General features: G+C 41.1%; 46 protein-coding genes and 2 rRNA genes (2 of these 48 running past the window's edge). 34 read left to right on the top strand and 14 right to left on the bottom strand.

Features of this window, described 5'->3' with window-relative positions; all coding sequences use genetic code 11:
• From DI077_RS13655 to DI077_RS13630, 6 genes are all read left to right on the top strand, one after another.
• On the top strand, positions 1-626 hold the 3' portion of the coding sequence (locus DI077_RS13655) for a hypothetical protein (protein ID WP_109020412.1). Its footprint begins 577 nt before the window's first position; 626 of the gene's 1,203 nt are visible here — the last part of the coding sequence; its start codon lies beyond the left edge, outside the window; the stop codon is at positions 624-626.
• Between the two features lie 13 nt (positions 627-639).
• Positions 640-3,177 (top strand): penicillin acylase family protein, encoded by a 2,538-nt coding sequence (locus DI077_RS13650; protein ID WP_109020411.1) that lies wholly within the window; start codon positions 640-642, stop codon positions 3,175-3,177.
• Positions 3,178-3,349: 172 nt separating this feature from the next.
• Positions 3,350-4,615 (top strand): TolC family protein, encoded by a 1,266-nt coding sequence (locus tag DI077_RS13645; protein WP_109020410.1) that lies wholly within the window; start codon positions 3,350-3,352, stop codon positions 4,613-4,615.
• Between the two features lies 1 nt (position 4,616).
• The gene (locus DI077_RS13640) at positions 4,617-5,576 is read left to right on the top strand and encodes an efflux RND transporter periplasmic adaptor subunit (RefSeq protein ID WP_109020409.1); all 960 of its coding nucleotides are present in this window, start codon (positions 4,617-4,619) and stop codon (positions 5,574-5,576) included.
• Between the two features lie 6 nt (positions 5,577-5,582).
• Positions 5,583-8,696 carry an efflux RND transporter permease subunit gene (locus DI077_RS13635; RefSeq protein ID WP_109020408.1) on the top strand — a complete coding sequence of 1,038 codons (3,114 nt, stop codon included), beginning with the start codon at positions 5,583-5,585 and terminating at the stop codon, positions 8,694-8,696.
• Between the two features lie 343 nt (positions 8,697-9,039).
• A complete protein-coding gene (locus DI077_RS13630) occupies positions 9,040-10,164 on the top strand; it encodes a tetratricopeptide repeat protein (protein WP_242935204.1) in 1,125 nt (374 codons plus the stop codon).
• A 4-nt stretch (positions 10,165-10,168) separates the two neighbouring features.
• Here the strand turns inward: DI077_RS13630 and DI077_RS13625 are convergent, their stop codons facing one another.
• Positions 10,169-11,458 carry a PilZ domain-containing protein gene (locus DI077_RS13625; protein WP_109020407.1) on the bottom strand — a complete coding sequence of 430 codons (1,290 nt, stop codon included), beginning with the start codon at positions 11,456-11,458 and terminating at the stop codon, positions 10,169-10,171.
• A 93-nt stretch (positions 11,459-11,551) separates the two neighbouring features.
• Between DI077_RS13625 and DI077_RS13620 the strand changes: the two genes are divergently transcribed.
• The 12 genes from DI077_RS13620 (at position 11,552) to DI077_RS13565 (ending at position 22,636) form a co-directional block, all read left to right on the top strand.
• Entirely contained in the window at positions 11,552-12,082 is a 531-nt protein-coding gene (locus DI077_RS13620; protein ID WP_109020406.1) for a hypothetical protein, read from the top strand.
• 1 nt (position 12,083) lies between these two features.
• Positions 12,084-12,884, top strand: coding sequence for an enoyl-CoA hydratase/isomerase family protein (locus DI077_RS13615; protein ID WP_109020405.1), 801 nt, complete (start codon positions 12,084-12,086; stop codon positions 12,882-12,884).
• A 217-nt stretch (positions 12,885-13,101) separates the two neighbouring features.
• A complete protein-coding gene (locus DI077_RS13610; RefSeq protein WP_109020404.1) occupies positions 13,102-14,058 on the top strand; it encodes a rhomboid family intramembrane serine protease in 957 nt (318 codons plus the stop codon).
• Between the two features lie 53 nt (positions 14,059-14,111).
• Positions 14,112-14,585, top strand: a complete 474-nt coding sequence (locus DI077_RS13605; RefSeq protein ID WP_109020590.1) for an LIC11177 family protein — start codon at positions 14,112-14,114, stop codon at positions 14,583-14,585.
• Between the two features lie 34 nt (positions 14,586-14,619).
• The gene (locus tag DI077_RS13600) at positions 14,620-15,237 is read left to right on the top strand and encodes a response regulator transcription factor (protein ID WP_109020403.1); all 618 of its coding nucleotides are present in this window, start codon (positions 14,620-14,622) and stop codon (positions 15,235-15,237) included.
• A complete protein-coding gene (locus DI077_RS13595; RefSeq protein WP_109020402.1) occupies positions 15,234-16,400 on the top strand; it encodes a hypothetical protein in 1,167 nt (388 codons plus the stop codon). Before DI077_RS13600 ends, DI077_RS13595 begins: the two co-directional genes overlap by 4 nt.
• An 8-nt stretch (positions 16,401-16,408) precedes the next feature.
• Positions 16,409-18,673, top strand: coding sequence for a sensor histidine kinase (locus DI077_RS13590; RefSeq protein WP_135354882.1), 2,265 nt, complete (start codon positions 16,409-16,411; stop codon positions 18,671-18,673).
• A gap of 469 nt (positions 18,674-19,142) precedes the next feature.
• Positions 19,143-19,343, top strand: a complete 201-nt coding sequence (locus DI077_RS13585; RefSeq protein WP_109020400.1) for a toxin-antitoxin system, antitoxin component — start codon at positions 19,143-19,145, stop codon at positions 19,341-19,343.
• Between the two features lie 97 nt (positions 19,344-19,440).
• The gene (hisB, locus tag DI077_RS13580) at positions 19,441-20,022 is read left to right on the top strand and encodes an imidazoleglycerol-phosphate dehydratase HisB (RefSeq protein WP_109020589.1); all 582 of its coding nucleotides are present in this window, start codon (positions 19,441-19,443) and stop codon (positions 20,020-20,022) included.
• Positions 20,019-20,648 carry an imidazole glycerol phosphate synthase subunit HisH gene (gene hisH / locus DI077_RS13575; protein ID WP_109020399.1) on the top strand — a complete coding sequence of 210 codons (630 nt, stop codon included), beginning with the start codon at positions 20,019-20,021 and terminating at the stop codon, positions 20,646-20,648. The genes hisB and hisH overlap by 4 nt, the downstream gene beginning before the upstream one ends.
• Before the next feature lies 1 nt (position 20,649).
• The gene (gene hisA / locus DI077_RS13570) at positions 20,650-21,384 is read left to right on the top strand and encodes a 1-(5-phosphoribosyl)-5-[(5-phosphoribosylamino)methylideneamino]imidazole-4-carboxamide isomerase (RefSeq protein ID WP_109020398.1); all 735 of its coding nucleotides are present in this window, start codon (positions 20,650-20,652) and stop codon (positions 21,382-21,384) included.
• A gap of 22 nt (positions 21,385-21,406) precedes the next feature.
• A complete protein-coding gene (locus tag DI077_RS13565; protein WP_109020397.1) occupies positions 21,407-22,636 on the top strand; it encodes a vitamin K epoxide reductase/DsbA family protein in 1,230 nt (409 codons plus the stop codon).
• Between the two features lie 24 nt (positions 22,637-22,660).
• On the opposite strand, the gene DI077_RS13560 is transcribed toward DI077_RS13565, so the two are convergent.
• The 4 genes from DI077_RS13560 to DI077_RS13545 are packed head-to-tail and all read right to left on the bottom strand — an operon-like array spanning position 22,661 to position 27,333.
• Entirely contained in the window at positions 22,661-23,647 is a 987-nt protein-coding gene (locus DI077_RS13560; RefSeq protein WP_109020396.1) for an N-acetylneuraminate synthase family protein, read from the bottom strand.
• Positions 23,648-23,677: 30 nt separating this feature from the next.
• Positions 23,678-25,747 (bottom strand): ferrous iron transport protein B, encoded by a 2,070-nt coding sequence (gene feoB, locus DI077_RS13555; protein ID WP_109020395.1) that lies wholly within the window; start codon positions 25,745-25,747, stop codon positions 23,678-23,680.
• Positions 25,748-25,751: 4 nt separating this feature from the next.
• The gene (locus DI077_RS13550; protein WP_109020394.1) at positions 25,752-26,012 is read right to left on the bottom strand and encodes a FeoA family protein; all 261 of its coding nucleotides are present in this window, start codon (positions 26,010-26,012) and stop codon (positions 25,752-25,754) included.
• A 16-nt stretch (positions 26,013-26,028) separates the two neighbouring features.
• Positions 26,029-27,333: an ABC1 kinase family protein gene (locus DI077_RS13545; protein ID WP_109020393.1), complete on the bottom strand. Its 1,305-nt coding sequence runs from the start codon at positions 27,331-27,333 to the stop codon at positions 26,029-26,031.
• A 124-nt stretch (positions 27,334-27,457) separates the two neighbouring features.
• Between DI077_RS13545 and DI077_RS13540 the strand changes: the two genes are divergently transcribed.
• Positions 27,458-29,458 (top strand): helicase, encoded by a 2,001-nt coding sequence (locus DI077_RS13540; RefSeq protein WP_109020392.1) that lies wholly within the window; start codon positions 27,458-27,460, stop codon positions 29,456-29,458.
• A gap of 17 nt (positions 29,459-29,475) precedes the next feature.
• On the opposite strand, the gene DI077_RS13535 is transcribed toward DI077_RS13540, so the two are convergent.
• From DI077_RS13535 to DI077_RS13520, 4 genes are all read right to left on the bottom strand, one after another.
• On the bottom strand, positions 29,476-29,769 hold the full coding sequence (locus tag DI077_RS13535; protein ID WP_109020391.1) for a hypothetical protein: 294 nt from the start codon (positions 29,767-29,769) through the stop codon (positions 29,476-29,478).
• Positions 29,770-29,813: 44 nt separating this feature from the next.
• Positions 29,814-31,613, bottom strand: a complete 1,800-nt coding sequence (locus DI077_RS13530; protein ID WP_109020390.1) for an apolipoprotein N-acyltransferase — start codon at positions 31,611-31,613, stop codon at positions 29,814-29,816.
• Complete coding sequence (locus DI077_RS13525; protein WP_109020389.1) at positions 31,606-32,649, bottom strand: lipase secretion chaperone; 1,044 nt, start codon at positions 32,647-32,649, stop codon at positions 31,606-31,608. The genes DI077_RS13530 and DI077_RS13525 overlap by 8 nt, the downstream gene beginning before the upstream one ends.
• A 127-nt stretch (positions 32,650-32,776) precedes the next feature.
• A complete protein-coding gene (locus DI077_RS13520; RefSeq protein ID WP_109020388.1) occupies positions 32,777-33,706 on the bottom strand; it encodes an esterase/lipase family protein in 930 nt (309 codons plus the stop codon).
• Between the two features lie 403 nt (positions 33,707-34,109).
• Here DI077_RS13520 and DI077_RS13515 point away from each other — a divergent pair, with 403 nt between their 5' ends.
• Entirely contained in the window at positions 34,110-34,937 is an 828-nt protein-coding gene (locus tag DI077_RS13515) for an ankyrin repeat domain-containing protein (RefSeq protein WP_167837147.1), read from the top strand.
• Positions 34,927-35,676, top strand: coding sequence for a TetR/AcrR family transcriptional regulator (locus DI077_RS13510; protein ID WP_242935203.1), 750 nt, complete (start codon positions 34,927-34,929; stop codon positions 35,674-35,676). Before DI077_RS13515 ends, DI077_RS13510 begins: the two co-directional genes overlap by 11 nt.
• Before the next feature lie 52 nt (positions 35,677-35,728).
• Here the strand turns inward: DI077_RS13510 and DI077_RS13505 are convergent, their stop codons facing one another.
• Positions 35,729-36,217 (bottom strand): GNAT family N-acetyltransferase, encoded by a 489-nt coding sequence (locus DI077_RS13505; RefSeq protein ID WP_109020385.1) that lies wholly within the window; start codon positions 36,215-36,217, stop codon positions 35,729-35,731.
• Positions 36,217-37,617: a glycine--tRNA ligase gene (locus DI077_RS13500; RefSeq protein ID WP_167837146.1), complete on the bottom strand. Its 1,401-nt coding sequence runs from the start codon at positions 37,615-37,617 to the stop codon at positions 36,217-36,219. Before DI077_RS13500 ends, DI077_RS13505 begins: the two co-directional genes overlap by 1 nt.
• A 61-nt stretch (positions 37,618-37,678) precedes the next feature.
• On the opposite strand from DI077_RS13500, the gene DI077_RS13495 reads away from it, so the two are divergent.
• Both DI077_RS13495 and DI077_RS13490 read left to right on the top strand, forming a co-directional pair.
• The gene (locus DI077_RS13495) at positions 37,679-39,490 is read left to right on the top strand and encodes a hypothetical protein (RefSeq protein ID WP_109020383.1); all 1,812 of its coding nucleotides are present in this window, start codon (positions 37,679-37,681) and stop codon (positions 39,488-39,490) included.
• Positions 39,487-40,263 (top strand): PrsW family glutamic-type intramembrane protease, encoded by a 777-nt coding sequence (locus DI077_RS13490; RefSeq protein WP_109020382.1) that lies wholly within the window; start codon positions 39,487-39,489, stop codon positions 40,261-40,263. Before DI077_RS13495 ends, DI077_RS13490 begins: the two co-directional genes overlap by 4 nt.
• Here the strand turns inward: DI077_RS13490 and DI077_RS13485 are convergent.
• A complete protein-coding gene (locus DI077_RS13485; protein WP_242935202.1) occupies positions 40,203-40,706 on the bottom strand; it encodes a GyrI-like domain-containing protein in 504 nt (167 codons plus the stop codon). The genes DI077_RS13490 and DI077_RS13485 overlap by 61 nt on opposite strands.
• 53 nt (positions 40,707-40,759) lie before the next feature.
• On the opposite strand from DI077_RS13485, the gene rrf (DI077_RS13480) reads away from it, so the two are divergent.
• From rrf (DI077_RS13480) to DI077_RS13470, 3 genes are all read left to right on the top strand, one after another.
• Positions 40,760-40,876, top strand: a 5S ribosomal RNA gene (rrf, locus tag DI077_RS13480).
• A 1,409-nt stretch (positions 40,877-42,285) separates the two neighbouring features.
• Positions 42,286-42,735 (top strand): MarR family winged helix-turn-helix transcriptional regulator, encoded by a 450-nt coding sequence (locus tag DI077_RS13475; protein ID WP_217351558.1) that lies wholly within the window; start codon positions 42,286-42,288, stop codon positions 42,733-42,735.
• Positions 42,732-43,544: an NAD-dependent epimerase/dehydratase family protein gene (locus DI077_RS13470; RefSeq protein WP_109020381.1), complete on the top strand. Its 813-nt coding sequence runs from the start codon at positions 42,732-42,734 to the stop codon at positions 43,542-43,544. The genes DI077_RS13475 and DI077_RS13470 overlap by 4 nt, the downstream gene beginning before the upstream one ends.
• A gap of 423 nt (positions 43,545-43,967) precedes the next feature.
• Here DI077_RS13470 and DI077_RS13465 read toward each other — a convergent pair whose 3' ends face one another.
• Positions 43,968-44,546, bottom strand: coding sequence for a TetR/AcrR family transcriptional regulator (locus tag DI077_RS13465; protein ID WP_109020380.1), 579 nt, complete (start codon positions 44,544-44,546; stop codon positions 43,968-43,970).
• A gap of 88 nt (positions 44,547-44,634) precedes the next feature.
• Here DI077_RS13465 and DI077_RS13460 point away from each other — a divergent pair, with 88 nt between their 5' ends.
• The 4 genes from DI077_RS13460 to DI077_RS13445 all read left to right on the top strand — a co-directional run bounded on the left by DI077_RS13460 (position 44,635) and on the right by DI077_RS13445 (position 48,146).
• Complete coding sequence (locus DI077_RS13460) at positions 44,635-45,357, top strand: hypothetical protein (RefSeq protein WP_109020379.1); 723 nt, start codon at positions 44,635-44,637, stop codon at positions 45,355-45,357.
• Between the two features lie 25 nt (positions 45,358-45,382).
• Entirely contained in the window at positions 45,383-45,964 is a 582-nt protein-coding gene (locus tag DI077_RS13455) for a hypothetical protein (RefSeq protein ID WP_109020378.1), read from the top strand.
• Between the two features lie 294 nt (positions 45,965-46,258).
• Positions 46,259-46,765 (top strand): hypothetical protein, encoded by a 507-nt coding sequence (locus DI077_RS13450; RefSeq protein ID WP_109020377.1) that lies wholly within the window; start codon positions 46,259-46,261, stop codon positions 46,763-46,765.
• 433 nt (positions 46,766-47,198) lie between these two features.
• Positions 47,199-48,146 carry a hypothetical protein gene (locus tag DI077_RS13445; protein ID WP_109020376.1) on the top strand — a complete coding sequence of 316 codons (948 nt, stop codon included), beginning with the start codon at positions 47,199-47,201 and terminating at the stop codon, positions 48,144-48,146.
• A 77-nt stretch (positions 48,147-48,223) separates the two neighbouring features.
• Here DI077_RS13445 and lsa25.6 read toward each other — a convergent pair whose 3' ends face one another.
• Positions 48,224-48,907 carry an Lsa25.6 family adhesin gene (gene lsa25.6 / locus DI077_RS13440; RefSeq protein WP_135354881.1) on the bottom strand — a complete coding sequence of 228 codons (684 nt, stop codon included), beginning with the start codon at positions 48,905-48,907 and terminating at the stop codon, positions 48,224-48,226.
• Positions 48,908-49,155: 248 nt separating this feature from the next.
• On the opposite strand from lsa25.6, the gene DI077_RS13435 reads away from it, so the two are divergent.
• The 4 genes from DI077_RS13435 to DI077_RS13420 all read left to right on the top strand — a co-directional run.
• On the top strand, positions 49,156-50,136 hold the full coding sequence (locus DI077_RS13435) for a hypothetical protein (RefSeq protein ID WP_109020374.1): 981 nt from the start codon (positions 49,156-49,158) through the stop codon (positions 50,134-50,136).
• 60 nt (positions 50,137-50,196) lie between these two features.
• Positions 50,197-50,313 (top strand): 5S ribosomal RNA (gene rrf, locus DI077_RS13430).
• 333 nt (positions 50,314-50,646) lie between these two features.
• Positions 50,647-51,276 carry a hypothetical protein gene (locus tag DI077_RS13425; protein WP_109020373.1) on the top strand — a complete coding sequence of 210 codons (630 nt, stop codon included), beginning with the start codon at positions 50,647-50,649 and terminating at the stop codon, positions 51,274-51,276.
• Positions 51,273-57,671, top strand: the 5' portion of a protein-coding gene (locus DI077_RS13420) for a TIGR04388 family protein (RefSeq protein ID WP_109020372.1). It continues 132 nt past the right edge of the window; the window shows 6,399 of its 6,531 coding nt (coding positions 1-6,399); the start codon lies at positions 51,273-51,275; its stop codon lies beyond the right edge, outside the window. The genes DI077_RS13425 and DI077_RS13420 overlap by 4 nt, the downstream gene beginning before the upstream one ends.

Here is a 57,671-nt window from a genome sequence, read left to right as displayed (position 1 = left end):
CCCGAGGTGACAACGTATTTACTTTTTCCTGGAAGCCGATGAAAGCGGACTGGGGGCAAATGTCTCTCGTTGCCGATATCACTTACGGACCGGAAGGAAATAAAACAACTGTTACTAGTAGTTTCTTCTCATCACCCACCATCCCTGCCGAATTCAACGGAGTGTTCAGTGATTCATTGCAAGACGGTTCTTTGGTTGTAAAAGCGATCGTGAATGTTTACAGAAAAGGCAAATACCATCTGGAAGCGAATCTAAAAGATGAAAAGAACGGAGAATACGTCGCCTACGCGATTCATGACGGCGATTTGAAAGCAGGTTCCAATGAAGTTGAATTTATATTTTTTGGAAAAATCCTAAGAGACAAAGACCTGGATGGCCCGTACCTCGCTACTTCTTTCCGAGGGCATAGAGTCAATCTTCCGATTGATCCGGAATGGTACAATCAGGGTGAAGAGGGTTTGAGAAAACTTCAGGCGGCAAAAACAACAGAGCCGGATAGAGAGCTTGTTTATCCTTACAAGGACGAATACAAAACAAAGTTTTACCAAGTGGAGTCTTTTTCAAAGGCAGCTTGGGATTCTCAAGACAAACAAGACAGAATTCGTAGTCTCAAATCTTTGCAATAACCAGGAGTTGGTGATGAACCTTCCCATTTTAAAATCCATTTCGAAACAATTCAAAAAACGCCCCTTTCTTTACGGAGGGGTTGTTTTTATTCTGGCATTGCCGGTAATACTTCATTTTATTTTTTGGGGACTGGTTGCTTCCAAATCTCCGAATTACAACGGTTTGAAAAAACATCCTTTTATCAAAACGAACGTAACCGTAATTCGGGATGTAAACGGGATTCCTCATATCGACGCGGGAGATTCCTTGTCCGCCTATTTTGCCTTAGGTTATACGATTGCACAGGACCGGCTTTTTCAAATGGAATTGCAAAGACGGATCGGAAGGGGAGATCTTACCGAGTTATTCGGAGACAAGTTACTCGAGTCGGACAAGTTTTTAAAATCATTGCTTCTTAAAAAAACAGCGGAGGAATATGCTAACTCGGAAAAACATCTTCATCCCGGCGCATGGGAAGAATTGGACGCATTTCTTACCGGAGTAAATGCGTTTGTGGAAGAGGGAAATTTTCCGATAGAATACACTATTTTGGGAATCAAACCGAGACCATTTAACAGAATAGATGCGATTTCCTTTCTTTTTTATATGGGATTTTCCTTTGCGGAAGGAATCAAAACGGACAGCCTCTATACCATTTTGGAATCCGAGTTGAAAGATAGAAATGTGTATGAGCTTTTCCCGAGATATGATTTGGAAAAAGGGGCAACGATTCTGGAGTCGCAACCAGGATCTCCCAAACTTTCTTCCCATACCGATTCGGATCGTCCGTCCGGGAATGATTTGATCCGAGAAATGAAGATCAAACATTCGGCAAATTATGTTTCTCCGAAATCCGGAACCGATGTTAGCGCAATACATCGATTAGTTGACGAGGTTTCGAATCTGATTCTTCCTATCGAACCTTTGGAGGGAAGTAATTCGTGGTTGATCGCTCCTTCTCGTTCTTCGAGCGGAGGTGCCATCCTTGCCAATGACCCTCATATTGCGCTGTCAAATCCCGGCGCCTGGTACGAAGCACATATTCGTTTTCCGGGATATGAAAATTACGGTTATTTTCTGTCCATTCTACCTTTCCCTTTGATTGCACATAATAGGGATAAGGCGTGGGGGCTTACCATGTTGGAACAAGACGATGTGAATCTTTATTCGGAAACCGTTTCCGAGGATAAGGTAATGGAAAAAGGGAAATGGGTTCCTCTACAAACCTATTCGGATCCGATTTTGGTAAAAGGAAAAGATCCTATCCCTTTTGAAATCAAAATCTCATCCCATGGTCCGATCATTACAGAACATATCAAAGGTTATGCGGGAAAACCGGTGAGCTTGTATTGGGCGCACCATCATCTCCCCAATCCGCTTTTGGATGTACTCTACCAAATGGGTCGTTCGACAAGTTTCGGAGAATTGGACAACGCATCGTCTTTGATCGGAGCTCCCGGACTTAATTTTAGTTATGCGGATGCGAAAGGAAATATTGCCTATTATTCCGTAGGTAGATTCCCGATTTTAAAGTCCGGAAATTCCCGTAAAATTTTAGAAGGTTCTACGGGAGAAAATGACGTAATCGGCTATCTTCCTTCTTCGCAAAACCCGAAAATCATCAATCCTAAGAACGGAATCATCATCACTGCAAACAATATGGTGACTTCTCAAAAATTACCAGGCCTCGGATATCCGGACGGGAATTGGCAGCCTAGAGACAGGTTTCTCCGCTTAGCAGATGTTTTGGGAAGGCAGGACAAATGGTCTCTGGAAGATATGGCTTCCTTGCAAACGGATACTGTTTCATCGTTTGCTCCCCGTTATCTGGAGATCGCTTTGCCTTCCTTGGAAAAAGTGAAGTCCCGTTCCGGAAAACAAGCTCTCGGAATTTTGAAAGGCTGGAATTTCGAACATGATTTGGATTCGCAAGGCGGGGCTGTTTACGATGTGTTCTTTTATCTGACTTTGAAGAATATAGTAATAGATGAGTTAGGTGAAGATAATTTCAAGTTATATGGTGATTTTGCGGAATATTGGAATGCGTACAGAGGTATCATTCAAAATCCGGAATCCAAATTTTGGGATGATCAAAACACAAAAGATATTATTGAAACCAGAGAAGATATTTTGATTCGTTCTTTGGAAGATACCGCTTCGTATCTCGAAGAACATGTATCAAAGTCTCCCTCTCTTTGGCGTTGGAAACATTTGTATAAAATCAAACACCCTCATCCTCTCGGTGTCATCCCTTTGATTGGTAAAATATTCGATATCGGTCCTCTGCCGAGTCCCGGTGGAGCGGAAGTTGTTAACAATCTCAAATACAAATTGATGAAAGAAGATTGGACGGCGACATCGGGACCTTCGAAAAGAAGAGTCATCGACTATGGAAGATTTGACGAATCCGTTACTCAGCTTCCTATCGGAAATAGCGGAAACCTGGGAAGTCCGTTTTATGGAAATTTGGTGAAGAATTATATCGACGGAATTCATAGGAAGATACTTTTCTCTAAGGAAAGTTATGCGGACGGAAAATATAAACTCGAGTTCGCACCTTCCGAAAAATAAAAAATACCCTTAGCGGATCCAAAGTCATTTTCTATTTGGATTTGTTAAGGGTTTTCGTTTAAAAAATACTTCTAAGGTCATTTACTTAAAATCCACAATGATTTCCGTATAGATTATATTCTTGCTCTGGACATGCAAAAATAAATAAGTAATACATAGAATTGGTCTGTGTATGAAGTTTTATAGAAGTATTTTTCTGATTCATATATTCTTGGTGTTTCCGCCTGTATTCGGAGTTTCACTAGGAGAATTGGAAAAACAATTCCAGGAAAGGAACTTGCAGCTACTTTCCAAACAATATGATATTGAATCCAGCAGAGCTCAGATTTTGCAAGCCAGGCTGTGGCAAAATCCCACCTTTTATATGGAACAGAATGCATATAATTGGAAAACCGGTCGCTATTTTGACATTTCTCCGAAAGGCCAAACTTTAGTTTCCTTCCAGCAATTGATCGAACTCGGAGGTAAAAGAGAAAAAAGAATCCAGGCAAAGTCCTTATTGAAAGGAATCACGGAATACGAGTTATACGATCTTACCCGCGCTTTGAAATACGAATTAAGATCTTCTTTTTTCAGTTTGTATTATTTCCGGGAGATTATGGATTTTTATAAATTAAATATCCGTTCCATTTCGGAAACGATTTCAAGAATGGAAAAATCATTTTCACAGCAAGACGTGACTTTGAGTGAAATCATGAGATTGAAAGCGATTTTATTTCAGCTTGAAAACGAGAGTGTCAACTTATCTGCAAAAATCCAGGAACAGGAAGATAGTCTGAAACTGTTGTTAAATGATGAAACCGCGACCAGTTTTCCGAAGTTGGAATTGAACGAAGCCGGTTTGGATGGGTTGGATCCGTTTCAATTGAAAATCGAGGATCTCCAGAATTGGGGAGAAAGAAACAGACCTGATGTGCAGATTGCGGAAATTATGATTCAATATGAAAAAACAAATCTATCTCTTGCGAAAGCGGAAGCAATCCCGGATGTTAGTTTGGGAATTCTTTGGGATAGACAGGGAAGTTATATTGAGAACTATTATGCACTGACTGCAAGCATTCCTATTCCCGTCAATGATCGCAATCAGGGAAATATTAAATCGGCGGAACAAACGGTAAAAACTTCCGAGCTGAAAAAAGAGTTGGTTAAAAATAAATTGCGAAAAGAAATTTATGCGGCATGGAAAAAAGCTTATGAAAAAGATACGGTTTATAAATCGTATGCTAAAAATTTCATAGCCGAATATCGGAATCTATCCGACGTTATGCTGAAAAATTACACTAAGAGATACATCACAATCATTGAGTTTGCCGATTTTTTCGATGCGTATCGGCAAAGTATGGATCAGTTCCAGAATTTGCGAATGGAAAGGCTTCAGTCTTTTGAAAATTTGAATTTCTCGATAGGATTTAATTTGTTGGAATTGGAAAAAATCTAAGATGTTGAATAAATTATTAATTTGTATTTTATTTTTTTCTCCGATTCTTTTTTGCACTGAAAAGAAAGCTAAAAATGAAACGGAAAATACGTTCCCAACTTTATCTAATGGCGGTAAGACGATCGTTTTTCCCAATGCAGAGTCGTTGACTAGGTTTGAAACCGTTGTTTTGGAAAAAAAATCGGGCTTTTTATCTGTACTTGCTACGGCTCACGTTATTGCAAGTATCTCTTCTTCCGTTCGAAATACGGAGAAAGTCATTTTGTTTGAGAATCCCGACATTGCATCGCTTTACTCCAGTTATAAGAAGTCGAAAACAGAGTTGGTGAAAGCGAGAAAGAATATAGAACGTGTCAAAGATATGTTTGAAAACCGTGTGGCTACACGTAAGGATTTATTCGAGGCGGAAGCCGAGTTGACGGATTGTGTCGCCGATATTGAAGAAAGGGAATCGAGGTTAAGGAGTTTCGGTTTCAATCCGAACCAATTGGAATCCTATCCTTCCGGAACCGCCGTTGTAGTATCAGAGCTCCCCGAGTCCCAACTTTCACAAGTTGAAGTCGGAGAATCCGTTGATATTAGTTTTTCAGCATACCCCGACAAAACCTTTCAAGGGAAGGCGGAAGCAGTGGGTGATAGTCTCGATAGCAATACCAGGACTGCCAAGATCAGAGTTTCCTTGAAAGTGGGTAATCAGAAAATCCTGCCGGGAATGTTCGCAAAAGTAGAGTTTGGTGATAAAATCGAAGGTCTGTTACTTTTACCGAAGGATTCGGTGGTCAGCGTGGAAGGTAAAGATTATATTTTTGTCAAACAAGGAGCTGATACGCTTGTTCGGCGAGAAGTGAAATATTTGGCCGGATCGGGAAACGATATATCTATTCTTTCGGGAGTGGAGGAAGGAGAAACCGTTGTGGTCAAAGGCGTTGTGCTCTTGAAAGGAATCAGTTTCGGATTGTAAATTCAAATGATTGAAAAGTTTATAGAAATATCGCAAAAACAAAAGATTTTAACCGTTTGTTTTACTATTTTTATCATACTTGGCGGAGTTTACTCCTGGAAAGAATTGAAAAAAGAAGCTTATCCGGACATAGGTGATACCCAAGTAACAGTGATTGTGCGATATCCCGGGCGGGCTGCATTGGAAGTGGAGCAGTTGATCACTTTGCCTTTGGAAAGAGCATTGAGTTCCGTTCCTCAAGTGATCAGTCGCCGTTCGAAAACTATCTTCGGTCTTTGTGTTTATCAATTGGTTTTTGAGGACGGAACGGACGATTATTTTGCCAGACAACGTGTTTTGGAAAAACTTTCCTTATTGGATTTTCCGGAGGAAGCGGATTTCGATCTGGGCCCTTTGACAAGTCCTGTAGGAGAAATCTTGCGATATGTGATCGAGTCGGAGGAATTTCACAGCCAAACAGAGCTTAGGACCTTTCAAGACTGGATCATTGTACCGAGGTTATTGCAGGTGAAAGGTGTTGCCGATGTAATCAATTTCGGAGGACTTACCAAACAATACCATGCAGTGCTTTTTCCGGAGAGACTTTACGGACTCGGTCTTAGTCTGGATGAAGTCGTGCGTTCAATTGAGAAAAATAATTATAATACGGGTGGTAATTATATTCAATCTGGCGAACAAAGCATGGCAATTCGTAGTATGGGAGCTATTCGTTCCGTAGAGGACTTGGAATCGATTGTGGTAAAAAATTCGGGAGGTATTCCCGTTTTTCTTTCCCAATTGGGAAGAGTGGAAGAGGGGTATAAGCCGCCTACTGGTATATTGGGTTATTCTTATTCCTTGGATCATAGGAAGATGGAAAATGCATCCGGAGTTCAGGGAATGGTTGTTATGCGCCGTGGCTCGAACCCTTCGGAAGTAATAATCAGTTTAAAGAACAAAATCGAAGATATCAATGAGAATTTACTCCCTAAAGGCGTGAAGCTCAGACTTGTTTACGATCGTTCGATACTGGTTGATCATACGATTCGTACGGTAGGGCATACCGTTTTGGAAGGAATCGTTTTTGTTCTTTTGATTTTGATTTTCTTTTTGGGCAGTTGGTCCACTGCTCTGATAGTTGCGACAACGATACCTATTTCCCTGTTATTTGCATTCGGGATGATGAACATTACGGGAATTCCTGTCAATTTACTTTCATTAGGCGCAATCGATTTCGGAATCATAGTAGACGGCTCGGTGGTTATGGTTGAGGCATTGCTTAGATCCGTCCGTAAACCAGAAGATAGGAATCCTGTTCATTTCATCGAAGTCTCCAAAGATACCGGCAAAGAGATTTTCTTTTCCATCTTGATCATAATACTTTCTTATTTTCCTATTTTTTCTTTGCAAAGAGTGGAAGGAAAACTTTTTTCTCCGATGGCATATACATTATCATTTGCAATCGCCGGCTCTTTGCTTCTCACTTTATCCATTGTTCCCATTCTTTTGTTTTATAGTATGAAGCTGGGAAATAAGGAGCATAAGAAAGAATGGGAGAATCCTATTTATCTGAAGTTGGAAGGTTATTATTCCGGGATACTTGATAGGCTTTTTTCCAATTTCAAAAAATATGCGATACTCGGGATCAGCTTCGCCTTTTTGCTTTTCAGTTTGGCATTTTATCATATTGGAGTCGAGTATTTGCCCGAATTGGATGAAGGTTCGTTAAATATCCGGGCTTTTCTTCCGCCGGGAATTTCCTTACAAACTGCTAAAACGATTTCCGATGAAGTCAGATCCGTCATTTCAAAACATGATGAAGTCAATCTGGTAGTCACTCAACTGGGAAGGAATGATGATGGAACGGATCCTTACGGATCTAATCGTATTGAGATTTTAGTCGGATTAAAACCATACGACGAATGGGAATCGGGTCTCAGCAAATCCCGCTTTGCCGATCAAGTAAAACGGGAATTAGTTGGCAAATTTTTGGGAGTTAAATTTTTACTTTCACAACCTATCATGGATAATGTGGCTGAGTCCGCAACCGGAAGCGTCGCCGATTTGGCGATCCATGTAGAAGGAACGGATTTAACCAGGCTCAGGGAGATCGCAGGTCAAATACAAACACTGGTAAGTGGGATTAAGGGTTCGGTAGATTCTGCCATTGAGCAGGAAGGAAACCAGGCCCAAGTGGTTATCGAAATCAAGAGAAAGGAAGCTGCCAGATACGGAATCAATGTAAGCGAAATTCAGGACATGATCGAAGCATCCATAGGCGGAAAAGAAATTTCCGTTTTATATGAAGATGCTTGGAGATTCGGGATCGTCGTTCGTTATCCATCGTCTTACAAAAGCTCGGTCAAGTCGTTGGAAACCCTTCTTGTGAAATCGGAAAACGGAGCATTTATTCCTTTGAAGGAATTGGCAAAAATCGAAGTGAAAGACGGCCCAACTATCATTCAAAGGAATGACGGGAGAAGAGTTGTTTCTGTCAGGACCAATATAATAGATAGGGACCAGGCATCTTTTGTTCGGGAAGCGCAGAAGATAGTTCAGGAAAAAGTAAAATTGGACAAACGTTATTCGTTGCATTGGGGCGGTCAGTATGAAAACTTAACACGTGCAGGTGATCGCTTGAAAGTCATCATACCGATCACTCTGATCGCTGTATTTTTAATTTTATATTTTCATTTTAAAGATTTTCGTTATGCCATTACGGCTATGATTTGCATTCCTTTTTCATTAACCGGGGGAGTTCTCAGTTTGGCGATGAGGGGATATCATTTCAATGTGTCCGCCGGTATAGGATTTATTTCCTTGTTCGGAATTTGTACGATGACGGGGGTTTTGTTTTTGTCCCGCATGAAAAAACATACCATTTCAGGAAGTTTGGAAGAACGAAAATTCGCGGTGAAAGAGGCGGCCGTTTTGCAATACAAGCCAAGAATTATGACCATATTACTGGCATTATGTGGCCTTATCCCGGCTATGTTCGGTCATGGAGTTGGGTCGGATATTCAACGTTATATGGCAACGGTGATTGTGGGCGGCCTAAGTTTCGAATTGTTATTTACCCTGACTTTACTACCTTGTTTTTATCTCTGGCTATGTTCGGAAGATGAGGAAGTGAAGGTCTGAGCGTCTGAATTAAATAATGAGATATAATGCTCGGAAAGACTTTAAACTATATTTGTATGAACGCACACATTTATTCCTTTTATTCGAAGTTGGTTTTCTTAAAGGATTGGGTTTTGGTATCCCCGCCCTGATTCGGGAGGGGAACTACACCCGCCACCCAATGTGTTCCAACTAACACATCTAAGTTAAATTGGCAATTCCTGTTTGCATTTTCCTTAAAATTATTAGAAAAAGTTCGGCTTTTTGCCCTGGGACTTTTATGAATCAGGCCGATAAAATACTTAGAATGTTTTCCCGTATTCGGATCTGCTTTTTCTTATCGTTTCTCTTCACGGGGCCAGTTGTGCTATGGTCCCAAACTTCGGAAGAGAGATTGGCATTTGCATTCAAGAGTCAGAATTCTCTAGATCCCCTTCGTATGATCGTGGTTGGGGAAGTGGTGGGAATCGAAAAAGCAAGTTACTTTGAAGCGGATAAATTGTCTGCGGAATTGGATGTGGACACTCGGCCCGACACCGTTACCTTAAAGGTGGCAAGTCCGAAGGGGTTGCGAGTGGGTCAAACATTGTATCTGCTCGAAAAAAACCAGGATCATAAAACTTATCGGGATGCAAATATTGTAGGTATGGTAACGGTCAGATCCGTTTTTCAAACCACTTTCTTCGGATGGCAGGTGAGGGGAGACGGTTATCTTAGATTGATCGAAGATCGTCCTGTAACGGCTGCTAGACTACTTGATGCCACGAAATACGAAGAAGCCGTTATGGCAAAAAAACAGGGCGATCATTTCGTAGCGAAGGGCAAACTGGACGAGGCAATCCGTCTCTACAAACGTGCCATTTCGTTGGATCCGAATTACCCTGACACTCATTTTGCATTGGGGAAAGTACATTGGAATGACGGAGAAGGTTATGTTTCCGCAGCTTATGAATTTTCGCAAGCTTGGAAAAATAGGGAAAGATTTTCAAACTCCCAGGAACAACTGTTATTTTATCTGGAATATATGCGTTTTCTGATTTATCAATTCAAGACGGAAGGAAAAGAAAACACAAAAAATCTGGAACTACTTCCTCAGATTGCGAAAGAAGCACGCACTCTCAATCCTAAAAATTACGAAGCTTGGTTGTATAGTTTTGAATCCGCTTATTTGCAATTTGTGCGTGCAAATATTCTAGCTACAGGAGTCGAATCCAGAAAGAGCAAAGAAGAGTGGTCTGAAAAAGCGGAAGAAGCTTTATTGAAGGCTGCTTATTTGCGTAAATCGGATTTTTATCTGCATAAACTCGCTTGCGAATTCTATAATTTAAAATGGAAGGAAACAAGAAACACTCCGAAAGAAAAAGAGTATAGGGATAAACTTGTGGAACACGGACGACTATTGCGAATTTATTATACCGGTGAAACCGGAATTGCTGATGAGATTTTAAATGCAATCAGACTTGCTGAAAAACAATCCGGAGTATTTTAAAAAATCATTCGGACAGAATTTTCATACTCTTATCAAATAGAAAATCTTCCAGATACAACATATCATTCGGGGAGGAGCTGAAATAATTCACCCCGAGATGGTAATGATCCCCTTTGTCCAAATATCTTATGATTTCCCCTCGTATAATCAAAGTTACTTCCTTTTTCAAAGGGATGAACATCTTGATGATATTATGGCGCTTCAGGTATTGAAACAAACGTTTGTCATGGATCTCGAATAAAAGACCGTCCAAGGAAATATCCACAACCCTGGTGGTACTTTGCATCGTTTCATAGCTACCATATTGAATCGCAACTTTGGTAAATGCATAACTTAGGATTTCGGAAAGCTCATGAATATAGATGGCTTGCGCACTTGAAATCGTAAAACGATCCATTGCGGTTGAGTAAGTTTTTACATGTCCGACCACATCCTCATACAATCGAATGGGAGCGATTACATAGGACACGAAAAAATCTCTTGATTCCATCTTTCTCATGGATTCGAAAAATTCCAGTGTAAAGTCTTCTCCCAGTTCCTTAATCATATCTTTGTATTCGGAATTGAAATTGAACAAAAATTCGCTGTTTGTTTCCTGAATATAAGACTCGATTCGACTGCAGTCGGGAATGTATACGGTTTTGCCGGTTTGTTGAAGGAAGTTTTTAATGAATGTTTCCGGCTCCGTAAGTTTTTTCGTTTCGTTATAAAAAACGATTTCATAATCTTTGGAAACCTTTTGAATCGCGTCCGTAAGAATTACATTTACGAGTTTCAGATCCGGCTGGTCTTTTCGTATTTCCTTCATTAGGTGAGGGAATCGGCTTTCTGCGTAAAGATTTTTTCCTACTTCTCTCGATCCTCCCGTTAGGGAACGGAATAGAATGATAAAATTCATAAAAAGATCGTCTACCGGGATCCTTCGATTGGTTCTGAGCTGATAGGACTGAAGTTCGGTAGGCGTTTTGATGATTATCTTTTCCTGCTGGATATCGGTAATCACCACTTCGAATTGATAGTTGATGTTCATCACTTCAAACCGGACACGTGCCCTTCTGGAACCTTTTTCCACGATATCGGGAATGAGAAGTGAGACGGTGTCCGCTTCGATTTCTTCCACGGCTGCCACCAGGTTTTCCTCTTCGTAAATGAACTCGAATTCCCTATTGTCCGCTTTTAGGTAATAAAACAGATGTTTGACGATATTTACGTCCGAACCGACGATCGTCTCTTCAAAAAGAGATTCAAGGATCGTAATCAGTTCCTGCATTGAGTCCGTTCTTCCGATCGCCATATATATAATATCGAATCCGAAACTGCCAAAATGCAAACCCAAAGCCGGAAAAATCTAAGGGAAAACGACAAAATACGTCGAAAGAGGAAGTATATGGAACTAGTTCTACCAAACCAAGTCAACCCAGAACTCCTGCCGATGATCCGCCAAGGACTCATCAGTCCCGAAAAACTTGCCATCCTAGTGGATTTGGCGGAAATCGTGGATCGTTTTTCCACGACTCTGTTCACTGAGGTGGAAGTTCAGGAAAAACTGAAAGAGCAGTTCGGCGTTCTTCCTGACATCATCACCTGGGGGGACTATTTCCAAACCGAAGTCGCTTCCAGATATTTTTTGGAAACGGAAGAATCCTTGCGAAAGATCGTGGATACGATCCGTTTCGATTTGATTTCCGCGCATTTGATTTTTGCGGGAAAACCGGAGTATTATAAAAACAATGTGCGTTCGGAAGCATTGGTGAGCAAAGGAATCGATACGGTTCTTTGGCAAAATGAAGAGGAAGAATCCATTCATCTGGAAATTCTTTTGGATTATTTCGAGAACTTAGGGCTCGGCAATCGTCCTCTTTCTTTGCAGGATAAAGTTTGGTACGAAGCATTCAATATAAAGGAAGTCGCCGTTTAATATGAGTAAGTATGAGTTTATAGAAGTTGAGAAGGATACAAACTCAGATGGTCAAATCATATCCGTATTTTTAAATAACCCGGGGTCTCGCAATTCCATGACTTGGAAAATGGGAGAGGAATTTGCCGAGGCAATCCGATCCATTTCAAAAGAAAAAAAACTACCTAGGGCAGTGATCATCTCGGGAAAAAACGATGTGTTCTGTGCCGGTGGGGATTTGAATCTGCTCAGATCTTTTTCCGAGAAAACATTTTCTCAAAATAAGAAAGGAATGCGAAAATTCTATAGTTTTTTTCTTTCCGTTCGCAACCTCCCGGTTCCTGTTTTAGCAGCTGTTAATGGGCATGCAATCGGAGCCGGTCTTTCCATCGCATTCGCATGTGATCTTAGGGTGTTCGCCAATGAAGGTAAATACTCGTTTAATTTTGTTAGGTTGGGAATCCATCCCGGTATGGGAAGTTCCTTTCTCGCACCCGAACTTCTGGGCAAAAGCCTGGGAGGAAGACTTTTATTTTCGGGAGAAACATTTACAGGCATTGATGCAAAAAATTGGGGACTTGCCTGGCAATCTCATCCGAAAGCGGAAGTGTATGCAAAGACCAAAGAATTGGCAGTTTATATGGCGGAGGCCGCTCCACTTGCTTTGCAGGAATTGAAACAAAACCTGTATTCCTGGAAGGACCTGGACAGGGCTTTAAAAAAAGAGGCGGAGTCCCAAGCGCGTAATTTTATTTCCGCCGATTTTAAAGAAACTTTGGCGAGTGTGGTGGAAAAAAGACCTCCCGTTTTTATCGGAAAGTAGGGTTAGACTCTTTTTTTTGCAAAAAAAATAGTTCAAAAAACTTTCCATTCTGGTTAACTCGCTCCTTGTTTTTTCCGATCTTAAAATTGATTGATAATCGAGACAAAATCTGTTGCCTGATTTTGTCTTAAATCACTCCCGGGGGGCCACCGAAAGGGAACCCCCTTTTTTTATTTCCCTTGTTTCTTCTCTGACAGATTAAATACTGGAAGAAGCTATGAGAGAAAAATACCGGGAGGGCGTAACGTTATTTGGAAATCCCCTCACTCATCCCCTCAACCTAATCCTGATTTTCAACTGTCTTGTCTTTCTACTTCAGCATTTTGCTAACCAGCAGTTAATCTTTCGTTTTGCTTTGATTCCCGACTTTGTTCTTTCGGGAACTTACTGGCAGTTGTTTACGTACGGATTTCTTCACGAGACTGCGGGTATTTTTCCATTTCATTTGATCTTGAATATGTACGGTTTTTATATGCTCGGAACTTATGTGATTCCGGCACTGGGAAAACTGAAGTTTACTTTGCTTTATTTCGGATCTCAATTGGGCGGAGGAATATTGGTGCTCCTTTCCGCTATCATTAATACTCAGTTAGGTGGAGAGATCCCGATCCTGGATCATTCCTCAGTTCCCACGATAGGCGCCTCCGGCGCAGTATTCGGATTGCTCGCCGTTTTCGGATTACTTTATCCCAATTCGGAGCTTTTCCTTTTGGTATTCAGGGTGAAGGCGAAAAATGCGGTTTGGGTATCCCTCCTTGTGGGTTATGTGATCACCCTTTTCGGAAACGGGGGAATTTCTAACACCTGTCATTTGGGCGGGGCGATTACAGGTATTCTTATTTTCAAACTCATGGAAAGGAAAATCCGGTCCACAAGCCTTCCTACCCTTCCCGGAATGGAGTGGGAGAGAGAAGAAGAACCCCCTGCGAGACAAAAACCGAAATCCATTCTTCCTCGGGCGGAAGATTTATTTTCCGATCAGAAAAAAGCAAATGAAATCGTCCTATATGAATTATCGAAACTTACTTCTTTTGAACAGGTCGAGGATTATCTTCACGATAAACAGGTGGTAAATGCTAATATTTGCCCGCCGTCTACGTATAATTCCGAAGATCCTATCTGCTTGCGCTGTGAATGGCTTCCTAACTGCGCACTGAGGAAAGCGAAAGGGTAAATAATTTTCCAGGTAATTTCTTGACAAATTTCAAAAATGAGGACAATAAACTTATGGCTGAAAATAAGAACAGCATGGTGGGCGAAGTCCTTAAGAGAGAAAAACTCAGAAAGGATCACAAGAAAGAACAAATAGAAACGGAAAGGAAAGCCATCGAAGCCGCAGTTGCGAAAATGGCTCCCTCTGAAGAAAAGCCTAGCATTGTTTCCGCAGCAAATTCCCGCAGGTATCTCAGCTCTTATGAAATTGCTGTGGTTAAAACTTCGAAAGACATTCGATATTATTTTTTATTGGAAGAAGAATACGCTTCCAAATTCAAAGAGATTTTCCAAACCAATGAAGCCATATTCAAAAGATACGCAATCGACGGGCCGAAGTATTTGGAATACATTCGTGAGTCTTATGAGAGGTATAAGAAAGTTCATTCCCTGATGCCTTTGGAGCCTATGAAGCCGAAACATTTCAAATATGTTGTAGATTCCATTCATGAATTGATACATATGCTCGGACAACGTTTTGGAAGCTAATTGATCCACGCCATGCAAATCAAACGGAAGACGCATGAGTAAGTCCATATTATTACTGGAAGACGATTTGGACTTTGCTCGAGAGGTCATTCGCCGTTTTCAAGTTTCCGGTAATGAGTATCAGGTGATTCATTTTTCCAATTTTCAAGATTTCAAATCCAACGAACCACCCTCTTTAGATCTGATTTATTTGGACTTAGGACTTCCCGATGTGGACGGACTTTCCACCATCCCTTATCTTAGACAAAAATACCCGGAAGCAAAATTATCAGTACTCTCCATCTTTCAAGATGAGGAAAAAGTTTTTCAAGCCATTCGATTCGGTGCTTGCAGTTACATTTGGAAATCTGATTTAAAAGATATTCCGGAGACCACCCGTGTGATTTTGGAAGAAGGTGTTTTACTCACTCAAAATATAGCGCTTCGTATCATTCGTCATTTTCAAACACCAGCTAGCAAAAATGAGATGGTCAGTATTCTTTCCGTTCGTGAAAAACAAATTTTAGATCGGATTGTAGACGGAGAAACGGCAAAACAAATCAGTCACTCTTTAGGTACTTCCGATGGTACGGTGAGAAACCAATTGAAAAGTATCTATAGAAAACTAGAAGTAAATTCAAAGAGCGAACTCATTCTTAAATTCAAAAGATGATAAAAGACACTGGTTTAAGATATGAACTGGTGCTTCGTAAAATCACAAAAAGACCTAGAACTTATTTCGGTATTGTTTATTTATTTGCCAATACGTTAGGCGTATATCTGGAATGGAAAAGAAACGTCCCCATCCTGATGTATTTGGACGGGTCCATGATGATCTTGAGTTTACTCTTGATTTATGTTTCCCTTAAAAAACTGACATTTCAAAACATTTCCTTCTATATGTTTTTATTCGCCCTAGGCATCGTCTTGGAGATAGAAACTCAATTTTATGATCCGGCAGGAGAGTTTGATAATGTAAAAGTAGGTTACTCTACATTTTTGATTTTAGTATTATCCATATTTCTTTTTCCGGGTAGGCCCGTTTATTTTTTTCTATTTTGGAATTCCCTTTATATCTATTCATTTGTCCGTTATACATTCCTAGGACCTTTCGAAGAAATTTTTTTCCGCTTTCTTGTGATGGCAAGTTACGGTGCCCCTGCTTATATTTTTTCAATGCTAACATTCAGTTGGTGGTATAGGCTCAATCTTCAAAATGTAATCCAAAAACATAAAATCCTTCTTCTGCAAAAAAAACTGAGATTGCAGGAAAGGAAAACGATCTATAATGATATGCATAATTATTTGGGAGCAGGTTTAACCTCTTTGTTTTTGGGACTGGAAAAAATTCCGGAAGGAGAAACCATTACTTCTGAACAAAAAGACAATCTGCGCCGTACCGCATTATTTTTAATCAGCAGTCTCCAAGCCGGTATCTCCGTTGCGGAAGAAACCAAATTACTTTCGGAAAATTTACTTATGGGTATGAAAACGATTTTGGTCCGCAGGTATTCTTATTCCGGTAGGAGGGTCCAGTTTGATTTTCCCAGTCATTACGCTTCGATCCCTTCCCCGTTTCCTACCCAGGAAAAAGATTTTTTATCTCTTTTGACGGAAGTGACCAATAATGATTTAAAATACGGAAACTCAAACCCCATTTGGAAATTAGATTCCAATGAGAAAGGGCTTGAATTTAGTTTTATATCCCATACAACGTATTCACTCTCAAACGGGAGGGGTAAGGAGATTTTGGAAGAATTGATGAAAAAACTCGGCGGTGTGATTAAGGAAAACCTGAATGAAGACGGTTCCATAATGATCCAATTTTTATTTTGAATGATCTTATGAATTCGACCCATATAAGAATTTTTTTGATTTTGATCACCTGCTTGGGTGTTAGTTGCAAAAAGGTGAGTTCGGGATTTCCTGTTTCGGACGGTAAGATAGATTTGTCCGACTGGGACCCGAGTAGGCAACCGATCGTTCCTCTTCGGGGAGAGTGGAAGCTTTACCCCTATCTCTGGTTAGATGGAGAGACTCTTCCTTCGGAAGAATCGATTTCTATCGATAGCGGTAAGCAGAATTGGAATTCAAGTATTTCGAAATGGGTCGATAAAGAAGGAAGCGCTTGGGGAACATACGTTCTCCGTTTGAAACTTCCTCCGAATATAAATACGGAAAATCTTTTGCTTCGTTCCGGTATTTATGGTGTGGCTGCGAAGTTTTTTATAGGTCAAAAACCGGTCGGAGAATTGGGAAAAATAACCAATCATGCGTCAGGTGAAGAAATAATCAATACCGCAGACAGATTGTTCGCTCTCCCTGCCGGTTTGGATCCAAGTCGCGAAGTTTCACTCTATATTCAAGTTTCCAATTTTCGTCATGCTCGGGGAGGAATGTGGTATCCTCCCGTGCTAGGTAAAAAAGAGGTTTTGGAATCCCAAAATAATCTGGCATTGGTAAGAGAGTCGTTCGTTGTGGGGGGACTCATCCTACTTGCACTTTATCAGCTGAGTTATTATTGTTTTCGGAGAAAAAATCCCAGCTCCGTTTTGTTCATTCTTTTTTGTTTCTTTATGGCAACCCGCCTAACAGTCACTGGCAGGAATATTTTTGCAGTGGTATTCGGCATGGAAGATTATGAGATCAGTATGCGACTCAATTATTTTTCCTTTTTTGCGGGGTCGCTTACAGGATTATATTATATAAGATCATTAAACCCCGGTGCCATTCCCGTTCGGATCATCCATTGGATCGGGTTTATCTATGTTTTACCGATTCTGATTTCCATTTTCGGTTCTACTTATTATTTGAGTTTGACTCTTTATCCGATGATCTCGGTTACCTTCTTACCGATACTCGTTTGTCTTTATGTGATTTATCAAATTTGGAAATCGAAACTAGAGGGAAGGGAGGCACTCGTGATAGGGCTTCTCTTCTTTTTCGGATCTGTGATCCATGATATTATGTTATTGTTCACTGGTAGCCTCGGCGGAGAAATTATGAGTTTCGGATTACTAGTCTTTGTTCTCTCACAAAGTCTTTATCTTTCCAGAAGGCATACTAGTGCGATGAACCTTGCCGAAACCAATTTGCGGGCAGCTCAGTACCAATTGGTTCAATCCGAAAAAATGTCTTCTTTGGGGGCAATCGTTGCAGGTGTCGCTCATGAAATCAATTCTCCTTTAACAGTGGTTAAGGTTTCTGCAAACAATCTGCAATCTTCTTTGGAAACTATGATGAATTCCCTTTCTGAGATTTCCAAATCTTTGGATGGAAAAAACCTCTCTCTGTTTTTAAAATTAATAGAACAGGCCCGTATGCCCGCGAAACATCTTTCTTATAAGGAAGAAAGATCCATTCGAAAAGAGATCATCGGCTTTTTGGAAGAGAAGGGGAGTAAAGAACCTGCTTCCTTGGCTGCAAACCTATTGGAGATGGGAATCGATCACCTTCCCGTGGAATATTCCGAATACCTGAATGATTCTTCTTATGAACCGGTTTGGAAATGGGCTTACGAATTTTTCGGTCTCATTCGGAAAACGGAAGGGATATTATCCGCTTCCGGGAGAGTGGAAAAGATAGTTCTATCTTTGAAATTATTCACTCATTTTGATCCGAAAGCGGAAAGAAAACTAACAAACATTACAGAAGGGATTGAAACGGTTCTCACTGTGTTCTCCCATTCTTTCAAAATGGGAATTGAAATTGTAAAAGATTATTCGGTAGTTCCGGAAATACTTTGTTATCCCGACGAACTGATTCAAGTCTGGACCAATTTGATTCACAACTCCATCCAAGCTATGGAAGAGACCGGAGTGATTAAGATTTCGATTCAAAAAGAATATTTCGAATCGGAAAATTATATTTCCGTTTCCATCGAAGATACGGGACGAGGGATTCCTATTGCTTTGCAAGAAAAAATTTTTGAACCGTTTTTTACAACCAAATCCGCAGGGGAAGGAACGGGACTTGGTTTGCATATCACCAAACAAGTGATAGATAAGCATAAGGGGAAAATACTTTTGGAATCCGTACAAGGAAGAACGCTGTTTCGGATTTTGTTACCTGAATTGACACTAGGTTCCTCTATTCCTTTCTCCGAATGAGGTATTGATTAAATTCGAATTCTGGCCTAATTGGGATATTTACATTATCGCAAGAATCGTGTTAGTATGGTTTCCCCGGCTCTTGTATGAATTCATTACTTAGACAAATTCTGATTTTTCTGGTCATAGCTTTAGTATACTGCCTATGGATTTTCGTAGGTTATGATTTGGTCGGGGTGGTGGATATTCCTTCCTGACTGGATTTATATTTATAGTTTTCTTCACTATTGAGCTAAAAATATATAGCTTTACATACAGTAAGTATTTTTAAAAATGTTTTGATGTATTTTGAATGGGACCTCGAAAAGGAAAAATTAAATATTCAAAAACATAATCTTTCCTGATTACAGTTGCGTAGTTATTTTTGTTGATAGATCCAAAAATGAACTGGAAATTATAAGAACAGTGTCCGCACTGCAAGCAACCAAATTGGAAGAACTCCAATACTATTCAAACGATATTAAGTGATATGAGAGAACAATACGATTTTTCAAAAGGCAAACGGGGAGTTTATTCACGAGATATTAAGGACCTTCATTTTCCCGTATATCTTGATCCGCAGTTGGAAGAGTATTATAAAAAAATTGCTTTGAAAAAGAACAAAGATCTCAGCTCAATTATCAACTCCATTTTACAAAAAGAAATGGAACTTCACGATTCCCTTCTTTGAATCCATTTCCCTCTTAGAGAGCCTGTTTGAAAAGAAGAGCTGATTTTGCCTGCTTTCTCGGTTGACAGGGGGCTTTTGGGCAAAGCATGCTTCGATTATGATCGAATCCCGTAAAACTTCGGAAACGGATATCAAATTGGATCTCAATGTTCGTGGAACGGGGAACTACCGATTTGATACGGAAATTCCGTTTTTCGACCACATGCTTTCCCATATTTCAAAACATGGACTGATTGATATGGATCTTCACCTCAGAGGGGACATAGGGATCGATTGCCACCATTCCGTAGAAGATACGGCCATCCTTATGGGTCAGATGATCCACAAGCAACTGGGCGACAAAAAAGGGATTTTCCGTTACGGGCATTTCACCATCCCTATGGATGAGGTGCTGACTACGGTCGCCGTGGATTTGGGAGGAAGATTCTTCTTTAAATACACAGGTCCTCCGATTGACGGAAAATTCGGAATCTATGATGCGGAACTCTCTCTGGAGTTCATGCAAAAACTCGCCCTCAATGCCAAGATGAATCTTCATATCGTAGTTCATTACGGTGAAAACAGACACCACATTCACGAATCTATTTTCAAAGGTTTGGGTAAGGCACTCAGGCAAGCGATTGCAATTGATCCCGGTGCCTCGGGCCAAATTCCTTCCACCAAAGGAATGTTAGAGTGATTGCAGTTCTCGATTTTGGAATGGGCAATATCCATTCCTTGTTGAAAGCGGTTTCCCTTTATACCGACAAGTTTGAATTTACATCGGATTTGGATAAGATTCGGAAAGCCGATAAAATCATTCTCCCCGGAGACGGTCACTTTGACAAAGCGATGGAAAACCTGAATGCTTCCGGTTTCTCGGAAGTTTTAAAGGAACACGTGGCTGCAAATAAACCTTTGCTGGGGATTTGTATCGGCTATCAGGTATTATTCGAGGACTCGGATGAAACTTCTAAAAAAGGTCAACTGATCGGCGGGCTTGGTTTTATCAGAGGCAAGATCCGTAAATTCGAAGGCAAACCTTCTCTTACAAAAGTTCCCCATATGGGTTGGAACAAATTATTCGAGATCAAAGCAAAGTCCACAAAACTTCTCAAAGGAATTCAAAACGAATCCTTTATGTATTTCATACATTCTTACCGGCCTGTCGGTGTGGATCGAACGGATGCAACGGCAAACTGCCGTTATTATGGAGAATCTTTTCCTGCGGTCGTGGAAAAAGGTTCCGTATTCGGAACCCAGTTTCACCCTGAAAAATCGGACAAACTCGGCCTCCAAATCATCAAAAATTTTATAGAGTTATAATATGTTTATCATTCCTGCAATCGATCTTCTGGACAATGAGGCAGTCCGCCTTACGCAAGGAGACTATTCTCAAAAAACGGTTTATTCTTCCCATCCCGAAGAGATGGCAATCTCGTTTGAAAAAGACGGGGGAAAACTACTTCATATCGTTGATTTGAACGCAGCAAAAACGGGTCAGTCTAAAAACGAAGTCGCCATTCGTAATATTCGTTCCTCTTGCAATATGAAACTAGAGTTAGGTGGTGGAATCCGATCTCTCGAGTCGATGCTTTTTTTCGACGATTTGGGAATAGATCGTTTTATTTTAGGAACGATCGCTGTGGAAAAACCGGAAGTGGTTCGGGAAGGAATTTCCCGTTTCGGTGTGGATCGGATTGTTGTGGGTGTGGATGCGAAAGACGGATATGTTCGCACCAAGGGTTGGGAAACCAATTCAGGTATCACTTCCGTAAAATTTTTGGAACAAATGTACGAGGTCGGTGTTCGTCATATCATTTTCACTGATATTTCCAAAGACGGGATGATGCTCGGTCCCAATTTCGGAATCTATAAGGAATTTTTGGATCAGTTTTCCGATTTGAAACTGATCGCTTCCGGAGGAGTTTCTTCTCTTTCCGATTTAAAGGAATTATCCCGCATTACAGAAGGTAAACTCTACGGAGCAATCACCGGCAAAGCTGTGTATGAGGGAAAAATAAATCTAAAAGAAACTTTTCTCGAATTTTCAAAAGTCTAATTTGGGGTAAAAAAAGGATTAAATGGATACTAAAAAATTAAGTATTATCGGTGTGATCGTATCTGCAATTGGTGTGATACTTTCCTTTCTCTTGGCAATCGAATATTTCGGCCAAGGTACTGAAAATGTGGGAAATTCCTTCTGTAATGTAACCGGCGGCGGTGACTCTTGTCTGCAAGTAGCGCAAAGTAGTTATTCCGCAATCAGAGGTATTCCTTTTATCGGTGATATTCCGATCGCATTACTTGGATTTGGTTTTTATGGAACTTTGGTTTTTCTATTCGGTTTGAATCTTTCTCCCAAATATAGCGATACTATCAAACAAAGAAGTTTGACTATACTTTTCCTCGCGGCTTTGGCTTTGCTCGTCGATATTATTTTATTCGGAATCTCAGTGGGACTTATCGGAACTGTTTGCAGGCTTTGCGGATTTACTTATCTAGTTACGATCGCACTTGGCGTGATCAGTTTTTTACTGATCAAACAATCCGGTGCCGATTTCAAAGAATTGGAACCTTCCGTTAAAAATTCGATTGGAACGCTTTTCACATCCTTCCTTGTAGCATTCTCACTCGGATTTGCAACTTCCAAACTTTCCACTGCACCTTCCGCAGGAGCAATGGGTTCCAGCAGAGGACTGGATAGCTCGGATATTTCCAAAAAGATTTCCGATTATGAAGCGGGAGAAAAACTAAATATCGATTTATCCGGTTCTCCTAGTATTGGGAAAAAAGACGCCCCAATAACAATTGTTAAATATGCTGATTTCAATTGCGGCCATTGTCTTCATACATCTCATATTTTACGGACGGTTCTTGGTGAATACGACGGAATGGTGAGAGTCGTGTATCGCAATTTCCCTTTGGACGGATCCTGCAATCGTTTTGTAGGCGAACCTAGGCCGGGAGCGAGTTCTTGTGTGGCCGCAATTGCATCCATCTGTGCCGACAAACAAGGTAAATTCGATGCGATGTATACAGGTTTATATGATAATACTGAGAAAGGTGTGGGTCATACTACTTCCACAATTCTTAATTTGGCAAATACCCTTTCTTTGAATGTCAACCAATTGAAAACTTGTATGAGTTCCAAGGAAGCTGCGGATCAACTCAATAAGGAAATTGAAGAAGCGGGAAGATTGAAAATCCAAGCCACTCCTTCCTTATACATTAACGATAAACGAATCGATAGCGGAACGCCCGATCCGAAATTTTTGAAAGCACTCTTGGATCGTTTGATCCAAAAGATATAATCTTACGGATTTCAGTTTAAAACTTCAATCCGTATGAAAACGAATAGGCCCTTCTTTCCGAACGGAAGAAGGGTCTATTTTTTTATAGTCCCATGCTTCCAAAACGGTTTTATCTTTTGTATGAAGTGCCGGTCGCATAGCAAAGATTCCCGATTCTTTTTTATAAAGGGATCTTCTTCCGTAAAACCATCCGTTTGTTTCATCCGAGTGGGTATTTTTTCCGAACTCACCTCGCATGGAATGAGCATCATGGATGTTTTTACTGAGAAGTTTGAAACCTTCCGGATCAAGAGAGATCGTATGATCGGGGCCCGGCAAATTCCGATCCAATGTAAAATGTTTTTCAATGATAGTTGCTCCCATACCCACGGCAACACTTGCCGCAAGAAATCCGTCCGTATGATCAGAAAATCCCACCACATAGGGAGTCGTTTCTAAAAAATAAGGAATGGTTTGTAAATTGGCTTTGTTCGTTGGAGTAGGGTAAAGCGAAACGCAATGGAGAAGTGAGATTTGCGCGTTTTCCTCTTTGAAAAGATCCAGAGCGCGGGCGACTTCGAAAGGCAAAGCTGCTCCCGTGGAAACAATTAACGGTAGTTTTGTGTCGATTGCTTTTTTGAGAAGAGGATAATTGACTATATCTCCCGAGGCGATTTTCAGAACAGGAACTTTCAAACTGACAAGTAAATCGACGGAAACCGGATCGAGCGGAGTGGAAAAAAAATCCAAACCTTCTTCTATGGCAGTTTTTTGAAACTCTCTGTGTTTGGATTCGGACAATTCGTACTCTTTGAAAATATCGAATAAAAACTTGGCTTCTTGATTCTTCGGATCTACGAAATCTTCCGTAATATAGGATTGAAATTTCACCGCGTTTGCACCCGCTTCTTTAGCAGCACGGATTGTTTTTTTACCGATCTCCGAATCGTTGTTATGATTGAGTCCGATTTCCGCGATTAGGTAAGGTTTGGTATTTCTGGTTAAAACTTGATTGCCGATTCTAAAATCCAAGGAGAGCCTCTTAGTTTCATTTTCGGCAAATTAAACAAAACCAAGAGCTTTTCCCAGCTGATAAACCAAAGTGGAAGAAAGAACGGCGAGTCCCGTCATATACAAAAACTGAACTGTCGGCCAAAGAAGGCTGTCCGTTTCGTTTCTAACTACGGCAAGTGTGGACATACATTGGCTTGCAAAAGCGAAAAACAACAACAGTGAAATTCCGGTCAAGGGAGTCCAGAGTTTGGATCCGTCTTTTCTTCTTTCCTTTCGGAGAGATTCCCGGAGTCCCTCGCTTTCTTCACTGTCTTCCGTTCCGTATAATACTGCCAAGGTGGAGACCATCACTTCTCTGGCAGCGAAGGAGGTAAGGATGGAGATTCCTATTTTCCAATCGAATCCCATGGGAACAAGCACAGGTTCGATGGTTTTGCCTAAACTTCCGATATAGGAATCTTCAATGGGACTGGTTTTCCATTCTTCCTTTTCATAACTGGCGGGAAATGTAGATAGAAACCATAATACTACGGAGATATAAAGTATGATTTGTCCTGCGGACTGTAAGAACGCTTTCACCTTTTGATACACTGAGTTTGCGATACTTTTATAAGAAGGCCACATATAATGAGGCAGTTCCATAATGAAATATGAGGAATCTTCCTTAAACACTGTTTTGCGGAATACTAGTCCGGCCGTGAGAGAAGTAAGAAGACCAAGTAAAAACATTCCGAATAAAACAAGACCTTGGATGTTGATAAGTCCAAGCAGAGGGGGAAACGCAAAAATCGTTCCTACAATCAGGATATAAACCGGATACCTAGCTGAACACATTACCAAAGGAGAAACCATGATCGTAGTAAACCGGTCCGATTTGTTTTCGATGGTTCTTGTTCCCATGATGGCGGGAACCGCACAGGCTGCCGAAGAAAGAAGAGGTATAAAAGATCTTCCCGACAATCCGAATCTTCCCATCAGTTTGTCCATTAAAAAACTAGCACGCGCTAAATACCCCGACTCTTCCAAAAGCCCCAAAAAAGTAAATAAAAGTGCAATTTGAGGAACGAATACTACTACGCTCCCCACACCACCGAGTATTCCATCTACGAATAAGGATTTGAGAGGTCCGTCCGGTAAATACAAACTGACATTAGTTTGTGTCCATTGGATGCCTGACTCGATGAGTTCCATAGGATATTCGGCCCAACTGAATAGGGTTTGGAATAGAATTCCCATGATGGCAAAAAAGAATACGAATCCGAAAATGGGATGCAACAAAACCGAATCCGCTTTTTTTTCCCAAAGAAAATCTTCCTTATAAGTAAAAGTCAATACTCTAGTGACAATGGATTTTATATAAAAGGATTTTTGAATGATTTCTTCCTGGTAAGTAAAGAGGTAATTCGTTTTCTTTATTTCCTCTTCCAACCAAACTTTTGTTTCCTGGGGAAACGAATCGAGATAAAGGGATTCTTTCAGGCTCGGTTCCTTACAAAGTACCTTAAGTGCCTGCGATAGAAAGAATTCGCCCGTATTGTTTTGAATCCCCAGATGTTCTTTTGCTTTTAGAAAAAAGCTCTCTTCTTTTTTTCCCCAAGTCCAAAGTCGTTTTTGAATTCGAAACGAACCCGGATCAAAGATGGCTTTTTCCAGTCCCTCAAGTCCGTCTCCCGACTTGGCATTGACTAAAAATATTCTCAGACCCAAAATCCTTTCCAATAAGGCTATATCTGGTTTGATGTTTTTTTTCTCTAAAACATCTTTCATCGTCAGGACGACTAAGATGGGAACTCTCATGTCCATAACTTGTAATAAAAATTGCAGTCCTCTTTCCAGATGGAGCGCATCCAATACATAGATGGCTTTGGTATCTTCCGTTCTTTCCAACAGGATGTCGTAAGTGATCCGTTTGTCTTTGGAACCTCCTCCTGGACCGAAGGTTCCGGGAAGATCCACTATTTCCAGATTTTTTTCTTCGCGAAAAATCTTTCCGGATTTGCGTTCCACAGTCACTCCGCTGAAATTCCCGGTTTTCTGGCGAAGGCCTGTTAGTTGGTTGAATAAAGTGGTTTTCCCGCAATTGGGATTTCCAACGAGATAAATAGGAGATTGCGACATGGTGTTAACGATCTGCTTCTGAAATTTTAACCGAGATGGATTTGCAATCAAACAAACGTAATCCTATTTTGGTTCCGTTCGTAAGGATCACCATCTTTCCTAAACTTTCGATTTTATCCAAAACCTGGAAATTGGCTCCCGGAAATAATCCCAATTCCAAAAGTTCGGTGATAAAAGAATCCGAAATGGATTCTCTTTTCATCTCTATGATTTCACCTTTGGCATCTTTGGGTAGTTCGGATAAAACAAAAGATTCTTCTGACATTGTATCTAAGACGGACTTAAGTATTTACGAATTTTTTAGTATCTCGGAAGAGATTGATTTCAGGCGCCATTGTTTTTACATAACGGTCAAAATAAAGCATCTGCTTCATAAGAAGTGCGAACTCTCTCGGAATTTTCAGTCCGTTCTGTTCCGCTACATCTTTCAAATCGTACATCAAACGGTTGAGTTTGGATTCATCGAAGGAGCTTGCTTCACCGAGAGCCATGGCTTGGTAAACCGTTTCCATTTCATTGAAAACATTTTCCAATTGTTTTGCAAGAACCTTGGGATCAACTCCTTCCGAAGTGGAGTCCATAGCAACGAGTCCTTGGGCGACAAGGCTTGGTTCTCCCATCCCGATCCCTTGCGTGAAAAGCATGAGTCCGTTCCAGACATTGGGTGAAATTCTTCCTACGATTCCGAAATCGATAAATCCGATTTGTCCGTCTTTTAGGATCATTACATTTCCCGCATGAACATCCGCATGGAAAAAACCTTTGGCCGCAAGAGATGAAAACCAAATTTCCAAAGCATCGTTCAATACTTTTCTGGGATTGTTTGTATATTTGCGAAGTCCCGCTTCATCCGTGATGGGCACACCGTGGAACCGCTCCATAGTGAGCACTCGTTTGTTGGAGAGCGCGTGATACACTCTGGGAACCCTTGCCCTCTCTTCGTTTACGCTGAGAAGATAAGTTTCGAACTCTTCTATGTTTTTGGCTTCTTGGATAAAATCAACTTCCTGCATGATGGATGTTTGGAATTCAGAGAACATCCCGGTCAGGCCCGATTTTTTAAATTCGGGAGCAACCCACTCTAAGATTTTGGTAAGTAGTCCTAGTATCTGCATGTCCGTTTTTAAAGTAGTATGCACATCCGGTCTTTGCACTTTCACAACAACATCTAATCCTTCTTTGGTGACTGCCGCGTGCACTTGCGCAATGGACGCGGAAGCAAGAGGGGCTTCTTCGAAATAATGAAACAAATTCCCGAGTTTATCACCTAATTCCCGCTCTACAATCGATCGAATGTCCCTGTAAGCAACCGGACGGACGGAATCCAAACATTTTTGCATTTCTTCCACATACTCTTCCGGAAAGAGGGAAGGGGCACTCGCAATGAATTGGCCGAGCTTTATATAGGTGGCCCCCAAAGATTCGAATGCTTGTCTGAGTGTAATTGCGATTTCTTTGTGGTTTGCCTTGCCTGTGGCAAGTTTGGTTAGGATCTGAGCCGCTTGGCCGAGGAAAACGACACTTGAGTGCATCACCCTTGCGCTGGAGTGAATTCCAAAAGAAAGGTAGTCTGATAGCGATTCCATAGGGCAAATTTAGTAGGGGAACTTGCCAAAGAAACACGAAAATCCGAATCTTTCCTCCAATTGAAATAGAGTTGCAGGATTAGCCGACCTCTAAAAACTAATCCAAACACGAAAAATGCCCACTATGAGCCAAGAGAGTGTATTGTACCAAGAGCTAGAAAAGCTCGATCTGAACGAAATCAAGAAAGTCGCATCTCTCTGGAACATTCAAAAATTACCAGGTAAGGACAAAAAATCTACGATTTTAGGCATTTTGGAGATTTTCCAAAATGAATTTTACCTAAAAGGGATTTTAGAAAAATTTACCCCCCTCCAAGTCAATATACTTACCTCGATTTTGAAAAACAAAGGGGTGATGACTCTCGGAGAAATTTCCCGAAAAGTCAACATTCCTCCCATCAACGTGGAGATGGAACTGAATGTTCTACGCAAATACTATCTTCTTTACCAAAGAAAGAACAGAGAACGTCTTACTAATAATTTAGATAAATACCATGCTTATGATGAGTATCTTAAGATCATCAAAGTAGAGTCCAATCCCAAAGGCGAAAAATTCAAATTCTCCATTGAGAAGGCACTCGCAAAAGCTACCTACGCGGAAATTCCTTCCGAATGGAAAGAAGCGGTCGGAGCGAAAAAATCAGACACGGTTGAGAATTTTCTTCAACATGCTCTTTCCAAAGATGTGTTGCAAGCGCTTTTGGATTCGTTGGGTGATTTTGATCGTGATGTTCTTCATAAAATTTATACTCATGGTGGTGTGATTGAAGCGGATACGATCCGAAATTACATCACTGTCAACCGGGGACGTTTCGAACAATCGATTCCTCTATTGACATCATTGTATCTGGTTCGGGATATTTATTTTGTAGAAGACCGTTTCATTCGTGTCGTTGTGATCCCGAAAGAAGTTTTGGATCATTTGCAATTTTCTCCCATCCACCCTCCCGTCAAAAAGGGAACCAGGGTTCGTCAGGAAAAACTCAGCGCCAATGGTTTGGATTTTTTCCTAAACGTTAAAAAACTTATTTCTTATATATCCAGAAAAGGTTTGAACCTTGCCAAGTCGGGAAAAATCAAACAGGCGGACCACAAACGCACTGAGACGGAACTACTTTCTCCCGACATTGAAATTTTTCCGGAAAAAAGCCAAGTATACCAAATCGAACTCATACTTCCCATCTTGAAGTTGTTAGGTTATGTTGACATCAAAGGTGAAAACGTAATTTTAACGAGTGAAACGGATGAGTTTCTCAAAAAAGATATTTTTGAGATTATGAAAACCGTGATCCACGAAGTGAATGAGGCGCGAACCAGACGTTTGAGTCCTCCCGAGGTATTCACTGCTGCAGAGGTTCCTTTCTACGAAAAAGGAATCTTGGACAAAACTGTAAAATTGATCATGGCGCACGGAAAGATCAATGTATCCGTTATTTTTTCCCATATCGTTCGCGATCATTTGGTTTTTTCTCCTACGTTTCAGATCAAAACCTATGAAGAGGATCTCGCCGACCTCAGAAAAGAAATCATCTCTGCCATCTTCTATCTTCAGTTATTCGGTCTTATCGAAGTAGAATATCCGCAAAGAAACCTTAGTTTAGCGGAACTGGGAAAACATTATTTCAACCATGATCCTCTTACTACTGTAACGGAAAAAGGTGGGATTACAATCAATCCCGACTTCTCCATCATTGCATTCCCGGATCGTGTTTCCATCAATGGAATTCATCTACTCAAAGCTTTCTGCGAATTGAAAGATTATGATCGGGTATATACCTTTGTATTGACCAAAGATTCTTTCCAATTGGGAATTCTATTGGGATATGAAAAAGACACCTTTGTTCAGTTCTTGAGAGAATCGAGCAAAGCGGAACTGGCACAGAACTTATTGTTTTTATTAGATGATTGGGGAAACAATCTACCGATCGTCACAATCACTGAGGATTCCGTTTTACTTAGAACCAAAGATCCTCTGGTGATGGAATTACTTCTCGGTCAAATCAAAGGCAAAAAGTTTGTTTTGGAAGAAGTGAGTCCTACAGGGATCATCATTGAGAAGTCAAAAGTGATGGAAGTGATAGCGATCGCTGAGAAATTGAATATGATCATTCGCCTCAATCGCTAAATCAGTCTTTAAAAAATCTATTTTTTATCGGAAACCAATTCTGGATCGGTTACTTTGATCTTGGATTTGAACTCCCATTTGCGAAATGCTGATACTGCATCTAAACGTTCTTGGGAAACAAAAAATAATCTGTCTCCGTATTTCACAAGCCCGCCTTTATAGTAGGCATATTTTGTTTTATGATCTACCATTCCCAGTTCGGAAACTTTATTCCAATCTTCACAAGTTTTGAGAGAAGGTACCTTCCTTAAGTGTAGCTCTTTGATTGAATTCTCTTTCACGGCGTCGCGAAGTACTTTTTCCCATTCCATATTCGAATAGCCTTTCTTTACCTACAGAAATTTCAATTTCATTTTTATATTCGGTTGGAAAGAGTATAACCATAATGCCCCATTAAAAAAGTAAAAATCAAGGCAAGAATGGCAAAAATACGAAGAGGAATTCGTCCAATGCTCCGATAAATAGTCGGAATTCCTCCTTTTATGATGGGAATTTCCGCGTAGATAATCGTTTGTACTTCCATCGGACCGGGAGGAACAATTTCTCTTCCCCAAGGGTCATTCACCCTTGTCACTCCGGTCACCGCCGAACGTATCAGTGGCGTTCCCGTTTCAACGGCACGCAACATGGCGCTCCCTGCATGTTGCCAAGTCTCTCTTTCCGATTCGAACCAACTGTCATTGGTGAGATTGACCAAAAGGTCGGGTGAAGTAGTGCGTTGATTCCTCTCAGAAAATAGATGGAACAATTTCAATACAAGGCCGGGATCCATCGCCTCATAACAAATCAATGGCGATACTGTAAAATTCGCTTCTTCCGATTGATTTTCATCCGGATCATTTTGCCATTCTTCAAGACTCTCCGGATTTTGAATGAGATCTGCATACGGGGATAGATCCTCATTTTTTGAGAACATTTTGTCCGCATGAGATGCGGAAATATTTTTACTGATTTGAAAAAGACCCGAGCGCAAACCGGGTGCATGGGAAGAAGCTTCCGGAAATATCTTTCTTAAGACTGGAAGGGAAGATTCCATCGGAAGATATTCACCAAACGGTAGTAAGTTTTGTTTGTAATAATGTTCGATAGATCGGGTATTCATTCGAAGTAGGCTCGCGGTATTATGCATTTTCCCGTCGATGATGAGTTCATTATAAAGAACAGGAGCATTTGCCGATTTGGAAAGATACTCCAAAATGCCCAGGAAAGTAGGAGAGTATGTGGATTTGGATTCCGGTTTGGAAGAAGTTCCGTGAAAGGGAACACTTGATTCGGGGAACACGAGTAGATCGATCGGTTTCGGAGAACGTAGAATCGCTTCCTTGCCAAGATCCAAGACCGATTGTAAGGCAGCCTGGATGAATTTCTGGTCTTCCCTTTTCTCTAAGGTGGCGTATTTGGTATTGGGTTGGACGATCGCTGTAAAGAGACTAGAGCTTGTTTCCGGGACGCGAAACAATGAGTGAATATTATAAAATAATATTATAGAGGAAATCCCTAAATAGACGTAGATAGGAGTCTTGGAAAGGGAAGGTTTGGCTGATTTTGTTTTTTTATCAGTCTTTGCCGTTTGGGAGGTACGGCCGGATCTCCAAAGCCGGTAAGAATAGATTCCTCCTGCTGCCAGAAACCATCCGAAGAAACTTAAAAATTCCACACCGGAAAGAGATACTGTTTGTCTGAGAATCAGATTTCCCCGAAAAAAATCCCCCCAGTAGACCGGAAATACCATGGGAGAAAACCAATCACTGAGCACGGCAAGGCTGGGATAACCGAAAAACAAAAAGAAAGGAAAATCGGATCCTTTCTCTTTGGAAAGGATCTTTTTATAAATCCATGCACCTATAAAAATGAAAAAAATCTTATAAAAAGAAAACAAAGCATAAATGATAAAAACCGGAACGGATACGATCCAGCTTGCGCCTGTTAAGTTGCCAATGGAAGTATAAACCCAGGTAAAAGCGAAAATAGTAATGGAAAGAGAAAAGAAAAGCCCTAGTCTGACGGGCTTCAGGATGGAATCCGAGGTTTTGATCTCCTCGGAAATCAGAATCAAACAAACAAGTCCGAGTGCACTTGCGATGCTTGAGCCCACAGGCTCAAGACCCAGTGCGAGAAATATACTTCCGAGTAAGATTAAAAATAGATCATTCACTCTGGTTTTTCATTTCTGATTCATACTGTTTGCGCCTGGAGTATTCTTCTGCGGATTCTTTGCTTCCTAAGATCTGGGTGCGAAGCTCCATCAGTTTGCGATTTTTTTCATCAGTTTTTAAGTTCGGATTTTTGCGAAGAAATTCGGCTTCTTCCTTTGCCAGTTGGTTTTCCCTTTCTTCTTCCTGTTTCAACTCCCGCGCTACTTTTTCCATACGATCGTTTCCGTCTTTGCCGAAGTAACGGATGCGCACTTCTCTTTCTTTCGATTCTTTCGCGGTAGGATCCATTTTTGCAAGTTCGTTATTTCTAAGTTCCAGTTCGGTTTCATAACGATCGAATTTCGGCTCTCTTGCCGAAACGGAATCATAATAATCACCGAATGTTTTTTTACGGTAATTTTCATATTGACGCATTCTTTCATCGCCGCTTACGTTTTTTGTTTCATCTAAAAATTTTCTGCGATTGAAGCTGAAATCCGCTGTCGCTTCTTCCAAACCGAAAACCAAGTCCGCGTCGTCTTTGGAAAAAAAAGTTCTTCGGAATGTTTTGACCAATTCGTATTTTTCCTCATTACTTGCGTTAGCCGGAAGTTCGTAATGGGACATGGCTTCTTCATAACGAAGATAACTGTTGAGTAACGAGATAAGTTTATTCGCTTCGTCGCCGGAATATTCATTTTTGAGAAATGCTTTTACGTATTCATTGCATTGTTCTCTCGTGCTTCCTTCCGGGCATTGGCGCCGCAGAGCCCAAAGTTCGGAGACCAAATTGATTTCTCCGGTTCTCGCGCGTGCCATAATTTCATCGAACTTCAGAAATCCCCCGTCCGCTTGGAAAAGGTTTTTGGAACTTTCCAGATAAAACGGATCTACTTCGAACCCGTCGCTTGCTTGGGAAAAATAAGTTTTTGCCTTATCGTTTTCGCTACCTTCCGAAGAAGTTGTCGGGTGAGCTTGGGTGAACAATCGATAGAAAAGATAAAAGGCGAGGAAAAGAAGGCCAATTCCGATAAAAAGAACTATTTTGCGATTCATAAATGATAAGATGTTTCCTGGTGATAACTTAAGAACAATAGAGATTATATAAGATAAATCTTATATGAAAACAAAAAAAAACCCAGACAAGTCTGGGTTTTCCTGAATCGTTTTTGTCTGAATTTTTTTATTGGTTCGACTTCATGTTTTTTGCAACATTTAGGAAGTGACCTTCCACGTCGTACCATAGGTTACCTGATCTTAATGTGTTAGATGCTTGCAAGTGATCGATCCCTGTTGTAAAGATTCCGTAAGAAGGTCCACCTTTCCAAGTTCCCCATTTTTGAGAAGTTAATGGAACCAAACCGTCATTAGTAAGTCCTTGTCCTTGGAAAAGTCCGCCGGCAGCACAAGCTGGGTGCAAGATTCCCATAAGAGGGTGTTGGATGAGATCAGGAATGGTGATGCTTGATCCGTAAGAGAAATACTTTACTGCGGAACTGTTAGGAGTTGCCGAGTTGAAAGCTACCAGACCTTCTTTTGTTAAAGAAGAAAGTGCAGCCAAAGCATTTTGTTGGTTGGTTCCACCGTAAACTACTTTCACGAGAGTTTCCAAAACTGCTGCAACGAACGGTTGGATCCAGCTAGGTAGAACCGACTTAACGATATCTGCGATTGGTGAACCGTAGTGAGGTGTATTTAAAGTTGTCAAAGTGGAAACTCTGGAGGAAAGTCCTAGGTTGGAAACGGTATATCTGCTATCCAATCCACCTTGAGAGTGACCGAGGATGTGAAATTTGCCGGTATAGTTATTTGCCGCCGCGTAATTAAGGATTAATGTCTTGAGTTGTTGTCCGCGCACCTCATTGGAGTTAGCTGCCGATTTTGCAGGCGCAAATACGGTTGCTCCTTGACCGCGTAGGTAATCGTCCATTCCGCCCCAATAATTGATAATGCTGATGATTCCGCCGGAGTTTTCTCCCCAACCGAACAGACCATGGGATAATACGATAGGATAAGTTCCCGCCAATGGTTTGGAGGAAGACCCTGAACTTGCGAATGCGGGAGCTGTGATTAATGCTGCCGTAACTAATGCTAAAATTGCCTTGCGATTCATACTTTTTTCACCTCTGAATTTTCTAAGGGATAATTATGGCAAAAATAAGAAAAGTGTGCAAGAAAAAATTTGAATCCTGTTCAAAATACTAAAAAAAAATACAAATTTTGATCTTTTAATAGTACATTTTGTAATAAATCTGGATTTTGGATCGTCAAGCGTCGTCTTTGAAGTCATTTCTTTTCCTTTCTTCGTGAAATTCCCTTCTGTGAACCGATCGATTCTAGTTTGGTTTTCTTTTTCCATCTTCCGGTCACAGAAAGTAAATCCTTCCTTTGCTAATCCGATTTTGAGCGGGTGGCAAATTCCTTTTTAGATTCCATTTTTGAACATGTTCAAAAAAAGTTGACAGGAAATGTTGGTAAGTAAAATAATTGAACGTGTTCAAAAAAAGGAGTTTCTTATGAAAAACTTTCTATCGTTGATTTTACTTTCGGGTTTGGTCGCAGGCGGGAGCCTGTTTGCACAATCCAATGCAGAGTGCGAAATTCAGAATTTAAAATGTGTAAGCCATCATTTAACCAACGGACTGTATGTGGATTTGTACAGAAAAAATGGTGTGGGGAAAACAAGTTTGCATATGGCGGTGGAGAACAACAATACGGAAGCTGCCCGACTTATTTTGCAAACCGATTTGGGAGTCATCTCTCTTACGGATGCAGGCGGGAACACTGCCCTTCATCGCGCAGTAAGTTTGAATGAAAAAGGAATGGTTCAAACGATTTTGGATTTCAGTCCGGATGTGAATTTGGAAGATCGAAACGGAGAAACAGCACTTGATCTTGCACGTGCTGCAGGATACCTTGATTTGATCGATTTACTTAGCACTCGCGGCGGAATTTCAAAAAAAGAAAACCATTCGTCTACCACTACCATTTGGTTGTATCTTGTTTATATAATACTCAGCATTCTTGTTACAGTTTGGGTGGCCCGGACTCTTTCGGGTAACGGAAAGGTTTTTTTGGTGGATGCATTTAAAGATGCGGAACTCGCGAATTCCGTAAATCATTTGTTAGTTGTCGGATTTTATTTAATCAACTTAGGGTATATCACTATGGCTCTTAAGATCGGATTAAAGCCGAACGATATGGTGGAGGCAGTGGAGATTTTGAGTAACAAAGTGGGGATTGTCATTTTACTTTTGGGTTGTATGCATTTTTTCAATTTGTACTTATTCGGAAGACTGCGCAAACGAACTCTTTTGAAAAAAGAATTGGGTGTTGAATCCTAAAATTAAATTGAAAAAAGTCGGAAATCAGGAGATGGAAAAGTTGAAAAGAAAAGAGAAATTGCCCCAGACTTTGCCTAAGGATACGGAAAAATCGAAAAAAACCAAGGAGCTCATTTATAATACTGCAATTTCTCTTTTTCAAAAAGACGGATATGAGAAGACCACCATGAGAAGCATCTCTTCCCAAGCAGGTGTTTCTTTGGGTTCCGCCTATTATTATTTTGAGTCAAAGGAAGACATTGTTTTGCAGTTTTATTATTTTTCTCAGGAGGATGCCAAGGTCCAGTCAGAAGAATTTAACAAATCAACAAACGATTTCAAAAAACGATTCAAAAATATAATCCTTTATAAGATCGATTCCTTTGCGAAGTACAAAAATTTTGTATCCGTCCTTGCTAAAAATGCTGGGGATCCGAACCACTCCATCTCTCCTTTCAGCGAAGAAACAAAACAAATCCGGGAAGATGCCATCCAGATCATCCGAGAGGCTTTGGAGTCATCCAATTTGAAACTCAAAGGCGAAATCGTTTCTTTGTTACCGGAACTACTTTGGCTGTACCAATTGGGTATTGTCTATTTTTGGATCTCCGATAGTTCGAAATCAAGCCAAAGGACAAAACTCATCGTAGATGAATCATTGGATATGGTTTTTAAATTGATTCAAATATCCAAATTTCCTTTTTTCAAAACCGTGATCGGTTCCATTCTAAAGTTGTATAGATTAGTCAAAGGAAATTAAAGTCGAATGATTGCAGGTGATAGCCGCGGTTCTTTCCGGCTATGGAGATTTTTTATTTTGGTATGATCTTTCTGTATCTGATATAAAATCTCTCGAATTCGGAATGGTCCCAAAATTGTATCGCTTCTTCGTTTGCTAGAATTGCGCGGAGTTCAATGGCAGGGATTTCTTTTTCTTTGCACCAGAGATCCACGTCTGCAAGGAGCCTTTTCATATGACCTTTTTTCTTTTGTCCCAATTTTGTAACAGCAAGGTCAATGAATAAGGATCTTTCTTCCGTTAGATGAGGTTTCTCTTCGATTCTTCCTATGATAAGAGAAACCAATTCTTCGTTTTGGGAATTTTCTTCCGCTTCGAAAATTCCTTTCATATAGACCTTTCCCGAGCCTAAAAGTTTAAAGTAGATATCTGTGAACTTTGTAGCGGCTCTGGGGCGGATTTGGAAAAGGCCATCCAGGGTGAGACCGTTGACCTTACGAAAGAACTGATTTACCAGTTCAATCGTTTGGTTTCTATCTGATTCGTTTAACTCTCGTAACACTAAATCATTCGGTCGATGATATAGGATTTGATTGCAGTGATTGCAATACGTTCCTGTTTCATGGAATCTCTTTCACGGATGGTGACTGTTCCGTCCTGCAAACTATCATAATCCACAGTGATGCAGAAAGGAGTTCCGATTTCATCATGACGTCTGTATCTTTTTCCGATGGCACCGCCGTCATCATAGTCCGCATACCAGTGGTTGCGCAAATCTTCGTAGATTTCTTTTGCCTTTGCATCCAATCCGTCTTTTTTCATCAAAGGAAAGACTGCTACTTTTACGGGAGACACTCTTTTTCCGAAACGAAGCACGGTTCTGATCTCTTCGTTTTCCAATTTTTCTTCTTCGTAACCGTCGCATAAGACGGCGAGAAAAAGTCTATTGAGCCCGAGAGCAGGTTCTACAACATAAGGAAGGTATTTTTTCTTTGCTTCCAAATCATGGTATTTCAAATCTTCGGAAGAAAATTTTTCATGTTGGGTAAGGTCGTAGTCTGTTCTGGAAGCAACTCCCCAGAGTTCTCCCCAACCAAACGGGTATTTGTATTCGATATCGCTTGTAGCATCACTGTAAAAGGAAAGTTCTTCCTTTTCATGTTCTCTTACCCGTAGGTTTTCCTTTTTGATGCCCACAACATTCACGAGCCAGTTCATACAGTAGTCTACCCAATACTTGAACCATTCTTTTTGGGTGCCGGGTTCGCAGAAAAATTCCATTTCCATTTGTTCGAATTCGCGGGTGCGGAAAATAAACTGGCGCGCCATGATTTCATTTCGAAAGGATTTTCCGATTTGAGCGATTCCGAAGGGAACTTTTTTCCGGGCGATCTGGGAAACATTTTTAAAATTAATAAAGATACCTTGTGCCGTCTCCGGGCGAAGATAAATATCCACGGCTCCTTCTTCCGAAGCACCGTGAGAGGTTTTGAACATCAAATTGAATTGGCGCGCTTCCGTAAAAGTTCCGGCAGTTCCGCAAGTGGGACAGGCGTATCCTTTTTCCAAAATATGGGTTGTGAGCTCGTCCAGGGTCTTGCCTGTGGCAGCACCTTCTCCTTCCTTGTCTTCGAGGAATTTGTCCACTCGCACTCTGGCTTTGCATTTTTTGCAATCCATAAGAGGATCATTGAAATTGGAAACATGGCCGGACGCCTCCCAAACGCGGGGGTGGAGCAGAATCGAGGAGTCCAGTCCCAGGATATCGTCTCTTCTGTGGACAAAATATTCCCACCAAAGTCTCTTTAGGTTATTTAATACCTCTACGCCGTTCGGACCATAGTCAAATGTATTGGAGAGTCCCCCGTAAATCTCGGAACCGGGGAATACAAAACCTCTCCGTTTGGAGACTGCTACGATGGATTTGAGGGACTGCTCTTCTTTCTCTTTCGGCTGTGCCATATTCGCCAAATTTTTTGTTTTCCGCTAAAATTCAAAGTATTTTCCTAGAGATTGTCACTGAATGAACCACCCAAACCAAAGTCATTTGTCTCGATTTCATGAGAAAGGTCTTAGCTTTCTTATCTGGATGTCGCCTATGTTTTCCCTCGGCATCTTTTTTGCGCTGGGAGTACTATTCGCATTTCCCAAAGCGGTTCGCTTAAAAAGAAAAGCTCTCTTTGTTATTTTCATTCACTTGCTTTCCTGGATCTTTTTTTATCCGATCGAGTTGCTTCACAGATCCAGTTTGGAATGGGAATCCAGAATTAATGAATTCTTAAGTTTGGAGTCCAATGTCAATCTAATCAAAGCTTGTGTTTTCCTGATTGTAGGTAGCTTTCTTTTTCTCAATTACATACATTCTTCTTCCCGACAGAATGCCCGGGATAAAAAAAGAAATCTGCTTTTACAAAATACGTCTCCCGGTTCCATTCTTCGAACGGAAAAAAGAGTAAGGGACTCCAAGTTCGATTATTTCCTGCTTGTACTTTTTCTCAGTTTGTTTCTGACATTCGCCTTTAGTTTGTTAATTGAGTGGATCCATCCGAAGTCGGCTTATAATCCGATCCTCCCTCTTGCAAATCTATATATGTTCTTTTTCAATTATCTGCTTTCCTGCGGTATTTTGCTTTTGGGTTTCAACCGAAACAAAATCCCTTCGATTTTGTCTTCTTCCTTTATCAAATACGAACGAGGGATACGATTCAGGGAATCCTGGAAGGATGCGGCAAACAAATCGGAAAAATTTCCTTTCTTGAAAGAAATTGAAGTTAAAAAAAGAGCTTTGTTTCGAGACAGGTTAGTGCCCGGATGGGGGCATATTTATTTGGAAGATTTTTGGAGAGGCTTCCCGTTTTTATTCGTTACACTCCTTCTCTGGCTTTTTCTTGCGGTTTGGACTTTTTCTTTTATCAGTCCGGTATTCGGACTTCAATTCCTGGGGGGAATGGGTTTGAAGCCGGGTATTCCGGATAAGAGTTTTTTTCTTGCGGCACAAAACATCGCTTATTCGATCCTAACCTTGTCCGCTCTATTGTTTATTTATTTCTATTCAAATCAATTGCTCACCCGTAGTTTCTCTTTGGAAAATCTGGGACTTAAAAATCCCGGCGAAAAGGAATTGGATCCTGTTTTTGAACCGGGGATTCGCAGAGGGTTTCGGAACACTCTTCCCATGTCCCTTCTATTTCATTTGATTTTGATTTGTCTGGTATTTATTATTCCTATTTCACTGCAAAGAAACCAACAGAAGAAAGATAAGTCCTCTGACAAAAAGAACCATTTCCAACCGGAAAAGATGGAGTTCTATTTTATCGATCCGAATATCCCGGATGAGATGGACGGATTGAACGGAGGAGTGGTTACCGGAACCGATACGAATAATAAAACCCAAGGTGAAAAAATCAGCGATGAAAAGGCCGCAGATAACGGACCAAAGGCGGGTTACGTAAAAAAAATCCGGGGTAAAAAAATACCACCCACTTATTCCAATTATATTTCGGCTAAGATGAGAATTCCCGAAAGTTATATGGATTATTGGGCGAAAGCTCCCCATCCTTATTCCAGTGTGGTTGCTTATACGATCACGCAAGAAGGTGATATAGTCGATGTGGAACTTGTGGAAGGATCGGATTATCCGGATCAGGATTTACGCACTCTACAGCTTGTGGAAAGTTTGGGGCCTCTGATACCTCCGCCTAACTCAAAAAACGATATCCGGGTTACCGAACTTTTTTGGAACGGACCGATCGATCCGGAATTTGTTCCCACACCGCTTCAGAAAGAAATGATCAATATGTTTGACGGAAGATATATGGAAGAGTTGCCAGAATGAAAGAAATCGAATTGACCTTGTTTGATTATATGATCGGTTCACTTTCCGTACTTCCGTGGGCAATCGTGTTGTGGAAGAGTTTTCCGAAAAAATTATCACGGAATGCCCAGATCGGTATCGTGATGGCGTTGTTACTCGGTTGGGTTTCCACGGTTCTTATCCTTTGGCTTCATCCGGTGATCTGGCCTCAAACCGATTTTGTTACCAAAAAGAAGGTAAGCATGCTTACGCAAACCGCCCATCTTGCTTTTATCCAGGCGGGGATGATGGAAGAGAGTTTTAAGATTTTATTTATTTTACTTCTTAGTTTCGCACTTAGCTTTGATTTTAAGACCAAATCCTTTTTGCCTGAGTCGGTGTTGTTTGCAGGATTTGTGGCTCTCGGGTTTTCCTTTATTGAAAATACCCATTATATCGCCCGGGAAGTTTCGGAAAGAAAATTGGATATATTTCTGGCCAGAACGATTCATTCGTCTAATATCCATTTGCTGATCAATTTATGTTTCGGAATGTTCCTATTGAAATCCAATTCGAAAGAAACAGGAGAGAAGGTCAGATATCTCTTTTTTGCATTTTTACTCGCGGTTCTCCAACACGGAGTTGTGGATTTTCTTTTGATTCCTGGAGCCTCCTTCGGACAGTGGGTCGCCTCAGCGATGTTTGTCGGAATTTGGGTATGGGTCGTTCGTGATTGGAGAATCTATGTGACTGCTTATCTACTGGATAAAAAAACTCTGATCCCTGCTTCCGAATATTCTTCCCAGTCTACTTGAAAACTCCGGATTTTCGGAATCTCGGGATGGTTCCAAATTTCCGCCCAAAACTTGGGAACTACTTCTTCCGGAGCACCGGGATGGATGGCAAAATAACGACCGTTTTGCGGGGAAAATGTGATTTTTTCCAAACCTTCCAATGTCGCTTCATCTTCTTTTACCGCATAACCGAGTAAAAAATCATAAGCTCCCGTTTCGTCTTTCTCGTAATTGAAATAAACTGCAAATAAGGGATCGAACCTGCGAATTACTTCCAGCTTTTTGGGAAGATCTAATTTATAAAAATCGGAATAGATGGAAGGTATGATTTTATCGGCTTCTCCCGGTTTGTTGGTGGTTCTCACCTTCAAACCCATCACCGTGAATGTTTCCGTAGAAACCAGAGGTTCGGAAAGATCTGTCATAAGAAAATATTTAAATTTCCCCGCTATGTCTGCAATCATTTCCTGTATTTTTATTTGACAGATTCGTTCTCATAAGAAATATGGTAAATACTCCTGGTGATAATGGAGAGAAGGCAATACCCGTTCCCATTCCGAACACGGAAGTCAAGCTTCTCATCGCCGATGGTACTATTGGGTTCGCTCAATGGGAGAGTAGGACGTTGCCGGGTTAGGCATTATAAGTTAATAAGGCGTGGTCTTCGGATCGCGCCTTTTTTGTTTTTGGAGCGTTGTGAATGTCCGGCAAGTCCTGGACTTTTCGCTAGGTAAGCAAAGCTTACTCCGCGAAAGTCCTTTTCTCGCTCCCTATGGGTCGCTGCGAAATGTTGCCGGGTTAGCAATCATACCCGTAAAAAAGCCAACCGAAAGGTTGGCTTTTTTTATACCCAAATCGAATTTGAGCGAACCCAATGGAATTGTATAATTTGGTTCGCGAAATGACAGACTTGCGACCCATAGGGAGCAAGGCTCGGACACTCGCCCGCGGAGCGGAAAAGCGAGTGGGGGTGGAAGTAGGACATGGTTAGGCATTATAAGTTAATAGGGCGCAGTCTGGTGACTGCGCCTTTTTTGTTTTTGGAGCGTTGTTAGATCCGGCAAGTCCGGGACTTTTCGCTAGGTAAGCAAAGCTTACTCCGCGAAAGTCCTTTTCTCGCTCCCTATGGGTCGCTCCGAAATGTTGCCGGGTATATTATGAAATATAGTTGGTTTGTAAAATGATCGAGTTGCGACAACAGGAGCAAGGCTCGATCGGTGCAGTTACGAAAGTGACGGAGCGGGACATCGTAAGCTTGTATATCCTTCGCTTATAAGATTGGATTTTGGTATCCCCGCCCTGATTTGGGAGGGGTGAACCACCCGCCACCCAATGAGTCCCAACTAACATATTCAATTCGAATTGGCAATCCCTACTTACGTTTTCCTGAAAATTCTCAGAAAAAGTTCGCCTTTTTACCTGAGCCTCACAAAAACTATACAATTAAACAAAATGTATGTTAGATTAGACTAAAATAGTTTTTGGAAAGGAACTTGATAAGACTGACTAATAGAAGTTAAAAAAGGAAACTCGAAATAACAGAAGAAATAATAAGAACTAGTTATCGCTAGCGAAGTGTAATGAACAAAATCCTGCGCCAGTGATCGACCAGCGAAGCGAGCGTTGCCGTCGAGGGAGAGCGCGGTCGGTTAACGAAAAAGAGGAATTGTAAAAGAAAGATGCGAGACGCCTAACAAAACATAGATAAAGTGTCTCTTCTCTTAAAGGTAAGGGAGATGTTTCTCGCGGTGGCGAGGCCAGGACGGCCGAAGCGAGTGCACACACGGAGGTTACGCGCACAGGAGCGTGGAACATCGGACGCTGGTATGTTTGGACTTGGAAATGCTTTAACCAACATAAACAGTAGTTTCCGGTTTTATGGGCCATATTTCTTGCAAAGACTCCATGGCGCGGCGCTAGCAGACTTGGATATAAATGCTTTAGTTGTCTGGTCACATTCGTACCGGTCGGCTTGAATATTTTGCTTGACAGATGGTTAGGTACCTAACCATATAATTAGGCGCCGAACTAAAAGGAGGAGAATTGGATCATTTAGCGAATAATACAGCCGGTTTATGGGCGAAGCGATATTACCTTGCCAGTCGGGAGCTGATGGAAGCAACCCTTCGGCCATACGATCTAGGCTCAACTCAATGGTACGTGCTATGGCTACTGACTCACCAAGGACCACGTCCGCAGCGTGATTTCTTGGCATTGCTACAAGTGGAGAAGCCGACACTCAGTGAAATCGTGAGTGCACTCGTTCGGAAAGAGTTGGTCGAGCAAAAGGCGGCATCGGGAGATCAGCGACAGCGTCTATTGGCGTTGACAGATTCTGGAAAACGACTTTGGGAGATTTTGCCCAACCCACTTGATCTCATAGTGACGACTGGATTTGCAGGTGTGTCAGAATCAGATTTGGCTACGGTAGTTCGCGTCTTGAAGGGAGCTACAGAACGATTGAATCAAATGACAGGAGAAATGAAGAAATGACTATTCTCGTAACTGGTGGGACGGGCCTCGTTGGCTCACGTCTATTGCGACATATGGCAGACTCTGGCACGGCTTGCCGAGCGCTTATCCGCTCCGATAAGAAACTGCCAACTGGAGTAGAGGCAATTGAGGGGGACATTCTTGATCCAGATTCGTTGGTGGGAGCAATGAAAAATGTATCGGCCATAGTGCACCTAGCAGCTGTGTTCCGAACGCACGACGAGGATTTGATATGGAAGGTCAATCTTGAAGGAACCCGTAACTTAATCGCGGCAGCAAAGACATATGCACCCGGTGCACGATTTATTATGGCGAGCACAAGTAACGTCTATAGCGCCGATAATCCCCATCCTGGTCGCGAAGACGATTTGGTTACGCCGAAGCATGCATACCCTGCTAGCAAAATCTCCGCAGAGAAAGAAATACGCGAAAGTGACCTGAACTGGTCGATTCTACGATTTCCATTTGTCTATGGAGAAGGAGATGGTCATCTTGAAGACCTCCCCAAGCATATCATAGGGAAGTGGCATCCAGCACAAAAACTGAGTACAATTCACCATCACGACATTGCGGTGGCAATAAAGATGGCTTTGAATGGTCTGATGGATGGTCAAATCGTTAACATCACCGATGAAGCTCCAACATCGGTCTACGAATTAGTTAGACTTGTTGGTGTAGCGATGGACCCATCATCTGAGCCACTTGTGAATCCTTGGTATCTGCATGTAGATGGCACCCTTGCTCGTAGCCTCGGATTCCAACCTACAATTAGAACAGTCTACCAAGCGGTCCAACAGAACCTTCTCTAAAGTGTAAATTTAGAATTGCTCAGCTTCAGTAATAGGTGACCGTGAAATCTTCCACTCTGAAGCTGGGCCTATTCTTGGGCCGAGTTTAGGTCTTAAAAACTATACAATTGAATGAAAAGTATATTAGGTTAGACTAAAATAGATTTCAGACAGGATGTTGATAAGGTTGACTAATAGAACTTAAAAAAGGAAACTAGAAATAACAAAAAAACTAATAAAACTAATAATCGCTAGCGGAGCGTGATCAATAGAATCCCGCGCGCGAGGGATCGAAGCGAGGCGACGAAAGGCGCCGTCCGAAGGACCGAAGCCGGTAGGCGAAGTCGCGAAGGAGCCCGGTCGGTGCGACAGATTCCATGAATCTTTATCTAAAGATTCGACGCGCACCAACTAACTTTAATTTAAGATCCTATGTTTCCCGACTTAGTTTCTCTTTGCAATTTGTTCGAATTGTTTACGCATCATATGTATAAATTCGATTTCACCGCTCATTCTGTAAAGACTGGCAGCACCTTCGTAAACTATCATAATTTCTAATGCAAGTTTGCTCTTGTCTTCCGAAGTATTTTTGCGTTTGGAAGAATGTTTTTCCAGAACGGAAATTACCATCTCCAGCCAATGTTTTTTGATAAGCCGCAATTTGGATTCGAAGGTAGTTTTGTCTTGGGCCGAGAGTTGGGAAGCAAACGACCCGAAGGGACAACCGTAGTATTTTTTAGCGCGTATGGCTCGTTCGATCAAAGTGGTCCAACTGATAAAAAAATCGGATAAAGATTCCGCTCGGCCGGACAAACGATCCAAAATTCCTAAAAATTCTTTTTCCTTAAAATCCAAATAAGCTAAACCCAAAGCAGCTTTGGATTCAAAATGATAGTAGAGGGTAGGCTTTTTGATATCACAGGAAGTGATGATTTCCTCTACTCCCGTATTTACATAACCTTTGGAATAAAATAAATCCGCTGCCGAATCCAAAATTCTTTCTTTTGTATTTAGTTTGGTCATAAATATTAAAAAATATCTTGCTTGATATATACCGAACGGTAGGTATAGTGTCAAGATAGTTTTTAAATCAAGGGAAAAGGAAAATCAAATGGATCATCAAATATTGCCTGAATCGGTTAATAATCGGTATTATCTTGAAAAATCGATTTTCATAGAAGAGATCGAAGGTCTGGAACTTTGGAGGCTGGGAAAAGATCATTTTGATGAGTTCAATGATTTTATCTTCCGGGTTTACGCGGAAGCTTTCGGCGAAAACGGAAATTTACCGTTTACTCATTCCGACATTGTGGAACAAAGTTCGATCTATTTTCATCAAACAAAGGTTTGTGGAATCAAACATCCCAGCGGTGTCTTACTGGGAACATGGGGATTGGTCCTAAAAGACCTGGAAAAAGATTCATTTCCTCTTCCGATCGAAACAAGATACGGTTTGACGCCGGAACAAATTGTAAATAATGCGAATGCACCTTCTGTACGTTATATATTCAACGGCTGGCGAACCGCAATCGATAAAGAAGCCATTCAAAACTTAAATATTCCCAAACAAAAATCCATTTTCATTTTTGATTTTTTACTCAGAGGGTTAACTAAAGATTTTGCCGGAGAAAGTAGTTCTTATCTGGGAGTTTCCGAAATGGAAATGCTTGTTCTGAAATACCATCGTAGAGTGGGAATTCCTTGGGTGATTCTGGGAGAACCTTTGCATTTTTGGGGTAGGGATCGTTTCCCTTGTGCATTCCAATTGGGTCTTTTTGAGGATTATTTGAAAACAAATCATCCTGATCGATACAAGTTTATTTATGATAAATAAATGAGACGGATTCTCTCATTGTTTTTTGATTGAAAACAAAACGGAAACTAACATCCTTTCTGTTCTATGGATGTTTGTGATCATGTTTTTCAAGTCTAAAAATATAAATATTGTTTTGCTTATTTTACCGATTCTTTTATCATCTTTTGTTTTTGCGTGCAAAGGTGAAAACGATGAAGATGACGAGGATCTGCTTTTAGGACTTGCTTCACAGCAAAATACAAGCGTTAGTGGCCTTTGCAAGAATTTTGCCAATGGACCCACATTCTCCTTTGATGGGGTAAATCTTACTTCCTCTCCTCAAAATCTGATAGGAACCAGCAATGGAAATTTTTACGCAGGTGTTTTGGCCAAGGGATTGAAAGCGAACGAGAAAATCATTTTTAATAATATCGCTGAAACAACTACACCTTCTATCAATGCATACTCAGGTTCCGTTTGTGAAATTTCCGAATCGAGCGTATCTGCTGCCGGAACACTTCTTTCTTTCAACGAAGACAATTTAACGGGAGTTCGCACTTATACTGTGGTGACTGCCGGAGATTATTTTTTCGTTGTGAGCGGAACGACAAGCAATGTTAAGGCGATCACAGTGGTTCTCGAATGACATTCCGTCTTTCTTTCAGATCGTGTAATCACTCATTTTAGAATCATTGAAAATTTGAATATAATGCTGCTTTGAGTTTATTGCGAAAACGGGAATTTTTTTTTGTAAAAATAAAATTTTTTTATAAAATTTCGCATAACGTTTATCTTGTTTTATCGTTTACCGTTTTGCTATGTAATATTCATTTGATTTACCTGTTAGGAGGTAAGTTCTGAAATTTGTTATGCGCCATATTGCGGGCATTAGATTTATTATGCAGCTTCACCCTTCCCAAAGGCAAAAAAGAGGATATTTATGAAAAATTCATTATTGAAATTAGTTATCAGTTTAACAATTGCAGGTTCTACATTTGTTGGCTGTAAAGAAGATAAAAAAGACGACGATACAGCGGTTCTTGCATTATTGCTACTTGCCACTCAAAGTGGAGGCGGGTGTAACGTTACTATTAATTCTGCTAGCGGAAACATTGCATCTATTGCTGCATCCAGCACTGAACAAAAACTTTCCGGTTCTGCATCCGGTTCTTCGAAATTAGGTATTGTCACTGTTAGCGGCATCGCAGCAAACAAAAAAGTGGTATTTAAAAACGCGAATTCCGTTAGTATTTCGGCTTACCAAGGAACATGTCCGATCAACTTAGGTTCTGCGACTTCCGCATCTTCCAATTTCACTACTAGTACAAGTGGTACAACTACATCCTATACAGTTTCTTCGTTGGGTTCTACAAACGGGAATTTCGTATTTTTCATTACTGCAACATCATCTGTGTTTGACGCTATTACAGTATCTATCACCGATTAAGCTGATTCTTTTTACGAATAGAGAGGTTTCCCTCTATTCGTAAATCTGCGTTAGGAGAGAAATGCTCCCTTCTTCTGTAAGCTTGCGCTTGCTGCCGATAAAAAAGGTTCTCCTTCGGTCCTACACTCCTCTAAAAGTAGCGGTTTTCGCCTGGACAAAAAAGGTGAGCAGTGTTCGCTTTTCGAGAAATGGAGGCTCACGTTTGCATTCTATTTATTGCAAAAAAAAATAACATTTATAATTAAATTATAATTTTATTTTTTGGAACTGTCGTCTAATCCGAAATTTTTTCTTTACTACAAAATTGTCATAAAGGATAATACCTTCTATTCGGGGTTACACTAATCAAAGGGATCGCAAAACCTATGTCATAAATGAGTAGGCTTTTGTTCTTTATGTTTTGTTGCACTTGGATAAAAAACAGAGGATATACATGAAAAATTCACTTATCAAACTAGGAATCTGCGTAGCGCTGATTTCCGTTCTAGTTGTAAATTGTAAGAAAAAAGAAGAGGATGACAATACTCCTGCAGCACTTCTACTTCTTTACATTAACGACCAAATGTCAGGAAATTGTGCTACAATTACAAAAGCTACTACAAGTGGCGTTGTAACTTACACTGCAACAGCAAATGCTGTTCCAAAAGGCGGATGCAACGAAGGAACTTTAGCAACTTATACAACTAGCTCCGCTACCGCAAAAGCAACTTCTGATGCTGACTTTGATGCAAAGACTCCTTTCCTTTCAAAGCACTCTGAGTGTTCCTCAGTTGTTACAACTCAAGCTGCTTCTAAAGCAAACATCACAACTACTTCCCTTGAGACATCTGCAAACAATGATGCTAGCGGTTGTACTTCCTACGGTAACTCCAACGCAGGTCAAAAATTTTGCAAAGATGCAGCTTCTCTAGCGGCTCTTAAAGCAACTATCCAATACCTATCTATTGGCGATGCAAAAACTGACATGTCTACGAACTACACTGGACAAATCTTAGCAAACACTGCAACTAGCACAGGAGCATCTTACGGATACACTGTAGCTGCTTTGACTAACCTACGTCTTGCTACTACTGCAGAGTTGAGTGTAATTTCCAAAGGTGCTGAGTTTAGTGCAGTATTTGCTTCCATCGGTACTGCTGCTTGCCAAAACAAGCTCATTGCTGATTCTGCAAGCTTGAAAACATTGCTCACTAAGACTGTTGGTCTTACTAGCGGAACTATTACAGGAACATCTGTTTCCAGCTCTGACCGCGCTGCAGTTTCAGAAACAATCATCACTGCTTTGACTTGTAAATACGGTGCTGGTTTTACAACTGCAACTGCAACTAGTGGAACAACTGCTGCAATCGGAGTTTGTCCTTCTAGCTACCCAACTTTCTAATCCTTATTTAAAAGTTTAGTATGTTGCACGAAAAGCCACTCCCGAAACGGAGTGGCTTTTTTATTTTCAGTTAAGTGTTAGAGTTTGAAAGGAATGATTGCTTTTAATCTTTCTTCTTTGATTTGTTCGGGGTGAATGGCGAAGGAAAGATTCGGATTTGCGAATTTGCTGCAAAGCAAGGATTGCAAAGAAGATAGATTGTTTTCCAATCCGAATGCTTTCTGAATTTCCATTATATCTTTGTTCAAACAATCTGCAACTCCGTCTCCGTCAGAATCTTTTTCCATTCGAACGCCGGGATAAAGCCAGATATCGGTTTTATCGTTCTTATCAATATCGATTTCGATTCTCGCAACGATTCCTTTTGTGATTTGAGGTTTTGCAAAACGGTTATAATAAGTAGTCGTTTCCAAATAATTGTCTTTATCTTCATCCGTCTTTTCAATGAGTTTGGTATTGCCTGGGCCATACCATGTCTGTTTGATGACCTGATCTTTTGTTTTGAGTTCATTGTAAAATAACATTGTATTTTCTTTCCTGTTCGGATCTGCTTTGAGCCAAGAAAAATCATCAGTGATTCCGTCTTGGTTGGAGTCTGTTTCCAGGAAGGTTCCTAGCTTCAGTTTCGAATGCATATGTAGAAATTGATCCGGTTTTCCGTCTTTACTGATATCCAATTCCGTTGTTTGAAACGTCGGGTCATTGCATTGATAAGTACAAAAAGCAAATGAAAGAACAAAAAAATATTTATAATAATCCATATTTTCCATCCTAATTTTTAACGTGTTTTGAAAAAGTTATATTTGATATGATCATTACATAGCATTGCCTATCCGGAAGGGTAGTTTCCTTCGCTACAAATGAAACCTTTTCCAAGTTGGAATTTTTCATTTTCATACTCTAAAGAAAGGACCTCTTGCTATCAAAAACAGTCCAAATAGTAGTAAAAATTCTTCCGGTTCATTTGTTATGGACAAGTGGGGAATTTCTCCTAACAAGGAATATACATATGAAATTTAACCGAAATCTAGCTTTCATAGTCATAACGACTATAGTTTTTGGGGCAAGTCTTTCTGCCCAAGGTAAGGTCGAAGGAAATGCTCTCCGACTCAAAGGTGGTCTTTATTTAGGATCCGTTCAATCCGATTTGGAAAAACGCTACCAACTCGCAAATATCATTGGCGGTCAATTTGATTTGGATTGGAAGAACCGAGGTGGATTGGAACTTCTCAATCAGTTCGGAGCCGAATACTTTCATGGAGTCGATGCGGGTATTTTAACTCATATTGTGGCAGGAGTTAACTTCAATCGGTTCCCGAAGAATTACGAATGGAATTCAGTGTATCAGACCGGAATCGGTTTGAAGGAAGGAGAATATTATATGGGCTTCACCGATTTTACGCTTGGTGCCGTTCTCTCCCCACAAGCTAACCTACGTATTGTGCCAAAATATGTTATCCGCAATTATCGTCATTCTTTGCAAACATCTTCTATTTACTTGGGAAGTCCGGTGGGAATCGGGGATGAAACATTAACCGCAAGAGGAACTTCCGGGTTGCTCGGCGTAGGCTTGGAATATGATGTCACCCCGACAGTAACCGTATTTGCCGATGCACTTGTATACGGACCTTTTTTACTCCAAGGTTCCGGAGCTTATAATCGGGAAGGTCTTACCGCAACAACGGGACTCGCAACTTACGAAACGGGAAGCGGCGGGTTTCATATGTCCAGTACAAAGATCGCTGCAGGTGCCACCGTACAAGTATTAGATGGTCTTCGTGTTTTTGCAAGCTTGGATAAAGAATCCATCAAAACCCAGTCCACTTCTCCAATTGGAGTTTCTGTTTCCGCCACACCTTCCGGGGCAGCATCTGCAGGAATCATCATTCCCACCGTTGTAGAGGCAATTGCTTTTGGCAGCGAAAAGAAAACAGAGATTTTTGGCCTCAAATTCGGGGTCACTTACGACATCAATTTAGGTGGAAAATAAGAAACTTTTTATATAAATGAAGTTGACATCGGAGTATGATCCTGGCATATGGTAAATACTCCTGGTGATAATGGAGAGAAGGCAATACCCGTTCCCATTCCGAACACGGAAGTCAAGCTTCTCATCGCCGATGGTACTATTGGGTTCGCTCAATGGGAGAGTAGGACGTTGCCGGGTTAGGCATTATAAGTTAATAAGGCGTGGTCTTCGGATCGCGCCTTTTTTGTTTTTGGAGCGTTGTGAATGTCCGGCAAGTCCTGGACTTTTCGCTAGGTAAGCAAAGCTTACTCTTCGGAAGGTTATTTTGGCAAAAAGGCGAACTTATTTGTAAAATTTTGATTGGAAAAGGAAATCTTCTGGAAAGAACACATAATGCGTGCTAGTTAGGACACATTGGGTGGCGGGTCTAGTTCCCCTCCCTAAATCGGGCGGGGATACTCCGATCTCCCGCGACGGTGGACACAACGTCCAAAAAACAAATTGCCCTTAAAAAAAACTTGTTCTGCCTAAATGGGTTATGCTGTAATGTCTGTTACTGTGAATTTTCCGGTGCAGATAACAAAACTATTGTGGGCTAAAAATTCATTTTTGTTTCTTTTTTTATTGATAAGTCCTTCCTACATTTTTGCAGATTCGGATATACTGGTCGCAAATTTTGAATCGAAACTGGAACGCGAGGCTTTAGAATTTCATTCTCACGGCGAAAAAACGGAAATTTTTGGTTCTGAAACTTTTCTCTCTGTCACAAAACTGACATTTACCGTTCCTGAGGTGGATTGGGAAGAAGAGGAACGGGACTTTCTTTTGGAGGCAATCGTTCTTCAGAAACAAGTCCGGTCGGATTTCCGGAAAGAAATGGCCGGCTTCGAACCAACTCAATCCATCAAACCCCTGACAAATTCCGATCACGATTTTTATTCTTTTGTATCTAAGACCATTTTATTTTTCAATTCAAATCAACCCAATCCTCCGCCGATTCGTTTAACAAACGTAATACATTTTTTCCGCTCGTTGCATGACCGAGCCAAGGGCTTCCGTCCCATTTGTCTTTCTATCTCTATTCCCGACCGCTTGCTGCAATTTTTAGCGATCAAACTCAATTCTCCTCCTCCGAAGTCCACAAAACAGGTTCATATATGAAGAAAAATTTCCTTTCCCTCTCCGATAAAAAAATTACCCATCTCAAATTCGATTCCGATTCTCGAATCGGTTTTTTAGAAAAACTTACTTCTTTCATCATCTTACCTATCTTCCTCATCACCATGGTTTTGCCTATGGATGTTTTGGCGCAGAGTGTTCCGCAGCTGACCAAACTCAAACCATTTAGAGGCGAGGATTTGCAGCCTTATGTGGAGGCAGCAAACAATGCACAGACGGAATCAGAATGGTGGAATATCGTCCGATCCGGGTCAGATGCAGTAGAGGCAAACTGGGAAGCTGAAGTAGAAGCAGAGATCAATACAATACTGAGCTCGGAAAACAGAAGTGATGCGGTCAATGATGTAGAAACCTATAGACAGGCGATACGAGCCGATCTGGAATTGCAAAAACAAGGTGCAAAATCGGAATGGGCAGCGGAATTGAGCCTATTCATCCAATCGGAACTTTCTCATTTCCTCGGAACAAAATCGACGGAAAAAAATACAGATATAATCACTGAAAAAGATTCTCTGCTGAATGGAGTTGATCCGACAGTAGAGGAGCTCTCTGTAAATCAGGAATTCGATCCCACCCAGGCCGCAAAACAATACTATGACGGCAAAGCTCTTTGGGATTCCAAATGGTTGGATTTATTGACAAAGCGGGACAATTGGATTAATAACTCTTCGACTACAATCGAAACCGGAATCAATGAATGGAACCAAGCCATTGATCGATTGGTTCAGGAAAAACAAAACTATCTGAGCTCACTCGACCAAAAGGAAGCACTTTGGCTGCAAAACAAAGGGTTGGTAGAAGAGAGTGAGTTGAAAACAAGAGATCTGATCCAATCGATGGTCACTTCGATCCAAGGAGAATTCCAGGGAACACTTACGGGAAACCCTGAATTGAGTTCTAATTTCGGAGATCTGTCCGCGCTTCTTATTCAAATACAAGAAAAATTGGATACAGGTGCACCTCTCGAACAAATTGCATCTACGATGAGTCTCTTCTTCTCACAACAACAAGAATACGCCGCAGAACAGGCTGAATGGTGGAACGATAACAAGACGCATACGGGAACGGAAAGGATTGACGGAGCCCATTGGGAACCGCCGGGATGGATCGGTTCTGTTACTGTAACATGTACGGCGGGTGTTTGTCCGCCGATTACTTCGTTTGGTACATTATGGGCTCCTTTCACAGCCGTGCCTCAGCTGGCTACGAATGAAGTTTTTTCTCTTTCTAAAAAGAGTATTATGACCAGTGGGTATGGGTTTGGGCCAACTCCCCTTCAATGGTGGGATGAGACTAGAGCGAATGTGTCTCTTGATAAAGTGCAAGGATATACTATGGGTTTTGTCGAAATAGGAGCACTCGTTATCTTTCAGTCGGTAAACTCCACTCCTTATGAAAATCATACTGAAAATTATTCTTTTGCAGGAGGTAATTTTGAATATGTACTTAACACCATGCTCGCAGGAACTTTAATCACCTATCCATATCTCCCAGCATTTTCCATGAGAATAGAAAATACATATTCAGCAAGTGATCAGTATCAAATTGCGATGAATCAGAAAATTAAAAAGGCTCTAACAGGCAATGCTGACTTGAATGTTCCGGGTGCTGTTATTTCTCAATCTGCTAAGGTATTATACATTGATCCAGCTGATGGGATTGAGAAAGAAGGAACTGCTTACTTTTCTACAGGGTCTGATGGAACCCAACAGATTATGGCAATCAATGGTGCCGCTGGTGAGAGCCTAACCAATTTTTCCCTTCAGACAGAATACACTTATATAGATACGAATGCGCAAAAGAACGAAGATGATTGGTCTTTGCTTGCGGGAAAATACAATTCCTTGGCGGAGACATTTGCGAGTATGGTAGACCCTCTTAAGTATTGGAGGGAGAAATCCATTCAATACAATGAAGACTATCAGGAGAGGTTGGATGAACTGAATGCACTCAGGCCCGTTGTAACTCCCATTTATGACGAGCAGATCAATTCTTTGGTTCAACAAAGAGATGCTTGGATCAAAAATACATACGGCTATACAGTTGGCGGCAATGCATCGTATAATAATGAAAATAGCGAGTTCCGCAATGGAATGAAAGACTGGGATGAAAAAATCGGTCTATTCCTGAATGTGGAAACCAACTGGTTTTTGGCATCCAGAGACAGATTGAAAGATGCTGTGGAGAATCCCGATACAGGAGAATTGAAATTCGTTAACGATACAAGTCAAACTGTGAATTCTTTAAAAACGGATGTAGTGAATTCGGAACAGAACACTTCTCAATTGTACCAATCCGCCGATTCGCTTACTAATAATTTTCAGTATTCCCAAGCTGCGGAACTCTATGACCAGGCGATTTCCAATCGGGGAAATGAATCTTATCTGAATTCTCAGGTGAGTGTTCTGAGCGAACAGATACAAAATTCTTTGATTCGAAGTGAAACTTATAAGCTCGCAGAATTAGACGCATCGGCTCGCTTGAACCAATTGGCACCGGAACTTTACGGACAAGGGGCCTACTTTTTTACAAACGAGGAATTAGCATCCATCCAATCGAATGCTGATGTATTGCATATCGCTTCTTCCGATTGGGCGGATCAAATTACCGAAGCGAATAACAAGCAGATTGCGGCAGATAGTGATCGCCTAAATGCTACAGGAATCGTAGAAGATCTGAGAATTGCAGCGGGTTTTAAAAAAGGAATTACGGATGAAGAATCCAAAGCACTTGCTTTTGCCGATACTTTGTTTAAAAAAGCGAATGATTACATTCAATTGTCGGAAAACTTCAAGGATGAAGGAAAATTCGACGAAGCCGAATATTATTTGCAGCTTGCCGGGAAGAAAAAAACGGAAGCCACCGAATATTTAAACAAAGAATACGCAAGTTATGCGGAAACCGCGCAAGGACAATTGGATCTGGATCAATTGAGTTTTTCCAAGTCGTCTTATATAAAATATAAAGAAAGCCTGCTTCAAACAAACTTAACCAATACGGAACAGTTGAATGCCGCATTGAAAAAACAAAACAACGATCTATTGGGTATTTCCGAACTTGGGGAACAATACCAAAAGATACAATCCATGTTGGAAGAGGCCCGGTTGTTGTCTTTGCGAGGCGAAGAATCAAAATCTAAAGTGGATCAACTATTGACTCGTTCCGAGGAGTTGGCCCGAGCAAATGTTACAGGTGATCTATTGGATGGTTTGCAGGAGATGATCTCTTTTCTTTCCGAAGGCACACCGGAAGCACTCAATAAAAATGCCATAGACAAAGCGATTGCTCAATCGGAAAGCGATTTGGCGGATACTAAAGATGAATTGAACGATTTGATTCAAAATATGGATCGGGTGCTTACAAACGCAGATGATATAAAACTTTTAAACGATCTTCTTAAAGAAACGAATAATTCTTTTAATCTTGCGGCTAACAGTGCTTTGTTTAAATACATGCAAGGTGCTGCCGAAAGGATTATGGCGGAAAATCAAAAAGCAAGTGAAGAACTGGAATCCAATCTTTGGGAGGAATTGAACTCAGGCTCGAAATATAAATATCTTAGAGACGCTGGATATACATTCCGAAAAGGAAGCAACGGACTGATCATTGCTCAGGTAAGAATTTATGACGGAGAAGCACGATTAGAAGGGGATGCAAGAAGATATTCAAGTTATATTGCCACAAAAAAAGATTATCTATCTTTTTCGGTGCAAACCAAATTCGATCCTCCTTCCTTGAAAGTATTTCAAGTAGATCCGGAGAAAGTGCAATTTAGTACGGAATTGGTGAATGCATTCTTGAACGCATCGGAAGAGACCGAAGAAGCATATGCAGACGCAAGAACAAAGTTCGGAGACAAAACCGAAGAGATCCAGGCGAATTACAACAACCAAGAAGAAACATGGGATTATTATTACGGGATCTTTTTACAGCAAAGAAACTACTTGGCGGATGACGGCGGTGCTGCTTTAAAAGAGCTTGCAGCAAAACAGATTGCAAGACAAACAAACTCTACTTTGGCGGAAGTATTGGCGAGTCAGGCTATGGCTCCACAAATACTCCCGGGAACCGGAGGAACAATCGCACAACAAAATACGGATGTAGCAGATAATTCCGGAAATGAACTCAATAAAATAGAAGAAAGCCTTGTTGCTTCTTATTATAATATGGTATCCAATGCGAAGAAAGGTTATGAAACGAGCGAAGCTAAGTTTCAATTCGTGGATAAAGGAGACGGATATTACCGCGCCAGAAAAACGATAGAAAGAACTGCATTGGCACCAACACCGGTCGGCCCGATTCCCGTTCAAGTAGCGGTAGGTGAAATCAAAGTGGATATCAAAAAAGATTTCGCCTTCTCTGAGTTAGGATTTAGTTTCAATCAAAGCAGAAGCGGATGGAACAACATTTATTCCATATTGAATGAAATTTACGACAAATACAACGAAGTCACAAAAGATGCAATTAAATATGACCAACCTGAAATAAGCCCTTGGGTGGATGTTGCTTTGGGAATGATCGGAGGAACCGGCTCCATGAGCCAAAGATTCACCGCATCTTCTCAAAGTTATTTTAGAGGACAGGTCAATCAGATTCTTGCAAACGATCCCAATGTAAAAGCCTTAGCCCAACAAACAGGCGTTCCTGTTGGTATTTTGACTCAACTAGGAAATCAAAGAATCGACAAAGCAACGGAAAGTTATGCACAGTCCTTGTTTGCAGAAGGTATTGAAAAAGCAACAGGCATCAAAGGAGCTGCTGCCGCACTGAATAAATGGCAAGGAGACAAAGATGCAAACGATGCCATGAAAAAAAGCGGTTCGTACAATATAGGAATGGCATTAGGGGGTATTGTCTCTTTAACTCCTCTGGGAATGCTTTACAAGCAAGATGAAATTGCACGTGAAACTTATAGAAATAGGGATACAGTTGATGCCATTGTTGCCGCAGGAGCTGTGATTGCCGCGCCGTTTACGGCAGGAGCTTCTTTAGTTGCTTATGCGGGTTATAAAGCAGTGGAAGGTGCTTTCGATGGAGGCGTAGTTGGTGCTTTGACGGGACTTGCAAATGTTGGAAACGCATTCTTGTATGCAACTACCTGGGGAGCGGTCTCGTATGATGTAAGTTATTCGTATGCTGACGGGTTTGAAGGAAGCGTTGGAGTTGGATATAAAATTGCTCCAGGTATTGGGATCGGAGGAACTGTCAGTTATTCTCAAAGCGAAGGATTTGGGGGAAGTATCGGACTACAAACGGGGAATGCGAATCTATCTGCCAATCTGGCGATCAGTTACACCCAAGCAGGCGGAACATCGTTTAGTGCAGGCTTAGGCATAGGAACGGGAGGAAGCCAGGGCAAACCAAACGGATCACTGAATATAGGTGGAAGTTATTCCGCACAGAACGGATGGGGAGCTAGCATTGGTTATTCGGCCAATAACAACGTAGTTCTTCCAGGAGCAGGTTTGGAACTGAACCGAAGCGAATACGGTGGTTGGGGTGCCTCCCTCACCACGGATGATTATATGAGTGAAGGAAGAGATCCTGCAACAGGTAGTATGGTAGGTAGGTTCCAGGGGGTGAGCGGAGCTTTGAATTGGAATCAGCATACAGGATTTTCCGTTTCAATGAACGCAGATGGAACAAATCTTCTGAACTACGATTTAACGACAGGAATACTATCAGCGAATTCGAATTATATCGCTGACCATAGTATGAACGTTGGTCTTCGCGAAGGAGTAGAAGAGACTCCGGAACAAAGGGCAGATAGGGAAGCCGAGAACCGAAGGGCACAATCGCAAGCGCACCAAGGTGCGGATGTGATTGCGGGGGCAGGGTATGGAATTGGGCGAGAGGGGGATGGCGAAGAACGTATAAAAATTAAGACAAAGCCTGAAGGGAGAAATGTAGATAAAAAACAAACGCAGGATGTAGAAAATGAAATAAAAAAACAAGTTTCTCAAACAGACTCAGAATCAGAAAAACGTGCAGGGTTGATATACGGTATCGGAACATCTATCACTGAAAGTTTGGATTATTATATTGATTTAGGAAACCATTATAACAGCTACTCTGGAAATGAAGCGGAGCATTTGTCTACGTATGCCGAAAAATATAGTGAAGAAAGAAGAAGCCAATCTTCAAATCCAAATTCTTTTGCTGAAGGGTATGAAGCTGGTAAGAAAGTAGGATTTTGGGGAGGCCTAGCTCTAAGTCTTGGTAAGAGTTTAGTAACGAAAACAACATCTGTCATTACCAATATGGCTTCTAAAGGTGATGATATAGCAAAGGATGTTGTTAAACAAGGAAGCCCATTACAAGAATGGCAAAAGTATAAAACAAAAGAAATAAATCGTAAACTGGCCAATGGAGAAATT

The organism is Leptospira kobayashii, assembly GCF_003114835.2.
Classification (GTDB): domain Bacteria; phylum Spirochaetota; class Leptospiria; order Leptospirales; family Leptospiraceae; genus Leptospira_A; species Leptospira_A kobayashii.
The sequence above is the reverse complement of the archived record's forward strand: the minus strand, read 5'-3'. Positions and strand labels throughout refer to the sequence as shown.

Coding starts and splice junctions, on each gene's coding strand:
- DI077_RS13565 (WP_109020397.1), top strand. CDS start 21,407: ATGGATACTAAAAAATTAAGTATTATCGGTGTGATCGTATCTGCAATT.
- DI077_RS13525 (WP_109020389.1), bottom strand. CDS start 32,649: ATGAATCGCAAAATAGTTCTTTTTATCGGAATTGGCCTTCTTTTCCTC.
- DI077_RS13620 (WP_109020406.1), top strand. CDS start 11,552: ATGGAACTAGTTCTACCAAACCAAGTCAACCCAGAACTCCTGCCGATG.
- DI077_RS13610 (WP_109020404.1), top strand. CDS start 13,102: ATGAGAGAAAAATACCGGGAGGGCGTAACGTTATTTGGAAATCCCCTC.
- DI077_RS13595 (WP_109020402.1), top strand. CDS start 15,234: ATGATAAAAGACACTGGTTTAAGATATGAACTGGTGCTTCGTAAAATC.
- DI077_RS13540 (WP_109020392.1), top strand. CDS start 27,458: ATGAGCCAAGAGAGTGTATTGTACCAAGAGCTAGAAAAGCTCGATCTG.
- DI077_RS13450 (WP_109020377.1), top strand. CDS start 46,259: ATGAAAAATTCATTATTGAAATTAGTTATCAGTTTAACAATTGCAGGT.
- DI077_RS13550 (WP_109020394.1), bottom strand. CDS start 26,012: ATGTCAGAAGAATCTTTTGTTTTATCCGAACTACCCAAAGATGCCAAA.
- DI077_RS13615 (WP_109020405.1), top strand. CDS start 12,084: ATGAGTAAGTATGAGTTTATAGAAGTTGAGAAGGATACAAACTCAGAT.
- DI077_RS13535 (WP_109020391.1), bottom strand. CDS start 29,769: ATGGAATGGGAAAAAGTACTTCGCGACGCCGTGAAAGAGAATTCAATC.
- DI077_RS13645 (WP_109020410.1), top strand. CDS start 3,350: ATGAAGTTTTATAGAAGTATTTTTCTGATTCATATATTCTTGGTGTTT.
- DI077_RS13465 (WP_109020380.1), bottom strand. CDS start 44,546: ATGACCAAACTAAATACAAAAGAAAGAATTTTGGATTCGGCAGCGGAT.
- DI077_RS13460 (WP_109020379.1), top strand. CDS start 44,635: ATGGATCATCAAATATTGCCTGAATCGGTTAATAATCGGTATTATCTT.
- hisB (WP_109020589.1), top strand. CDS start 19,441: ATGATCGAATCCCGTAAAACTTCGGAAACGGATATCAAATTGGATCTC.
- DI077_RS13445 (WP_109020376.1), top strand. CDS start 47,199: ATGAAAAATTCACTTATCAAACTAGGAATCTGCGTAGCGCTGATTTCC.
- DI077_RS13545 (WP_109020393.1), bottom strand. CDS start 27,333: ATGGAATCGCTATCAGACTACCTTTCTTTTGGAATTCACTCCAGCGCA.
- DI077_RS13515 (WP_167837147.1), top strand. CDS start 34,110: ATGAAAAACTTTCTATCGTTGATTTTACTTTCGGGTTTGGTCGCAGGC.
- DI077_RS13635 (WP_109020408.1), top strand. CDS start 5,583: ATGATTGAAAAGTTTATAGAAATATCGCAAAAACAAAAGATTTTAACC.
- DI077_RS13425 (WP_109020373.1), top strand. CDS start 50,647: ATGGGTTATGCTGTAATGTCTGTTACTGTGAATTTTCCGGTGCAGATA.
- DI077_RS13650 (WP_109020411.1), top strand. CDS start 640: ATGAACCTTCCCATTTTAAAATCCATTTCGAAACAATTCAAAAAACGC.
- DI077_RS13640 (WP_109020409.1), top strand. CDS start 4,617: ATGTTGAATAAATTATTAATTTGTATTTTATTTTTTTCTCCGATTCTT.
- DI077_RS13600 (WP_109020403.1), top strand. CDS start 14,620: ATGAGTAAGTCCATATTATTACTGGAAGACGATTTGGACTTTGCTCGA.
- DI077_RS13485 (WP_242935202.1), bottom strand. CDS start 40,706: ATGATTGCAGACATAGCGGGGAAATTTAAATATTTTCTTATGACAGAT.
- DI077_RS13605 (WP_109020590.1), top strand. CDS start 14,112: ATGGCTGAAAATAAGAACAGCATGGTGGGCGAAGTCCTTAAGAGAGAA.
- DI077_RS13590 (WP_135354882.1), top strand. CDS start 16,409: ATGAATTCGACCCATATAAGAATTTTTTTGATTTTGATCACCTGCTTG.
- DI077_RS13520 (WP_109020388.1), bottom strand. CDS start 33,706: ATGAATCGCAAGGCAATTTTAGCATTAGTTACGGCAGCATTAATCACA.
- feoB (WP_109020395.1), bottom strand. CDS start 25,747: ATGTCGCAATCTCCTATTTATCTCGTTGGAAATCCCAATTGCGGGAAA.
- DI077_RS13500 (WP_167837146.1), bottom strand. CDS start 37,617: ATGGCACAGCCGAAAGAGAAAGAAGAGCAGTCCCTCAAATCCATCGTA.
- hisA (WP_109020398.1), top strand. CDS start 20,650: ATGTTTATCATTCCTGCAATCGATCTTCTGGACAATGAGGCAGTCCGC.
- DI077_RS13470 (WP_109020381.1), top strand. CDS start 42,732: ATGACTATTCTCGTAACTGGTGGGACGGGCCTCGTTGGCTCACGTCTA.
- DI077_RS13490 (WP_109020382.1), top strand. CDS start 39,487: ATGAAAGAAATCGAATTGACCTTGTTTGATTATATGATCGGTTCACTT.
- DI077_RS13585 (WP_109020400.1), top strand. CDS start 19,143: ATGAGAGAACAATACGATTTTTCAAAAGGCAAACGGGGAGTTTATTCA.
- DI077_RS13435 (WP_109020374.1), top strand. CDS start 49,156: ATGAAATTTAACCGAAATCTAGCTTTCATAGTCATAACGACTATAGTT.
- lsa25.6 (WP_135354881.1), bottom strand. CDS start 48,907: ATGGATTATTATAAATATTTTTTTGTTCTTTCATTTGCTTTTTGTACT.
- DI077_RS13625 (WP_109020407.1), bottom strand. CDS start 11,458: ATGGCGATCGGAAGAACGGACTCAATGCAGGAACTGATTACGATCCTT.
- DI077_RS13495 (WP_109020383.1), top strand. CDS start 37,679: ATGAACCACCCAAACCAAAGTCATTTGTCTCGATTTCATGAGAAAGGT.